Origin of the sequence: Leptospira borgpetersenii serovar Javanica (genome assembly GCF_003046425.1) — a bacterium.
GTDB lineage: Bacteria > Spirochaetota > Leptospiria > Leptospirales > Leptospiraceae > Leptospira > Leptospira borgpetersenii.
The window spans coordinates 50001-103371 of sequence record NZ_QAJG01000013.1; the positions used below are offsets into that span (position 1 = coordinate 50001).

At 41.7% G+C, this 53371-nt stretch carries 46 protein-coding genes and 3 pseudogenes (1 of these 49 running past the window's edge); 25 read left to right on the forward strand and 24 right to left on the reverse strand.

Annotated features, from left to right (window positions below; all coding sequences use genetic code 11):
* The 3 genes from murI to purM form a co-directional block, all read left to right on the forward strand.
* A protein-coding gene (gene murI / locus CLV95_RS11875; protein ID WP_002732033.1) for a glutamate racemase crosses the window boundary here: on the forward strand, positions 1-425 show its 3' portion. The gene continues 352 nt to the left of window position 1, outside the view; the window shows 425 of its 777 coding nt (coding positions 353-777); its start codon lies beyond the left edge, outside the window; the stop codon is at positions 423-425.
* 180 nt (positions 426-605) lie between these two features.
* Positions 606-1208, forward strand: a complete 603-nt coding sequence (gene lsa19, locus CLV95_RS11880) for an adhesin Lsa19 (protein WP_026054874.1) — start codon at positions 606-608, stop codon at positions 1206-1208.
* A 120-nt stretch (positions 1209-1328) separates the two neighbouring features.
* Entirely contained in the window at positions 1329-2363 is a 1035-nt protein-coding gene (purM, locus tag CLV95_RS11885; protein WP_002732044.1) for a phosphoribosylformylglycinamidine cyclo-ligase, read from the forward strand.
* Between the two features lie 310 nt (positions 2364-2673).
* Here the strand turns inward: purM and CLV95_RS11890 are convergent, their stop codons facing one another.
* Positions 2674-3645, reverse strand: coding sequence for a sensor domain-containing diguanylate cyclase (locus CLV95_RS11890; protein WP_002731977.1), 972 nt, complete (start codon positions 3643-3645; stop codon positions 2674-2676).
* Between the two features lie 618 nt (positions 3646-4263).
* Positions 4264-5691 carry a pyruvate kinase gene (pyk, locus tag CLV95_RS11900; protein ID WP_002721209.1) on the reverse strand — a complete coding sequence of 476 codons (1428 nt, stop codon included), beginning with the start codon at positions 5689-5691 and terminating at the stop codon, positions 4264-4266.
* Positions 5692-5794: 103 nt separating this feature from the next.
* Between pyk and CLV95_RS11905 the strand changes: the two genes are divergently transcribed.
* The 3 genes and pseudogenes from CLV95_RS11905 (at position 5795) to CLV95_RS11915 (ending at position 8622) form a co-directional block, all read left to right on the forward strand.
* On the forward strand, positions 5795-6700 hold the full coding sequence (locus CLV95_RS11905) for a histone deacetylase family protein (protein WP_016749144.1): 906 nt from the start codon (positions 5795-5797) through the stop codon (positions 6698-6700).
* 2 nt (positions 6701-6702) lie between these two features.
* Positions 6703-7512 (forward strand): hypothetical protein, encoded by an 810-nt coding sequence (locus CLV95_RS11910; protein ID WP_002732037.1) that lies wholly within the window; start codon positions 6703-6705, stop codon positions 7510-7512.
* A 1-nt stretch (position 7513) separates the two neighbouring features.
* Positions 7514-8622, forward strand: a pseudogene (locus CLV95_RS11915) (PP2C family protein-serine/threonine phosphatase).
* Between the two features lie 83 nt (positions 8623-8705).
* On the opposite strand, the gene CLV95_RS19810 reads toward CLV95_RS11915, so the two are convergent.
* The 4 genes from CLV95_RS19810 to CLV95_RS11935 form a co-directional block, all read right to left on the reverse strand.
* Positions 8706-8900, reverse strand: coding sequence for a hypothetical protein (locus CLV95_RS19810; protein WP_002721147.1), 195 nt, complete (start codon positions 8898-8900; stop codon positions 8706-8708).
* 566 nt (positions 8901-9466) lie between these two features.
* Positions 9467-11221 (reverse strand): hypothetical protein, encoded by a 1755-nt coding sequence (locus tag CLV95_RS11925; RefSeq protein ID WP_002721178.1) that lies wholly within the window; start codon positions 11219-11221, stop codon positions 9467-9469.
* Positions 11222-11304: 83 nt separating this feature from the next.
* Positions 11305-11790 (reverse strand): putative lipoprotein, encoded by a 486-nt coding sequence (locus CLV95_RS11930; protein WP_026054055.1) that lies wholly within the window; start codon positions 11788-11790, stop codon positions 11305-11307.
* A gap of 62 nt (positions 11791-11852) precedes the next feature.
* Positions 11853-13793 (reverse strand): glycoside hydrolase family 36 protein, encoded by a 1941-nt coding sequence (locus CLV95_RS11935; protein ID WP_002737585.1) that lies wholly within the window; start codon positions 13791-13793, stop codon positions 11853-11855.
* Positions 13794-13915: 122 nt separating this feature from the next.
* On the opposite strand from CLV95_RS11935, the gene CLV95_RS11940 reads away from it, so the two are divergent.
* Both CLV95_RS11940 and radA read left to right on the forward strand, forming a co-directional pair.
* Positions 13916-14554, forward strand: a complete 639-nt coding sequence (locus tag CLV95_RS11940; RefSeq protein ID WP_002721218.1) for a ribonuclease D — start codon at positions 13916-13918, stop codon at positions 14552-14554.
* Positions 14551-15930 carry a DNA repair protein RadA gene (gene radA, locus CLV95_RS11945; RefSeq protein WP_002721197.1) on the forward strand — a complete coding sequence of 460 codons (1380 nt, stop codon included), beginning with the start codon at positions 14551-14553 and terminating at the stop codon, positions 15928-15930. The genes CLV95_RS11940 and radA overlap by 4 nt, the downstream gene beginning before the upstream one ends.
* 19 nt (positions 15931-15949) lie before the next feature.
* Here the strand turns inward: radA and CLV95_RS18885 are convergent, their stop codons facing one another.
* The 8 genes from CLV95_RS18885 to sucC form a co-directional block, all read right to left on the reverse strand.
* Positions 15950-16093: a hypothetical protein gene (locus tag CLV95_RS18885; protein WP_155118082.1), complete on the reverse strand. Its 144-nt coding sequence runs from the start codon at positions 16091-16093 to the stop codon at positions 15950-15952.
* 559 nt (positions 16094-16652) lie between these two features.
* Positions 16653-17957, reverse strand: coding sequence for a lipid-A-disaccharide synthase (lpxB, locus tag CLV95_RS11950; RefSeq protein WP_026054896.1), 1305 nt, complete (start codon positions 17955-17957; stop codon positions 16653-16655).
* Positions 17911-18759: an LpxI family protein gene (locus tag CLV95_RS11955; RefSeq protein WP_002721135.1), complete on the reverse strand. Its 849-nt coding sequence runs from the start codon at positions 18757-18759 to the stop codon at positions 17911-17913. Before CLV95_RS11955 ends, lpxB begins: the two co-directional genes overlap by 47 nt.
* Before the next feature lie 14 nt (positions 18760-18773).
* Entirely contained in the window at positions 18774-19007 is a 234-nt protein-coding gene (locus CLV95_RS11960) for an FmdB family zinc ribbon protein (protein ID WP_002721179.1), read from the reverse strand.
* A gap of 37 nt (positions 19008-19044) precedes the next feature.
* The gene (locus CLV95_RS11965; protein ID WP_002721149.1) at positions 19045-20481 is read right to left on the reverse strand and encodes an SH3 domain-containing protein; all 1437 of its coding nucleotides are present in this window, start codon (positions 20479-20481) and stop codon (positions 19045-19047) included.
* Between the two features lie 11 nt (positions 20482-20492).
* Positions 20493-22073 (reverse strand): TolC family protein, encoded by a 1581-nt coding sequence (locus CLV95_RS11970; protein ID WP_002721230.1) that lies wholly within the window; start codon positions 22071-22073, stop codon positions 20493-20495.
* A 221-nt stretch (positions 22074-22294) separates the two neighbouring features.
* Positions 22295-23170, reverse strand: coding sequence for a succinate--CoA ligase subunit alpha (sucD, locus tag CLV95_RS11975; protein WP_002721166.1), 876 nt, complete (start codon positions 23168-23170; stop codon positions 22295-22297).
* Positions 23171-23182: 12 nt separating this feature from the next.
* On the reverse strand, positions 23183-24355 hold the full coding sequence (gene sucC / locus CLV95_RS11980) for an ADP-forming succinate--CoA ligase subunit beta (protein ID WP_002721137.1): 1173 nt from the start codon (positions 24353-24355) through the stop codon (positions 23183-23185).
* Positions 24356-24852: 497 nt separating this feature from the next.
* Between sucC and purL the strand changes: the two genes are divergently transcribed.
* From purL to ileS, 3 genes are read left to right on the forward strand one after another with little or no spacing between them, the layout of a single operon-like run.
* Positions 24853-27090: a phosphoribosylformylglycinamidine synthase subunit PurL gene (gene purL, locus CLV95_RS11995; protein WP_002721145.1), complete on the forward strand. Its 2238-nt coding sequence runs from the start codon at positions 24853-24855 to the stop codon at positions 27088-27090.
* Positions 27091-27107: 17 nt separating this feature from the next.
* Positions 27108-27755, forward strand: a complete 648-nt coding sequence (locus CLV95_RS12000) for a leucine-rich repeat domain-containing protein (protein ID WP_002731979.1) — start codon at positions 27108-27110, stop codon at positions 27753-27755.
* 7 nt (positions 27756-27762) lie between these two features.
* A complete protein-coding gene (ileS, locus tag CLV95_RS12005; protein WP_002731969.1) occupies positions 27763-30507 on the forward strand; it encodes an isoleucine--tRNA ligase in 2745 nt (914 codons plus the stop codon).
* Between the two features lie 356 nt (positions 30508-30863).
* Here the strand turns inward: ileS and CLV95_RS12010 are convergent, their stop codons facing one another.
* Both CLV95_RS12010 and CLV95_RS12015 read right to left on the reverse strand, forming a co-directional pair.
* Positions 30864-31604, reverse strand: coding sequence for an LA_1326/LA_4305 family lipoprotein (locus CLV95_RS12010; protein WP_002732012.1), 741 nt, complete (start codon positions 31602-31604; stop codon positions 30864-30866).
* The gene (locus CLV95_RS12015) at positions 31601-31969 is read right to left on the reverse strand and encodes an STAS domain-containing protein (RefSeq protein ID WP_002753620.1); all 369 of its coding nucleotides are present in this window, start codon (positions 31967-31969) and stop codon (positions 31601-31603) included. The genes CLV95_RS12010 and CLV95_RS12015 overlap by 4 nt, the downstream gene beginning before the upstream one ends.
* A 123-nt stretch (positions 31970-32092) precedes the next feature.
* Here CLV95_RS12015 and CLV95_RS12025 point away from each other — a divergent pair, with 123 nt between their 5' ends.
* From CLV95_RS12025 to CLV95_RS18890, 3 genes are all read left to right on the forward strand, one after another.
* Positions 32093-33934, forward strand: a complete 1842-nt coding sequence (locus CLV95_RS12025) for a hypothetical protein (RefSeq protein ID WP_002732010.1) — start codon at positions 32093-32095, stop codon at positions 33932-33934.
* Between the two features lie 17 nt (positions 33935-33951).
* The gene (locus CLV95_RS12030; RefSeq protein ID WP_026054895.1) at positions 33952-34671 is read left to right on the forward strand and encodes a carbon-nitrogen hydrolase family protein; all 720 of its coding nucleotides are present in this window, start codon (positions 33952-33954) and stop codon (positions 34669-34671) included.
* Positions 34672-34846: 175 nt separating this feature from the next.
* Positions 34847-35065, forward strand: a complete 219-nt coding sequence (locus tag CLV95_RS18890) for a hypothetical protein (RefSeq protein ID WP_051056398.1) — start codon at positions 34847-34849, stop codon at positions 35063-35065.
* Positions 35066-35179: 114 nt separating this feature from the next.
* Here the strand turns inward: CLV95_RS18890 and CLV95_RS12035 are convergent, their stop codons facing one another.
* Entirely contained in the window at positions 35180-36142 is a 963-nt protein-coding gene (locus CLV95_RS12035; protein WP_002721216.1) for an ankyrin repeat domain-containing protein, read from the reverse strand.
* A 252-nt stretch (positions 36143-36394) separates the two neighbouring features.
* Here CLV95_RS12035 and CLV95_RS20095 point away from each other — a divergent pair.
* The 8 genes and pseudogenes from CLV95_RS20095 to CLV95_RS12075 all read left to right on the forward strand — a co-directional run.
* Positions 36395-36632: pseudogene (locus tag CLV95_RS20095) on the forward strand (gfo/Idh/MocA family oxidoreductase); the annotation flags it as partial.
* A gap of 206 nt (positions 36633-36838) precedes the next feature.
* Positions 36839-37651, forward strand: a pseudogene (locus CLV95_RS20100) (Gfo/Idh/MocA family protein); the annotation flags it as partial.
* A gap of 11 nt (positions 37652-37662) precedes the next feature.
* Positions 37663-39369, forward strand: a complete 1707-nt coding sequence (locus CLV95_RS12045; protein WP_002732002.1) for an ABC1 kinase family protein — start codon at positions 37663-37665, stop codon at positions 39367-39369.
* Positions 39366-39914 carry a lipoprotein signal peptidase gene (locus CLV95_RS12050; RefSeq protein WP_002721192.1) on the forward strand — a complete coding sequence of 183 codons (549 nt, stop codon included), beginning with the start codon at positions 39366-39368 and terminating at the stop codon, positions 39912-39914. The genes CLV95_RS12045 and CLV95_RS12050 overlap by 4 nt, the downstream gene beginning before the upstream one ends.
* A gap of 4 nt (positions 39915-39918) precedes the next feature.
* The gene (locus CLV95_RS12055) at positions 39919-40446 is read left to right on the forward strand and encodes a cyclic nucleotide-binding domain-containing protein (protein ID WP_002721228.1); all 528 of its coding nucleotides are present in this window, start codon (positions 39919-39921) and stop codon (positions 40444-40446) included.
* Positions 40439-41506 carry an AI-2E family transporter gene (locus CLV95_RS12060; protein ID WP_002721234.1) on the forward strand — a complete coding sequence of 356 codons (1068 nt, stop codon included), beginning with the start codon at positions 40439-40441 and terminating at the stop codon, positions 41504-41506. The genes CLV95_RS12055 and CLV95_RS12060 overlap by 8 nt, the downstream gene beginning before the upstream one ends.
* 928 nt (positions 41507-42434) lie before the next feature.
* Complete coding sequence (locus tag CLV95_RS19815; protein ID WP_002766275.1) at positions 42435-42713, forward strand: FitA-like ribbon-helix-helix domain-containing protein; 279 nt, start codon at positions 42435-42437, stop codon at positions 42711-42713.
* Positions 42697-43095 (forward strand): type II toxin-antitoxin system VapC family toxin, encoded by a 399-nt coding sequence (locus CLV95_RS12075; protein WP_002721222.1) that lies wholly within the window; start codon positions 42697-42699, stop codon positions 43093-43095. Before CLV95_RS19815 ends, CLV95_RS12075 begins: the two co-directional genes overlap by 17 nt.
* Before the next feature lie 176 nt (positions 43096-43271).
* Here CLV95_RS12075 and CLV95_RS12080 read toward each other — a convergent pair whose 3' ends face one another.
* The 3 genes from CLV95_RS12080 to CLV95_RS19820 form a co-directional block, all read right to left on the reverse strand.
* Complete coding sequence (locus CLV95_RS12080; RefSeq protein WP_002731989.1) at positions 43272-44195, reverse strand: DMT family transporter; 924 nt, start codon at positions 44193-44195, stop codon at positions 43272-43274.
* 469 nt (positions 44196-44664) lie between these two features.
* A complete protein-coding gene (locus CLV95_RS12085) occupies positions 44665-45531 on the reverse strand; it encodes a bile acid:sodium symporter family protein (protein WP_002721214.1) in 867 nt (288 codons plus the stop codon).
* 73 nt (positions 45532-45604) lie between these two features.
* Entirely contained in the window at positions 45605-45793 is a 189-nt protein-coding gene (locus CLV95_RS19820) for a hypothetical protein (RefSeq protein WP_016749150.1), read from the reverse strand.
* Between CLV95_RS19820 and CLV95_RS12095 the strand changes: the two genes are divergently transcribed.
* Together CLV95_RS12095 and CLV95_RS12100 are read left to right on the forward strand one after the other, a co-directional pair.
* The gene (locus CLV95_RS12095; protein WP_002721206.1) at positions 45774-46193 is read left to right on the forward strand and encodes a hypothetical protein; all 420 of its coding nucleotides are present in this window, start codon (positions 45774-45776) and stop codon (positions 46191-46193) included. The two genes, CLV95_RS19820 and CLV95_RS12095, sit on opposite strands and share 20 nt — an antisense overlap.
* A gap of 66 nt (positions 46194-46259) precedes the next feature.
* A complete protein-coding gene (locus tag CLV95_RS12100) occupies positions 46260-46967 on the forward strand; it encodes a lysophospholipid acyltransferase family protein (protein ID WP_002731984.1) in 708 nt (235 codons plus the stop codon).
* Between the two features lie 92 nt (positions 46968-47059).
* Here the strand turns inward: CLV95_RS12100 and CLV95_RS12105 are convergent, their stop codons facing one another.
* The 4 genes from CLV95_RS12105 to CLV95_RS12125 all read right to left on the reverse strand — a co-directional run bounded on the left by CLV95_RS12105 (position 47060) and on the right by CLV95_RS12125 (position 52059).
* Positions 47060-48901 carry an esterase/lipase family protein gene (locus tag CLV95_RS12105; protein WP_002731986.1) on the reverse strand — a complete coding sequence of 614 codons (1842 nt, stop codon included), beginning with the start codon at positions 48899-48901 and terminating at the stop codon, positions 47060-47062.
* A gap of 158 nt (positions 48902-49059) precedes the next feature.
* Positions 49060-49512 (reverse strand): response regulator, encoded by a 453-nt coding sequence (locus CLV95_RS12110; RefSeq protein WP_002721164.1) that lies wholly within the window; start codon positions 49510-49512, stop codon positions 49060-49062.
* Positions 49505-50902, reverse strand: a complete 1398-nt coding sequence (locus CLV95_RS12115) for a sensor histidine kinase (RefSeq protein WP_016561397.1) — start codon at positions 50900-50902, stop codon at positions 49505-49507. Before CLV95_RS12115 ends, CLV95_RS12110 begins: the two co-directional genes overlap by 8 nt.
* A gap of 293 nt (positions 50903-51195) precedes the next feature.
* Positions 51196-52059: a class I SAM-dependent methyltransferase gene (locus tag CLV95_RS12125; protein WP_016749152.1), complete on the reverse strand. Its 864-nt coding sequence runs from the start codon at positions 52057-52059 to the stop codon at positions 51196-51198.
* Positions 52060-52145: 86 nt separating this feature from the next.
* Between CLV95_RS12125 and CLV95_RS12130 the strand changes: the two genes are divergently transcribed.
* The gene (locus tag CLV95_RS12130; RefSeq protein ID WP_002721143.1) at positions 52146-53180 is read left to right on the forward strand and encodes a CapA family protein; all 1035 of its coding nucleotides are present in this window, start codon (positions 52146-52148) and stop codon (positions 53178-53180) included.
* Positions 53181-53371 lie beyond the last annotated feature (191 nt).

The window sequence follows — 53371 nt, forward strand, 5'->3', positions numbered from 1 at the left end:
CGGTCACACAAAGAGAGAAAAAATTACAAAGGCTCAAAGCGGAATTGGGAGCGGAAGAATTGATTCTTCCCGTTTCTTGTCCCGGTCTAGCCGGCTTGGTGGATAAGGGAGAATTTGACGAGGCAGAGAAATATCTTCGGCCTATTTTGAAAAAACTCCGGGAGGAGAACGTGGAGAACCTCGTTCTTGGATGTACACATTATATTTTTTTAAAACATATAATTCTAAAAAACTTTCCGAATGTGAGGATTTACGACGGAAATTCTGGGACGATAAAACATCTATTGAATTCTTTACAAGTTCGTCAAAGAGTTTCGAATCGGAGTTCAGTTTCCGGATCCGTTTACAAGCTTATCTTAAACAGCGATGAGGAATTCCACTTTCGATTGGCGACAGAACTTTTGCAATTCGAGAACAAGTTCTAAGTATAAATCACCTTCCAGAAAAGGATTCCGGCCTGATTTTTGAAAACCGATTCTATGGAAATAAATTTCTAAAGTGATTTTTAAATTTTTTGAAATAAATTTCTAAACTTTATTCTAAAAATTCGATTGGTTTTTTGCGAATTAGAGTATAATTACGAAAACTTCTCTATAGAGGATTGAATCGGAGTATTTATGGTCCGTTTACTGATCGCGATTTTATTCTTTTTCATTGTATGTAAACCTAAGGTGTTGGAAAGTTCAGACGCAGTCGTAACCTTTCTCAGGGGAAAGGCTTCCATAGTGGAGACCGGCAAAGAACTTTCTCCACTTGCAAACGTGACCGAAAAGCAATCCGTCAAAACGGATTCGGATGCGGTTTTGGATCTCACTTCTAAACTTGGTAGTTTCCGACTATTAGGTGGAAGCACGGCGACTTTAGCCGCTCTCAATGCGGACAGTGCTTCTTTTCAAGTTTCTGAAGGAAATATACTCATCAAAGCAAGTAAACTCACGAAGGGTCAGAGTTTACTTGTCGATACTCCTACCGTAGTCGCGGCAGTTCGAGGAACTCAGTTTTGGGGGAGAGTGAACAAGAAAGACGAGACCGGAACGTTTGCGGTCCGCGAAGGGGCTGTTGAAGTTACTCGCAAATCCGATAATATCAAGGTTTTGGTCGAAGCGGGGCAGGCTGTGGATTTAAAGCCGGGTGATAAGGATCTGAAAACGAGAGCTGCTGCCAAAGAAGAATTGGCTGCAATGGAGCAGATCGACCAAATGAAATAATTTCCTGAATTCCCGAATCTTTGTCCTTAAGTGCCGGATTTCCTTGTGAGTCCGGTTTTTTTTGTGTGCAGGGATTTTGACTTTTTCAAGCTATTCTAAAAAAGAATCGGAACTTTGAGAATGGAAGAAAAGATCACATACAAAAGTGTCGGTGTGGATACTGAAAAGGGAAGAGAGTTCGTACAAAAGATCAAACGAAACGTAGAATCTACCCATGGTCCCAGAGTTCTTGGCGGCCTCGGCGGCTTTGCGGGAGCTTACGATGTAAGTATTCTTAAAAAATACAACCAACCCGTTCTTCTTTCCGGTACCGACGGTGTCGGAACAAAAATAGAACTTGCACGATTATTGAACACTTTCGACACGATCGGAATCGATTTAGTTGCGATGTGTGTGAACGACATTCTTGTTTGCGGGGGGGAACCTCTTTTCTTTTTGGATTATATAGCATGCGGAAAATTGGATATTGAGAAAATGGATCGAATCGTTGCCGGAATCGTCCATGGATGTAAGTTGTCTAACGCAGCTTTGCTGGGAGGAGAGACTGCGGAACATCCCGGAACGATGAAGGAAGACGAGTTTGATCTTGCCGGTTTTGTGGTGGGTGTGGTCGAAAGGGATTTGATGATAGACGGTTCCATGATTCGACCGGGAGATAAGATTTTAGGACTCGAATCCAGTGGACCTCATAGCAACGGATTTTCGCTCATTCGTAAACTTCTTTTGAAAGACGGAAAACATCTTCCATCCGATCCCGAACAAATAAAGTTTTTAAAGGATTACGCTCTCAAGCCGACTCGAATTTACGTTCAAAGTATATTAAAACTTTTGCAAAAGGTCCCGGTCAAAGGAATGGTACATATCACCGGAGGTGGATACCAGGAAAATGTTCCAAGGGTTCTTCCGAAAGGATCTCAGGCAAAATTCTATAAGGACAAAATTCCTTCGGGATATTTTTTCGAGAAGATCAAAAGGGATTATAAACTCGACGAATTGGAACTATTCGGAACGTTCAATATGGGGATTGGTTATATGTTGGTCGTTTCTAAAGAACACGTCGATATTGCCGAAGAATTTTTAGAATCTACGGGGGAGTCTGTCCACAAAATCGGAGAGATTGTTTCCGGTAATCGGGAAGAGATTCGGTTCGTCTAATTGAACGTGAATTCGGTGAAAGAAAATCGAAGCTCGGTTCCAATGTGGAGATTTTCGAATCTACGGAACTTTATACAAAGCTGATCGTAAGTCTAAAAGCGGTTGTTATTTTCTCGGATATTACTTCTAGAATCTATCTCAAAAATATCTTAGAATGATCGGGATCTGCATTTCAAGAAAAGATAAAGTATTTTTGAGATAGATTCTTAGAAGTAAAGATTAAAATCCTGTTGTACTTCTATCAAAGATAAGAGTAATTCTTGTTTTAAAAATGAAAACTTGTCGTGGTATTTTGCGAGATCGGTTCTTCTTACTGAAAAGAGGAAAGATTCAATCTATCAGGAGAATGAATTTCGGTAAAATGGGTAAACCTGTCACGTCCTTCCGTTTTTGATGCGTATAACGCACGGTCTGCGGATTCGATTAGATTCGTCAGACAGGCATTATTTTCGATTGGAAGAGTTCCACCGAGAGGAAAAGTAAGGGTTGAAATGCCGATACTGATGGTAATGGGTCTTTTTTCCCAAGAAAATTCTCTGATGGTTTGAATTAATCTTTCTGTGATTTCTACGGAATCCGTTTGTGAAGCATCCGGTAAGGCGATAATGAATTCTTCACCGCCGTATCTTGCCAGAACGTCGCATTTGCGCAAGGCTCTGGTGAGTAAGAGGGCGATTTCAATCAGAACCTTGTCTCCCGCCGGATGACCAAAATTGTCGTTATAGTCTTTGAAAAAGTCGACGTCGATCATCAACAAGGAAAGTGAAGTTCCCTGATTTTGAGCGAGATGAATCAGGCGATTCAAATCTTCGTTGAAGGCTCTTCTGTTCTTGAGCTTTGTCAACGGATCTGTACAAGCCTGTTCAAACAATTTATCATTCGCGACTTTGAGTTCGGCTGCAAGTTGACTGATCTTACGGTTGGATTCGATCATTTCGCTGATATCCTTTCCGGTCACATAAATTAAACCGGAATTAAGATCAGGAGAGGCTGTCCAGGTAAAATATTTATAATTTCCATCCGTACAAATGTAACGATTTTGGAAAGAAAAAGTCGGTAAACCTTGGTTCAATTTTTCGAACTCTTGAAAAGTGATTTCCCTATCTTCAGGGTGAAGCAAGTGAAATGGGTTTCTTCCGATCAATTCCTCTTCTTTCCAACCTAGAGTCCGTTCGAAAGCAGGATTTACCAATAGAACTTTGCCTTTTAAGTCTACTATTGACAGTAGATCTATAGAATTATTCACGAGTTTTTCAAGATTGTATTCTTCTTTAAAGTTCATCGTTTGTCTATTTCCATTATTTTAGTTTTTTATGGAGATATGATGTGAGAGATCGGTTTTCATTTTTAAAACATACCCGTAAAGTTTTTCATTATACAAAACGCATTCAAAGAGAATAATCGAAAAGTTTCTCAATGTTGGATTCCTTTCTCATACTTCATGCGTTTCCTCAAATAAGAAAAAGTAAGCGAGGTTTTGAAAAAGAAGTTTTTGTTATAAGAAATCGGCTTGAGAATTGTTATAAAAAAGTTTCTATACGAAAGCAGAATGATTCGTTGACTATTCACAGATATTTCTTTGTCGTTATGGTAGAATTGTTAATTAAGTCCAATTCTATAACTAAAAAGAGAAACTGGAAAGTAAAAAATGAAAATAAGAAACGAATACAATACAATAAAATGTATTCAAATTATAGAATGTTTCTTTTTGAAAAATTGGAATTATAAAAGCGGAGGATTATTGGGAGATGTATTTTTACGGTGTAGTTCTACACAAATTAAAATTTGTCAATTGATAATATGAATTCATTGCGGGCTCGAGAATTTTTTAAAAATTTCATCCAAGAAAAAAGATTGAATGGAAAAATTTTTATCTTTAGGGTTTGTAGAAGGATGAAACTCAATGGATTTGATAAATCTGTAAAAAATCGACGCTACGTACTGTAGTTCCTGGAGCACCGGAAAGAATCACAATCTTGTCTCCCGGAAAGAGAAATTCGTCCTCTTTGAGTTTCTGATTCATGTATGCGATCATATCTTCCAATCTTGTGAAAAAAGGCATTACGAAAGGTATCACACCTCGGTAGAGTTTCATCTTTCTTGCTGTGGTGGCAAAGGGAGTAAACGAATAGATCGGAACCTTCGGTCTCATTTCCGAAGTGATCAAAGCGGAATAGCCGCTTCTCGTGAAATTAACGATCGCTTTTGCGTGAATTCCGTGAGCGATTTCTCTCGCAGCATTTCCTAAGGCGGTTCTTTCGGATTCTAAGAATGTCTTCTTAATATTCCAGTGGATTTCATAGATATGGTTGATGGTTTCCGTTTCTTGAATGATCTTCGACATGATCTCCACCGATTCCAAAGGATAATGACCGCTTGCGGATTCCGCAGAGAGCATCACTGCGTCCGTTCCATCCATAACTGCGTTTGCGACGTCGCTTGCTTCGGCACGGGTCGGTCTCGGATTTTCGATCATTGATTCCAACATCTGTGTCGCCGTGATCACTGGTTTGCCCGCTTGATTGAGTTTGTAGATGAGTTCCTTCTGAAGGATCGGGACTTTTTCCGTTTCGATCTCGACCCCAAGATCCCCTCTTGCAATCATGATTCCATCTGCGCGTTCTATGATTTCTTCTATGTTTTCGATCGCTTCCGGTCTTTCGATTTTTGCGATCAATCCGGTATAGGTTCCTTGCAATAAAGATCTGGCTAATTCCAAATCCGCACCCGTCCGAACGAAACTAAGTGCAATGTAATCTACCCCGAGAGAAAGCGCAAATTTCAGATCTTCTACGTCCTTTTCGGAAAGAGCGGGAGCGGAGATTGGAGTTCCCGGAAGATTAATTCCTTTATTACTCCATAAGATGCCGCCTACGATCACTTTTAAAATTGCGGAGTCCGACTTTTTAAAAATGACTTTCAGAATTAGTTTACCGTCGTCGATGAGGATCTTATCTCCTTCTTTAATATCTTGAATTAGATTCGGATAGGTGCAGCCGATCGTATGTTCGTCACCCTGGAAATCCGCGTCGGGGACGATTTGAATCTCTTGATTTTTATGGAGTAGAATGGAATTGAGTTTTAATTTTCCGGTTCGAATTTTTGGACCTTGCAAATCGGCCATAATTCCCAATGGAAAACCGAAGGTTTGTTCGCATTTGCGTAACGTATCGTAAACTCTTTTATGAGAGTCGTGAGTTCCGTGCGAGAAATTCATTCGAGCGATATCCATTCCCGCTTTGAGCATGGAAAGGATGGTCTCTTCGGAAGAAGAGGCAGGACCGATGGTACAAACGATTTTGGTTTTTTTCCAGTTCAGGATTTTCATGAACGGTAATTATAGATAAATGCCTTCCATTGTTCCAGCTAATATTTCCTCTTTACGAACGGAAACCGAAAAATAGAATGAACCAAAAATAGGCGTCCTCTTCTTGGAGAAGCAGTTAGAACGAATTGGTTTAGTTTATCATCCGGATTATAATATAGATCTGGGACCTCATATATTTCCGGCAAGGAAATATCAAATGATTTACGATCTTGTAAAACAGGATCGTAAGCTCGCAAATCTTTATGTATACAGACCCGAGCCCGCTAAGGATAAAGATTTGGCATTGGTTCATACTAAGGAATTTTTAAAGGATTTTTTTTCTCTCAAAATCACCGAAAGAACCCAGTATTCGGAGCTTCCACTTACGAAACAAATCGTTCAAAGTTTTGTTTTAGCGGTCGGAGGTACGATACTCGCCACCGAACTGACCCAAAAATACAAGTTCGTTTATCATATCGGCGGCGGTTTTCATCATAGTATGCCCGATCGGGCGGAAGGATTTTGTTATTTGAACGATGCGGCGATCGCGGTTAAATTGTATCAAAGGACGTATCCCGGTAGAAAAATTCTCTTCATCGATTTGGATCTTCATCAAGGCAACGGAAATTCCGTCGTATTTCAAGAAGACTCGGACGTGTTTACGTTTTCCATGCATCAGGAAAATTTGTATCCTAAGAAAGAAAAATCGGGACTTGATATCCCTCTTGAAGAAGGTACGGAGGATGGAAAGTATTTGGAGCTTTTGGAGGAATCTCTACACAAGATCAAATCCGATTTCAAACCGGATTTGATTTTTTATATTGCTGGAGCCGATCCATTTGAAGGAGATTCCCTCGGAGATTTAAAACTCACGCTTCAAGGGTTACGAAAGAGGGATAAGATCGTCAGAGACTTCGTTCGTGCGTTAGACGTGCCTGCCGTGATTCTTCCGGCGGGAGGATATGCGAAGGACTTTTACGATACGGTGACAATTCACTACAACACGATCAAAATATTTGCGACCGATTGACTATGAGCATTTTTTCCGATAAGAAAAAAGGAAATCCCGAATTTTGGGACGGTCAAGATCTGGGAATGATCGACATTTCCAGAGAGTTTCAGACTTCTCTCGGAATTGAAAATAAACTTTTTAATCGTTTTTCACAAGAAGAAGTACAAGAGATGTTTGAAAATTCGGGAATCTTTCGAGTCCTTCAGGCGAGAGGTTATAAAGACTACGGGATTTTTTTGGACGGGATTTCCGACATGGACAATCGAATTTATATCAAAAATTCCTCCGGCGAAATTCTAGTCCACATGCGCTTGAAATTTTCCGACTTTCAGTTTAAAAAGCTGGATCAATCCTATAAACTCGTTTATATTGACTGGCTCTTGACCCAGAATTTAAAGATGAAATACATGAGAACCAAAAAGAAATTGTTTCAGGGCCAAGAGTATCCCGGACTTTCTCTTATGAATGAGATCACTGGATTTATCAGAATTCTTGCCACAAAATTAGGCGCTTACGGCGCTTTCAACATTCCGGAATATTTTCACGATGCCGTTTTGTTTCATAAGTCCTTTCAGTTTGTGGATCCCGAAAAGGAAGGGAAGTTCCGTGCTATCCTTCGTTCTTTCAAAAGAACCAATTTGAGAGAATTGAGCGAGCAGATCCACAACGAAAAGATCTGCGAGGCTTCCACGAAAGAACTTTACGTTTGGAGATACGGAGAAATGATTTCCTGCATCAACGGGTATTTTGAGTCCGTACTTTTCGACGAAGAATATTATAAAAAAGTGGAAAGGATTGTTTCGGAAATCCAGTATTTAAGGAAAATTTAATATGTTGGGATTTTCCTTAAGGCCGGAAATTATCATTCTCGACGACGACAGGGACGTCGGAGAAACTCTTGAACTCATCCTGAATAAGCTCGGATATCAGAGCGTATTTTTCGATTCCGTGGAGCAGGGAAAAAATATTTTGAAAGGGAATTAAATCCGATCGTTTTTCTCGATATTCATATGCCGGGTACGAGCGGTCTCGAAATTCTTCCCTACTTTAAAAGGTTAGAACCCAAAACTCAGGTGATCATGATGACCGGAGAAAGGGATATCAATAATGTAGTCACGTCTCTTACGCACAAAGCGAGCGACTTTTTACTCAAACCTTTTTCGATTCAGACAGTTCAGATAGCTATTCAAAAAGCATATGATTATTATGTTATTCTAAAAGACAAGGATCTGCGTGAAGAAGTTATCATGAGAGATCTTCGCCTCGCTTCCAGAGTTCAGGGAAAAATCTTTTCGATTCCCGACCTGAGTCCGTACAAAGTGGAGGCGGATGTGACTCCGGTTTCCTTTGTGAGCGGTGATTTTAACGTGATTCTTAAAAAGGAAAAGGCGATCCTTTTACTTTTAGGGGACGTGGAGGATCACGGCGTTACTTCCGGACTCATTGCGCTTCTGATGACAACTCTCGCTAGAGAAGAGTTTAAGAATTCACATGACCCGTCTGTTATTCTTAAAAGGATGAACCAAGAACTTTGTTTGAACATTGGGACCCACAGTATGACTGCCGCTTGTGTGATTCTTTTCCCGAACGAAAAGAAGTTGGTTTATGCCAGAGGAGGGCATCCTTTTCCGGTTCATTTTCACAAAGACGGATTTTCGTTTTTCAATGAAAAGTCGGGTCAATTGATGGGCATTGTGGAAGACTTGGATTTTCCGAGTTATGAAACGAACTTCGAGGATCAGGATATAATCTTCCTTTTTTCCGACGGAATCATAAACAGTCTCAACCATCCCTTGATCGAAGAATTGAACGCGATCCACAAGTCTGGTCATGACTCCGTTAAACGTATGAAAAACGCTTTGGACGATTTTGTTCGTTCCTCGATTCCTCTAAAAGAATATAGGGACGATTCTTCTTATATTCTTTTAGAGATTCATTGAAAGTTTTATTTCCAAGAAAGATCGGCCTTTTTTATGTTTGAAGGCGCATTCGGCTGAATGTAAATAAGTTACTTTAGTTTGGACTAAATTCGAGAATAATAAATCTCGGAATGGTCCGAATCCGCCATTCTCGTCATAAAAAACTGTTTTCGCTTTGCTTCAAAATGGTTCCAGTGTTCCTTTTTGTTGTAAGCATTTTTTGCGAAACTTCGGTTCGAAGTTAGTCTGTTTCTATTGGCAATATCATAACTAACGTGCGTTTGATATACTTCAATCATCCAAAAATCAGGAAAATTCAGGCGCAACGCTTCCTAACGTAACCAACCCACAAATTAAAAAGGTTTTTGAGGTTATAAGGATCAAAAACTGATACTTTTCAAGTGTTCCGACAAGAATGGGGCTTTTTACTTGCAAAAAGTATGATTGAAAAATCTCCCGAGTCTTCCCGCCTCCTCGCTTTGCGACCCTTAGGGAGCAATGCGGCTGAGTTCCCCTCCACCAAAACGTGCATAACCTTACCCACAAGTTTAAAAGGATTTTAGATCAGAAGAATCTAAAACACACATTTTTCCAAGTGTTCCGACAAGAACGAGCCTTTTTACTTGCAAAAAATACGACTTTCTGATAATGGAAAGTCCCCCAAGCCTTTCTTTTCTCCTCCCAAAATTAGGGAAAACTCATGCAACGCTCTCTATAAATCATTTGCAGGTATAAGTTTTACAGTGGATTTGTCGTAATTCCGGCAGATTTATATTGAGACCCCATTACTTGTGGTGCCCTTAGGAAGTGCGACACTTTAGTTTCTTATTGGCTCAAACTTTCTTACGCCGAACTCACGTTAAATTTAATCCTCTTCTTGAAATTGAAAAAGTTCGTCCGGAATTTCTTTTATGGACACCATCGGGAATGTTCCTTTTCGAATATTAAAAAAAGCAAGTTCAGGAAAACTGAAGAACAAGGATTGAAAACCCTTTTGAAATCGCTCTCCTCTGTCTAAGGGTAAGGCGAGTATTCCGACTAAAGTTGCTCCGAGCCCGGTCGTTAAGTTTGCGATTCCGTAGAAAGGTCGAACCCAAAACACATCGTCCGTAAAGAGAAGAAAGAAATGGTCTTCTCGGTTGGATTTGTAGATCGAGGAACTGAACGTAAACGATTCCTTAAGGTAAATTTTCCAACTCGGGTTTTGTTTTAATAGTTTCGTCAGTTTTTTTCTTCGATAAGAAAGGAAAATTTTTTTTCCTTCGTTCTTCCAATTATTGGAAATCCAATGAGATGCATAAAACGGAATGAACGCGAACGAAAATCCGAAGTTGATCTTCTCGCCTGGGAAAGGAATTCTCTTTCGATCAAACGAGTCTTGTACGTTTTTGAGGATTTCAGTCGTACAGTTTTCAGATAGAAGACGGAAGGGATAAAGTTTTTTTAAACGGACATGATATTCCGACTCTCTTGCTTTTGCGAGTTTCAGGTATTCTGCAAGTACGGAATTTTCAGGCAGGTGCATCGGAATCAGGAATTTATTTTCTCTTTGAGGAAGCAATTTGTCCCAGGTCACTCGAATCGGAACCGTAGTTCCGATTCCTTTCTGCAGTTCAAGGGCTCGGTTGGATGCGTCTTCCCAGATTTGATATTCTTTTTCCGTTAGCTCCTTTAAGACAAAAATCTTTTTTCGAGCAAGTGATACGATCGCCGAGGTTTCTTCGGTGATGTGTTGAAGAGCTTGTGTGTCGTCGGAATCTTCTTGGTAAACGATTTGTGGATTATCCGGAAAACTAGATAAAAACACCGGAATCCCGGTGCGGATACTTTCCTCGATCGTGTGTAATCGTCCCAGGGTCACAAGCGCGCTGTAAGCCCAGCCCGGATCTCTTTCGGATAGGGCCTGGATCAGTCCTTCGGTTTGTTTTATGCTGAAATTCTCCAAGAGCGTTTTTTCTTGTTCAGTTAAGGATTCTTTTGTATTAGAAATTATGAATTCTTTGTTTAAGGACCATTCTTCTCTGAGAATCTGGCACAGTAGGATTCCTTCTAGTATATCGCGAAGTTTTAAATAGGACCCCGGCTTAAAAAACGGAAATTTATCTCGGCTCATTTTTTCGGGAAGCGGAGGGAACTCCATTCTCAGGAGTTCGTTGTTCGGAGAGAGAATTTCGTCTTTTAGAGTTTGTTCCAGATGACTTAGAAAATCTTTCCCTAAAGCGGTTGCAAGTTTTGGTTTTAGATCTTTGGTAAGTTTCGATTTTTCTCCCCGAGCAAAATACGCAGTCGCTCGGAGTCCAATTTTTTTTTCAGGAGAATTTAATTCTTCAAGAAATTTTGTTTCTTTCTTCAACATCTCCAGGTTTTGCAGATGTCGGAACTGGACGAGATAAAGATGATTGAGTCCCGATTCTAAGATGGAAACTTCTTTTTGTGTAAGCTTCAATCTCGTAAGTACACTAGTCCGATTGGATATTATGTTGTAATCGAACGCGAAGTCGTCGTAGGTTTCCCGAACCAAATGGAAGATCTCGTCCGGAAAAAATTGATAGTGATAGACCTTGTTTCCGACTCGAATTCCCGTGTGCCCGCCACTAGACTGTCCGGTGTTTGCGTTCACATAAATGAAATCGATCGTTGTGGGTGTGGAGTAAAGCCCTGTCGAAAAGAGCAGGGCTATCAAGAAGAGAGAAAGAAAAATTTTCAGAGTTGATGGAATCCTTTACGAATAGACTCTACGATTTCCGGCTTGGAAGTCCCGAGTCCTTGTAAGAAGGTTTGAAATTTATCTTCGTCTATTCCCGCTTTTTTAATTCCGCTTCCGATTCCCAAATATGTTACTCGCAATGACTTCCAGTTTGTGAGTCCGTTTCGAAAAGCTAAAGTAGAAAGATCGTTTTTGAATTCGATCTCTTGAAATCCGTTTTCAAAGTGCATCGCAGTTAAATCGCGAACGTCTTTGAGATACGCTTTTTCTTTCTCTTCGTCGTTGCCAGAGGAAGAAGAAAAAATGGAACTCACGGAAACAGAAAGTGACTTGATTGATTTGGAGAGACTTTCTAATGAATCGGAAGATTTGCTGAGGGATTGGACTCCGGTGGAGATGGATTCGGAAATAAAACAGTGGCTGAGGCTGATTATGGTAAGTCCTAACGTCAGAGAGATAAGTAGTTTTTGAATTTGTTTCATCAGGTCGAATTCTCCGTTGGTGATTTTTCGGTTGGAAAATTTTACTTTTTCCTTTGATGGAGTCAAACAACTTTTGCGGTTTGTAATACCACGGAACCGTATGCCGGAAGTTTTAATTTGAGAACTCCACTTCTTGAAAAATACTCGAGGGATTCGGGAACTTTTCCTGTCCAATAATCCGGAAATTGTTTGAGTTTAGAGACGAAAGGAACTTGGATTTCGATCGTACTTTCTTCTTCCCTTGGATTCCAAATTCCTAAAAAGCCTGCCGGATTGTAAAGCGCGGATGGAAACGATCCGGAAGCGAATCCGATTGGAACTGGAGTTTTACTTCTGCACTTGACTCCGAGTTCTAATGTTTTCTTTAAAAGCACGAGTCTTTCTTCTCCGACTCGGGACAAATCGTCACTTACGAAAATCATTCCGCCGCTCACTGCCATTACGCTCGCCATCAACTGAGTTTGTGCGTATGTCATATGATTTTTACTTTCTCGAACCAAAAGGCAATCCGGATCGTTGTACCATAAGTTTCTGTGCATCGAAGAGCGAGTAATGTCGTTAATCAAGGCTCTTTCGGTACTGAGCGCATGTTTGTCCTTTGCGAGAATTCTCGTTTTTTCTCTTTCCCAGAAAGGCGCCACGTCACAACCGATTCTCATCGCATCGAACAGTCCGATCGACGGATAGATGGGCGCTCCACATCCAAGGAGGAACACATCTTTACCGACGACTTTACGGACGAACCGAATCGTATCCACATAACGTTTGTGAGGCGAGATATTCCGATCGTAAGTCCAACCGGGAAGAAGGGCGGCGTATAAGAAGTCTAGTTTGAGATACCGATATCCGTTGTCGTTTACGATCGTTTTTAGGATGTTCTCTAGGAAATCTCGGGAGGTGGGATGAGTTACGTCGACGCAGTAGGTGTAGTCCATTCCCCAGTGAGGATTCCAAAGCGCAGGCACGGGCTTTCCGTCCCGATCTTTGAGGATAGCTTCGGGATATTTCTGATAGAATTCGGATTTTTTTCGGACGAGAAAGGGTGCGAGCCAAATCCCCGGAGTCAATTTTTCCCTTCGGATTTCTTCGGCTAAAAGTCTCATTCCTCCGGGAAACCGATCGTTCGTGGTCAGCCAATCCCCGATCTCTTTTTGATAACCGTCGTCAATCTGAAAGAATTGAATCGGAAGTTTTTTCTCTTTTACAAGAGCGAGATTTTTCAAAATGATCTTTTCGGAAATTTTAGTGTAGTATTGGTACCAGGAACACCATCCGGTCGGAACAGGTGCTGTGGGAAGTTTTACTTTATGAGTTTTTCCTAATTCACTAAAATACTTTTTTAAATATGTTTCCGGGCTTATGGTAAAACGGGTTACTGTGACAGGAGTGAGGGAAAGTTTATTCCCTCTGAAATCCTCGTAACGATAGAAGTCGTAGATCAAGGAAATTCCGGAATCGGGAATCCAGGATTTTTTTTTGGAGTTCTCCAGTTCCTTTTTTCTTTGAGAGGAAATGACTCTGAATTTTACTCCTTGTTCTCCGGGACCAATTGCTCCCGCAAAATAATGCGGATCCTTTGTGGAAGAAATCAGAAGAATCATCCCTTCACTCTGCCAATCTCCTCCGACACCGGAATGATTCGTATAGAAATTCTCCTGAGAATATCGAAGGAAATTCAACCTCGGAGATTCATCCGCGTCGGAAAGGGAGTGAACGGCGGAAAGACTCCAGGATTGATAACCTTGTTGGAAGATCTTCGGTTCTGCCAACGAGTGCGGTGAAAGTTCTATTTCCAGGGTGAGAATTTCGGTTCCGGCTTTGGGTCTTTGTTCTCCGATCCATTCGAGATACGGTTTGAATGTTTCGTTCTTCCCCGTTTTTTTATGACCAAGGGAAAGGGAAAAATTTCCACAGTCGCTGGAAGTTTTGGTTCCTTTGCCGGAAATTTCAAATGAGGATGTAAAGGAATTCTCATAGACTTTATATCTTAAAATGGCTTTCATATTCTCCATCGCTGTCGATGAACATGTTTATCTTTTTCAAGCGGAAACTTTTCCATAAATATAGAGTTCCCGTTTCGTATTTTTGATTTCCGAAACCGCACGGTACGGATTATTATGAATTTATGCCTCCAAAACCTTCAACTATAAAACCAGAGCTTTTTCTCGGAGATCTTTCGGGAAAAAGATTGGAAGAGTATAAGGCGGATGATCGCCTAGCGGTCGATTGTGAGATGATGGGACTCAACCCTAGAAGAGATAGACTTTGTGTCGTGCAGATTTGCGGCTCTTCCAATAACGTAAGTTTGGTTCAAATTCTCCCCGACCAAAAAGAAGCCCCATTACTTAAGTCCCTGTTCGAAAATCCGGAAATCGTAAAAATCTTTCATTTTGCGAGAATGGATTCTCTTTTTCTCCGTTATCGTTTAGGAATCTCTTTGGAGAACGTTTTTTGTACGAAAATTGCGAGTAAACTTGCACGGACATACACGGACAAACACGGTCTTAAGGATCTCATCAAGGAGTTTTATGATGAGGTGATCGATAAGAAAAATCAGTCTTCCGATTGGGGAAAGAAAATTCTTACCAAGGATCAAATCGAGTATGCGAGCGGCGATGTAAAATATCTGATTTCCCTCGAGCAAAAACTCACGGAAATCCTCGTAAGAGAAGGCAGGGATTCCCTTGCCAGAGAGGCCTTTCGTTGTCTTCCCGTTTTTAATCAGATTGATTGGCTTGAGATGCCTTCCCTTTTTGAACATTGAAAAAGAGACTTACTCGAACTTTTATTTGCCAGTCCTGTGGTCAGGATTATTCCCGTTGGGCCGGTAAATGCGAATCCTGCGGGAATTGGAATTCGATCGTTGAAGAAATCGGCAGTGAGAGGTTTGCCCCCTCAGGCGGAAATTCTCGGAAAAATAAATCGTATCAGGAGCCAATTCCTTTAGACAGAGTAGAGGAAGAATCACTCGAAAGGATGGGAACCGGTTTGAAAGAACTCGATCTCGTCTTGGGCGGCGGGCTGGTTCCGGGTTCTCTTACCTTGATTGGTGGGGAGCCCGGCGTCGGAAAATCCACCTTGGTTCTTGAAGTTTCACGTTATCTGACACAGGCAAATAAAAAGGTTCTTTATATTTCCGGCGAAGAGTCCCCTTCTCAGATTCGAATGCGGGCGGAAAGAATGGGATTCCATTCGTCCAATCTTCTGCTTACCTCTGAGACTTACGCGGAAAATATTTCCGCAATGATCGAAGGCGAAAGGCCGACGGCGGTTTTTGTGGATTCGATTCAAACAATTGCAAGAGAAGCTCTTCCGAATCAGGCCGGAACCGTCACCCAACTAAGAGAATGTACTCAAATTTTGCTCGAAACTGCCAAACGATCCGGAATTCCGATTTTGATGACGGGTCATATTACGAAAGAAGGAACCATTGCGGGTCCGAAAATTTTGGAACATCTTGTGGATACGGTTCTTTATTTTGAAGGCGATCGACTCAATTATTACCGATTGCTCAGAGCGGTTAAAAATCGTTTTGGTGCCGTGGGGGATCTTGCGATCTTCGAAATGTTTTCGGGCGGTTTACGAGAAGTAGGGGATCGAAATAGCATTTTTGTCAGTGCAGGTGCGGAGGAAAGAAGCGGTTCCGTAATCAGCGCAGTGTTGGAAGGTAGTAGAGCTCTCACCGTGGAAGTGCAGGCTTTGGTTAGTAAAACCGGTTTTGTTCAGGCAAGAAGAATGGCGGAGGGACCGGATACTCGTCGTGTGATTTTGCTTGCTGCAGTGATCGAAAAGTATATCAAAATCAAATTAGGAGAATGTGATCTATTTAGCAATCTTGCAGGAGGCCTAAATGCGGATGAACCGGCTTTGGATCTTGCGATCTGCACTTCGATTATTTCCAGTTATCTCGATCAACCTCTTCCGAAAGGAACTTGCGTTTTGGGCGAGGTCGGTCTTTCGGGGGAGGTCCGTAGTATCGGGCAAGCCAATCTTCGTATTAAAGAACTTGCAGGGGTCGGTATGAAAAAGGTGATTCTTCCCGAAGGAAATTTGAGCGAATTGGTCCAAAATACGGACATTCAGATTCAGGGAATTCGTTCTTTGAACGATTTACGTTTGCTTTTTCCGGGCGTTAATTGAATTTTTTTGGAAAAGTATTTTAATTTTTTATAATATATTCAGTTTGTTGTTTGCCTCTTAAAGCACGTTGGCCTTTTCCCACCGTGGGATCGGTGTTGTAAAGTCTAAATCCTGCAGAGCGCCCCATAGGAAGCGATGCATTGAGTTCTTCAGAGCGCCCCATAGGAAGCCATAACCTTACCCACAAATACTTGGATCTGAAGATAAATCTGTCGGAATTACTACAAATCCTCTGTGAAACTTACGCCCCACCCTGATTTTGGGTGGAGGGGAGAGGCGGTGGGAAGACTCGGGAGGTTTTCTTTACCACAAAATCATACTTCTTGCAAGTAAAAAGCCTCATTCTTGTCGGAACACTTGAAAAATATCAGTTTTTGATCCTTATGATCCCAAAAGCCTTCTTAACTTGTGGGTAAGGTTATGATAGGGAGCGATGCACTTTAGTTTTCTGCTTTATCAGAAAGATCAAGTTGGTAATTCAGGCCGTCTCGCTTCTATTGGCGCTCGACGGATTCTTATATAAAAAACATAATTTTTCGTCGGATATGATTTTGTGTATGCGATAAAAGTAATATTCGAAAAACGTTCGGGTTAACCGGTGTCGCTTGCGGTTTGAAATGCGGAGCTACGACACAACCACCTTGTTCTCTGAGAATTTTACTTGTTGTGTTTCTTAAAATGTGGGGATGATTACAATTTAGAAATATAAGAAAATTCTAAATTCAAGCTTGCAATTCCGGGTTTTCGGATCCCGTCCCTATTTTTTTGGAGAATCCTTTGATCAATTTCGTAATTTCCCTGGAAGCATGTCTGGATGAATTTTCAATTCCTAACGCCTCTTTTACTTGGCGAACTTCTTCGATCATTTTAGTGCGATATTTTTTGTTGTCCAAAAGTTGAATCGATTCTTCCGAGATGTGCATCGGAGTACATTCTGCTTGTATTAATTCCCTGCAGATCTCTTTTCCGGAGAGAATATTTACAAGCCCGATGTAAGGAGTTCGGATAAAAAGAGAACCGATAAAGTAAGTAAATATGCTGACTTTGTAAAGGATCACCATCGGCTTTTCAAAATAAGCCACCTCTAATGTTGCGGTCCCGGAAGTTACCAAAACCAAATCGGAGGCTTCGATCGCCCGGAGAGAACGATCGAATAGATATTCGATTTTTAAATTTGGGAATTTGGATTTGGCGAATTCTATTTGTTCGAGAATGTACACTTCTTCCTTTTGACTAATATTCGGTAAAAGAAAGCGAATCTTCTTTTTTTCAATTTCATAATGATCCGAAAGTTGTCCCGCGGTTTCTAAAAGATCGTTTAAGATTCTTCGAATTTCACCACTACGGGAACCGGGCATCAAAGTGATTGTAAAATGAAAATGAGTTTTATCTTCCAATTCGGGAATGGCCGCTTCTTTACGGATCTTTTCCCTCAAACGAACCGCGAGAGGGTGACCTACAAATTCACAAGGAATTTCGTAATTATCATAAATTTCTTTTTCGAAAGGAAATAAGACGAGCATTAAATCGACATTGTCTCTGATCGTATAGATTCGATCGAACTTCCAAGCCCAGAGTTGGGGAGAAACGTAAAAGACGACCGTGATTCCTAGTTTTTTGAGTGCTTTTGCAAGGCGAAGATTGAAGCCTGGATAGTCGATTAAAACGGCGTGAGTGCAATTTTTCTCCACGGCAACATCGATCAATCTTCCGATCAAAGTCTTTAAAAATCTGTATTTGAAAAGGATTGCGGAAAAGCCGATGATGGAAAGTTCTTCCATGGACTCGATCGAAACGAAACCTTCTTCGATCATTCTTTCCCCGCCGACTCCGAAGGTTTCCAGATCGGAAAAATTTTTTTTGAGCTCTCGAATCAATTCTCCGCCCAAAAGATCGCCGGAATGTTCTCCGGCTAACATTAAAATTTTAGGATTTTCCTTTTTTGCCGACAGACTGGACGCGCGTTTGGATATGGGTCGACTACCGGATTTTTTGGATTGTGGAGTTGATTTTCGTAAGGTTGCCACTGCCGATACTCAAAATATTGATTTTTAGTTTTTCTGCAAGGTTAATAAATTCTTTTGGATGAACTATGATCGTTTCCCCCATTCTAAGCGCCAAGGTCTCGCAGTTGTTCTCGTGCATTATCCTTAGAGTGTTTTCTCCTACGGTTGGAAGATCGAAACGATGATCCTGATCGGGTTTGGAACTTTTACATACGGTTGCTTTTCTTTTTTTGGCAAAAGAGCCGCCTCTGCGAATCGCAGAATCCGTACCTTCCACCGCTTCCACTGCAAGAACGGATTTATCCAGAACGATCACGGTTTGGCCGATGTCTAGTTCCGCCATCTTTTCGGCGTATTCCATACCGAAGGATACATCTTCCAACTCTTTTTTGTTTAAAACCTTTTTGGTGAATCTTCCTTCGGGAAGGAATAAGGATTGGAGATACGTTTTCTGAGAAATGATTGCGATTTTTTCTTTTGAGAACTCTTCCGAAGCGGTTTTGAAAATCGAGTAATCGTGCTTGTTAATCATTCTCGCTAGAAGACTGATCGCTTTCACATCGAATTTCAGATTTTTGAATATGATCTCTTTTTTGACCTTTCCGAGAAGAAGAAGTCGATCGATGTCATACCGTTTGCATAATTTCATCAAAGTTCCGATTTTTACGATATGGACCGGAACGTTGCGATCTCCATAGTCTCCTTCATGGAAGTCGGATTCGATGATGGAAAAAAAAATAGGATCTTCTCCCGCCGCAAGGGCTTCTTTCATTCCGATATGGGGGAGTTCTCCTCCACCAGCAAGAATTCCGAGTCTTCCCAAACTTAAAGGCCTCGTTAATCCGAGGAAGTCGTCGCGGCGGTGGAAGATTCTCCTGAACCGCTTTTTTTGTAATCCGTCACATAAAATCCGGTTCCTTTAAAAATGATACCGGAACCGTTGGAAATCATCCTTTCCACTTCACCTTTTTTACCGCAAAGAGCACAATCTTTGACCGGTTCGTCCTTCATGGAATGGAATTGTTCAAACGTTTGCCCGCAGGCCTTGCATTTATAGTCGTATGTCGGCATGGACGCTCTCCATTAGAATATTCTAATTTATTATCGCTTATGGAACGAATTTGAATTGAAAAACGCTCAAACTCGAGTCCGAATTTTCTCTCGCCATCGGAAGACAAAGTTTCCATCGTATTCCCGAATTCGCATCGATCGCCTCCAAGGAATCGATTCCGGATAGGACTTTTTTTTCGGAGACGATCAGGCCGCTTTGAAATCCGGAACCACCGCCGTTTTGAATGTTTAGGCGAAATCTTTTTTTAGCGAAATTGTCTCCGGTAATAAATCGGTTTCGATTGATGGAAACGCTTTCCTTGTCCATCTCGATTTCAAAGGCCTTATGCAAATCTCCGGAAGAGTCGGCTAACAAAGTAAAGATGGGAATCGTTTCGTCTCCTCCTAAAAAGGAGACGTGAAATTCCAAATCCCGGAACGACTCTTCCGTCGAACGACAGATCAGATCGTACTTACTCTTAGAGGAATGTAGAACGATTCCAGTATCTCCGTCGAGAGCGATTTTTTCAGTGGTATGGTACTCACCTTGAAATCCGTTCGGAGGAGAGGATTCCTTCCAGGACTCGAAATCCCAAACCGGAGATCTATCTAAAGCGCGAAAAGATTCTTCCATCGTTTGAGAGATGGAAAGATCCGAAGGAACGTTTTTAAGAAATCCGGAAAAGATCCAACCCACGTTTCCGTTTCTAAGATCGACGACTTGATTCCAGTATCCTCTTTTACCCGCTATGGTTTCACTCCTAGTATCCCGATCGAGTATGAATACTACTTCTCCGCCTTTGAACTGAAACGCAATCGGGTTTTCGGTTCCGGGGCCGGTTCTTACGTTCAGATTCTTCCCTTCTATTTTCGCTTTACTGCCGTTAAATGGAGAATCCTCTTTTCCCGAAAAATATTCGAGCAATTTTAAAAGTTTGTTTCTTCCGTTTTCGTCCAATTCGCGTGCGGAACCTGCGGAAAGAGATTTGAGTAGCGCTTGATTGTATTCGTTGTAGAGAGGAAGGGGGTTAGATGAAATCAGTTTCGACAAATATCTGGAAAGAACTTCCTGGGTTTCGTACTCCGAACCGAGGGACAACTTTTTACAAAGCGCTCTCGTTTTAAGAAAGGAACCATCCGGCAGAAAGGAAAAAAATTTGTCTTCGAATGTGAAGATTGTTCTTCCTCTGACTTCTCTTTTGAAAAATTTAAGCCCCGACTTTTCCGCAAACTTGGAGACGGCTTTTTCTTTTTTTTCAGAAGCTGTGGTTAGAAGTTCGAAGTTGTATTCCGCAAGAGACATGGATGCGTAGGAATAGTCCTCCAAGTCCGGATCTTTTTTTCCCAGAACTTCTAAAACTACGTCTTCCCAGTTTCCTTTGGAAAAATTTTTATACACGAAATCGGTTTTACGAGTCAAAATTTTCCAGGCGAAAAAACCAACTAAAATGAAAACAAATATAAGCCCGAAGATTACAAAAAAATTCTTTCTCAATCAATCTCCGATCAATTTAAGTGTGGAAGAAGTTTATCTCGATCCACTTGAAAATGTTCTAGTAATGCGTTCTTAGCGAGATAATAACGTAAAAGATCGATATTGAAATTCACTTTTGCCTGTGTTAGTCTAAGTTGGTCTTGAACGTGGGTATCGAGTGCATTCTTTACCGAAACTGCATCCGCTCTTCCTTGGCGGAAACTCCTTAAAACCCCGTTGTAGTAATTTTGGGTTTCTCTTTCGGTAGTAATGTTATTCTTATAAATTCTGTGACTTGCTTCGAGTGCTTCAATTCTAGTCTTTACGTCGTCTCTCACCTCGTTTTTGAGTTCTTCCTCTTTTAGAGTTGCCTGGCGCATGCCGATTGTTGCGTCCCGAACTCCTGCATAAATGCCTTTGTCTGCGAGAGGGTATGCGAAATTCATCTGCCCGGTCCATTCTTTATACTTTGCGGTAGTGATCCCTTGATTGGAATCGATATAGTTTTCCTGAGGGGAAATGATATTTTGTGCCTGACTCGCACCGGTTCCTGAAATCGTCAAAGTAGGAAGACGGTCGTTATTTGCATTTTTCAATGCCGCCTCGGCGATTTCTTTTTGTTTGAGTGCGTTTAAAAAGTCGGCTCTGTGTTTATAAGCATATTCTAAATCTTTTATGTAATTCGGTCTTTCGATCAGTTCTTCCAAAAGATTGGTCTCTTCTGAAAGGGAGGTCCCGTCCGGAATTTTGAGGGAACGGACGAGCTTTCGTTTTGATTCTTCCTTTTGAACTTGAGCGGTTTCCAATTGGTTTTCTGCTTGAGCCAAAAGGGCATTCCACTGATTGACTTCGAAACTTTCCGAAAGTCCGAGGCTTTGTTTACGAATGGTAAGATTGCGGATATTCTTCGTGTTTTCCACGAGTTGTTTGTACGTTTTGACGGCTTGTGTTTTGATCGAATAATCCCAAAAATCGACAAGGGATTCCACGATGACTGCAGAAATTTGTTGTGATACTTGGTTTTTCACGATTTCCGCTTGGGATTCTAAAATTTTAACTTCGTTTTTTCCCTTATACCCGAAGGAATTTTTGAGTAGGTCTTGGCTGATCGTCGCTCTTACAAATCCTGTGTAAAGAGGAGGAATGCCTAAGGCGCTGAATCCTGCCGGAGTTGTCGCCGGATTTTCGAACGCGTTCGAGTCGAATCTTCTGGTTCCCGCTTCCACTTTGAAGTAAGTTCCGGTAGTTTGAAGAATCTTTTCGATTCCACCTTTGATCGTATCATCGGAGATTTTCGTTCCTGTGAAAATATTCGTTTGGTTGAAGGGAAGGATGGACTGACTGGATCTTCCATCCGCTACCAATCTCCAAGAGTATTTGGAATCGTTTTTCAAAAAGTTCGTATCCGATTTTGCGAGCTCGTAACGAAGGTTTTGCAGATTGTAATTGCTTTCCAACGCGCGTTTGACGGTTTCTTCGGTAGTCAGTTTCAGGACGGAATCATCCGCAAAAAGGGGAATGGATAAGGATAAAAGAACAAAATTTCCCAAAAGAGTTAGAGATAACTTTTGAATTCTCAGCCTTTGTTTCCAATTTTTGACTTTGTCTTTCATTTCAAACCTCCTTTTTTCCGAATCCCATAAAAATCAATTCCGGTTACTCGAATGTTGTCAAGTTAAGATACGATTTAAAGGGCCGATGTTCTTTCATCAACTTTAACGCTTACAAATTCATTTCTTGATGAGATACCGATAGAAGATAGTGACATCACTCTTACATATCCGTTTTGTTTCGTCCTCTGAAAATCGTGTCTTACATTTACGACATTGTAATATTACCCCAGAGCCTTCTTCATTTTTTCTCCGACTTCCGCGATGGATTGGCAAACTTGAATTCCTGCTTCCTGCATCGCTTTCATTTTGGAGGTCGCCGTTCCGAGGCCGCCGCTGATGATCGCTCCCGCGTGTCCCATTCTTTTACCGGGAGGTGCGGTTTGACCGGCGATAAAGCCGACTACCGGTTTTTTTACGTGATTCTTGATGTATTCGGCGGCTTCTTCTTCCGAAGTTCCGCCGATTTCTCCGATCATCACGATTCCCTTGGTTTCCGGGTCTTCGTTTAACAATTGGATGGCTTCGGTGTGATTCATACCGGGAACGGGATCTCCTCCGATTCCGATACAAGTGGATTGTCCCAGACCTTGTTTTGTGATCTGAGCAACCGATTCGTAAGTCAAGGTTCCGGAACGGGAAACGATTCCAACCGAACCCGGACTGTGGATAAAACCCGGCATGATCCCGAGTTTTTGTTTTGCACGGGGAGTGATCACTCCAGGGCAGTTCGGTCCCACCAGTCTTGTTTTAGAATTTCTGAGTACGCTGTAAACTTTCAGCATATCGTGCGTTGGAATTCCTTCCGTGATACAGATCACGAGAGGAAGTTCCGCAAGAATTCCTTCGATGATCGCATCCGCCGCGAAAGCGGGAGGAACAAAGATGACCGCGGCGTTTACGCCTTCGTTTTTAACGGAATCCTTGATCGTGTTGAAAACGGGAACCTTATCTTCCCATTTGCTTCCGCCTTTTCCGGGAGTCACTCCGGCTACAACCTTTGTGCCGTAAGCGAGCATTTGTGTCGCGTGGAAAGAACCTTCCTTACCGGTGATCCCTTGGACTACGACTTTTGTGTTTTCGTCTACTAATACTGCCATGTGTGTTCTCTCTTACTTGATCAGTTTGGCAATCGTGCTTGCCGCTTCGCGGAGATCGTCGACTCCGGTGATTTTCAGTCCGCTTTTGTTGAGGACTTCTCTTCCGAGTTCCGAGTTGGTTCCTTGGAGACGAACCACGAGAGGAACTTTCAAATCCACGGCCTTAGCCGCTTCGATGATTCCTTCCGCGACCATGTCGCAACGAACGATCCCGCCGAAGATGTTTACGAAGATTCCTTTTACGTTCGGATCACCGAGGATGATTTTGAATCCGTTGGTTACGGTGGTTTTGTTCGCCCCGCCTCCTACGTCCAAAAAGTTCGCAGGTTCTGCGCCCGCGAGTTTTACGATGTCCATGGTCGCCATTGCGAGTCCGGCTCCGTTGACCATACAACCGATATTACCGTCTAACTTGACGTAGTTGAGGTTGAACTCGGAAGCTTGAACTTCGAGAGGATCCTCTTCGGTGATGTCTCTGAATGCTGCGTTGTCCGCGTGACGGTAGAGAGCGTTTTCGTCGAGGTCGATCTTGCAATCTCCCGCGATGATTTCATTCTGTTTGGTGAGAATGAGAGGATTGATTTCTAAAAGAGAAGCGTCTTCTTTGATATACGCGTCATAGATTGCCATCACGAGGTTTTGGAAAGACTTGTGCGATTCCGCCGGGAGTCCGAGTTCGAAAGCGAGTTGTCTTGCTTGATTCACTTGGAGTCCGATTCCAGGATCCACTGCGATTTTCAAAATCTTTTCAGGATGAGTTTCGGCGACTTCTTCGATTTCCATCCCACCTTCGGTGGAAGCCATAATGATGGTTTTGCGAATAGAGCGATCGAGGAGAATGCTTAAATAATATTCCTTTGCGATATCGATTCCCTGCTCCAAATATACCTTCAGGACTTTTTTTCCTTCGGGTCCGGTTTGGGGAGTAATGAGCTGCATTCCGAGAATTTTGTCTACGGCTGCGGTTGTATCTTCTTTGGTTTTGGTTACTTTAACACCGCCACCTTTTCCGCGTCCTCCGGCGTGAATTTGAGCTTTTACTACGACGACGGAACCACCGGTTTTGGAGGTAACTTCGTCATGGGCTTTGGATGCGTTTTCTTTTTTGTCGATTACGACTCCAAAAGGAACGTTGGCTTTGTGCCTTCTCAGGATTTCTTTTGCCTGATACTCGTGAATTTTCATGAATTAACCTTCATTGAACTTAGTTCAGTGCTTCTTTTTAGTAGGAGGTATGATTTACTCGAAATTTATACTGTTTTCGGTAGGAACTCTGGTGTCAGTAAAAAATTCAAGAGACTGGATGCTTCGGTTTTAGGTGTCAGAGGTTTTTCCGGTTATATATAAGACCGGAAGTTCAATACTCTATCAACCAAGCAGTCTCTTTACAGCAATGTTCGGCTTCATCGGCATTTAGGACTTTTTATTCTTCATTCCGTTCATCAAACAGTCTGATTTCTGTAAACTTGATTTTAGGATTTTACACGCTTGACTTTGCTTTCTATTGCTGTCCACACACGTGGGTTAAAAAGTTCTTATTCTATTACCAAGCGGGCTGCGCAAATATTTCCCACACACGTGGGGTTAAAACTACTAACATCTAACAACTATCTATCCCACCTTCGAATTTTACCGGAATATTTGATTTTCAGGGTGCGACTTAGAAAAAATACTGGCAAACGATGGAAAAAGACGTCGTTTCCCTACAAGACGCTCTGGAACACGGACTTACCGCAGAAGAATTTCAGAAAATTCAGGAAATTTTGGGAAGAATTCCAAACTCCACCGAACTTGGAATTTTTTCCGCAATGTGGTCGGAGCATTGTTCTTATAAAAACTCGATCCTAAAATTGAAAACTCTTCCGACATCTTCGGATAAGCTACTTGCCAAAGCGGGTGAAGAGAATGCGGGCGCGATGGATATCGGTGATGGGCTGGCCGTGGTTTTCAAAATCGAAAGCCACAATCACCCGACCGCAGTAGAACCGTATCAGGGTGCGGCGACCGGTGTGGGTGGGATTATGAGAGATATCTTTACGATGGGCGCACGTCCGATCGTATCTTTGAATTCTCTTCGATTCGGAAATCCTGACGAACCAAGAAATAAATATCTTCTTTCCCGTGCTGTAAAAGGAATCGGAGATTACGGGAACTCGCTCGGGATTGCGGTTTCGGGGGGAGAACTTTTTATCGACGAATGTTTTTCCAAAAACCCTCTCGTAAACGCAATGACCGTAGGAATCGTTCGCCACGATCAGATGGCCAGCGCGACGACCGGTGGTCAAGTTGGGAACGCGGTTTATATTGTCGGAGCTACGACAGGAAGAGACGGAATTCACGGAGCATCTTTCGCGTCCAAAGATCTATCCAAAGAATCCGAATCCAAACGTTCCGCCGTTCAGGTGGGGGATCCGTTTATGGAAAAACTTCTCATGGAAGCAAGCCTGGAAGCGATTCAAAAAGGGCTCTTGATCGGAATTCAAGATATGGGTGCGGCCGGAATTTCTTGCGCGACTTCGGAAATGAGCGCCAAAGGTAAAACCGGAATGAAAATCGACCTCGATCTCGTTCCGTTTCGTGAAACCGGGATGAACGCCTACGAAGTGATGCTTTCCGAGTCCCAAGAAAGAATGCTCGTCGTTCCAAAAAAAGGGAAAGAATCCGAACTCGTATCTATATTCGAAAAATGGAATCTAAATGCGGTCAGGATCGGCGAGGTTACCGCAGACGGATTTATCGAGATTTATATGGGTGGAAAACTGAAAGCGCATATTCCTGCCGAGTCGCTCGTGTTAGGAGGAGGGGCGCCGCGTTACGAAAGAGAAACAAAACGGCCTTCTTATTTAGACGCGGTAAAAACTTGGAAACCGAATTCTATTTTGGATATCACTCCGGGTGCAAATACAAAAGACGTATTACTTAATATTCTTTCTTCTTGGAATGTGTGCTCCAGAAAACCGATCACGGAACAATATGACAGCGAAGTCGGTCTCGTAAAACTCATAGGCCCGGGACTAGACGGAGGACTTTCCTCCATCCCGGACACGAACAAAGCTCTTGCGACCGCTACCGATTGTAATTCCAGATATACCTATCTTGATCCGTATAAAGGAGCGCAATTCGCCGTTTGTGAGGCGGCTCGAAACGTTTATGTTACGGGAGCGACTCCCTACGGAGTGACCAATAATCTGAATTTTGCAAATCCTTATATTCCAGAAAACTATTATATGTTTTCCGAATGTATTCGAGGAATGGGAGATGCTTGTCGCTTCTTGGGGCTTCCCGTAACCGGAGGGAACGTGTCTTTTTACAACGAATCTCCCGAAGGACCGATTTTTCCAACCCCTACGATCGGGATGGTGGGAATCCTTCAAGATAAGAAAAAATTTCTTTCCAACTTTCCGAAGGAAGTCGGAATCGAACTTGCGGTTCTTGGGAATTTTCGTCCTTCTTTGGGAGGGAGCGAATACCTGAAAAAAATCCACGGACAAGTAAATGGGAGTATTCCCGAGATCGATATCAAGGAGGAATTAGAACTTTGTAAACTGATTCTTTCTTTGAATGAAAAAGGAGCTCTAAAATCAGCGAGAGATCTTTCTCTCGGAGGAATCGGAATCGCTCTTTCCAAAACGATTCTTTTTTCGGGACTCGGTATCGATGCGGAACTGATCGCTTTCAAACAAAGCCGATTGGATCTCACCTTGTTCGGAGAAAGTTCGACTACCGTTCTTGTCGGATTTGATTCCTCTTGGAAGGAAAAAATCCGCGAACAAACGGAAGAGAAAGGGCTGAAATTTTATCCTGTCGGTAAAACGACTTCCTCCGAACTTTTGAAACTGAAGGATATCGGAGTGGAAGTTTCTTTTTCGGAATTGAACGGGCCCTATGAGAAAGGTTTGGAGGTCGTATTCGCTTTATGAGAGAGGGAGCAAAACGAATGAATTTTCCGTTATTAAAGGAATTTCTTGTGATTGGCTTCGTTTGTTTTACTGCGAGTTTCGACTGTAAAAAGAATGCGGAAGAGATTTTGGGAGAGGCAAAGGCAAAACCGGAATTGGTTCAAACTTTGGATTTTGGAATGCAGAAGTTGTCCACGGTTCCGGAAGAAGTTTGCGGTTTTCCGAATTTAACCAAGTTGGATCTTCGTTTAAACAGTTTGACTTTTCTTCCGGAATTTATCGGAGAATGTAAACGCCTTGAACAACTTAATCTTTTCGGGAACGATCTTACAACATTTCCGTCTACGTTTTCTAAATTAAAAAATCTGAAAGTGTTACTGGCGGGAAATAACGATTTTACGATTCTACCCTCCGAACTTTTGTTTCTTCCGTTGATCAAAATTTTATACGTAGATCGGAATAAATTAACTCTAACGGAAACGGATGTGGAAATTCTCGCTTCTCTTTCCTCCTTGGAGGAATTGGATCTGAGTCTGAATTCGGGGATTAAGGCGCTCCCTTTTAATTACGAAAAACTTGTAAATCTCATTAATCTAAAAAGATTGAATATTAAAAAAACTTCATTAAAGGGAGAGGATGCAGATAAATTGCAGGCGATTCTTCCAAACACCAAAATCGACTACTGAAACGACTATGAGCGAAACCCAAAAAGAAAACCCGTATTCCTCCACAGTTCTCCTTCCTAAGACCAACTTCCCCATGAAGGCGGATCTTGCCAAACGGGAACCTGAGCAGATTCGATCTTGGAAACAAAACCGGATCTTTCGAAAAATGAGGGAACAAAGAAGTGGAAAAAAAGAATTTGTTCTTCATGACGGTCCTCCGTATGCGAATGGAAATTTTCATTTAGGTCACGCTCTCAATAAAATTCTCAAAGATACGATTATTAAATCGAAATCGCTCGCCGGTTTTTATGCGGATATGATTCCGGGTTGGGACTGTCACGGTCTTCCGATCGAGGTTCAGGTTTTAAAAAATCTAGGTAAGAAGGTTCGTGAAACCGGACCCGAAGAACTCAGACAACTTTGTAGAAAGTATGCGGAAGAATTTGTCGGAAAACAAGGGGATGACTTGAGTCGTTTTCTTTGTTTTTGGGAGGAGGGCAGAATCTACAAAACGATGTCTCCCGACTTTGAAGCGAAAATCGTGGAAGTATTCGGGGAACTTTTTAAGAAAGGTTATGTTTATCGAGGTAAAAAACCGGTCTATTGGTCGATCGATTTGGCTACGGCGCATGCGGAAGCGGAGATAGAATATTATCCTCATATTTCCCCTTCGATTTACGTGAAATTTCCTATTATCGGAGAGAAAAAACGATTCTGCCTGATTTGGACGACAACTCCTTGGACTCTTCCGGCAAACCTTGCGATTTGCTTTAATAGGAAAATTGAATATTCTATTTTTAAAACGGAGTCGAGCGAGGAACTTATACTTGCCGATGCTCTTGCGGAGAACGTTACGATTACGACCGGCGTCGCTCTTACGAAATTGAAACCGATCACTTCGGAAGAGTTAGCTGTCCTTAAATTTCAGCATCCTTTTATCGATCGTATTTCCGTTTCCCTGTTCGGAGATCATGTGACTCTTGAGGCAGGGACGGGTTGCGTTCATACGGCTCCCGGTCACGGCCAAGACGATTACAAAGTCGGTTTAGCGGCCGGGTTGGAACCGTTCTCACCCGTCGACGATTACGGAAGATACACGGATGAGTTTCCTTTGATGCAGGGAAAAAAAGTTTTCGATGCAAATCCGGAAATCATTCAACTTCTGAAGGACAAGGGATTACTTTTGTATCACGGTGAGCTGGAACATTCTTATCCTCATAGTTGGAGAAGTAAAAAACCTTTGATATTTCGAGCGACACCTCAATGGTTTTTTAAGATGGATTTTCAAGATCTTCGTGAGAAGTCCCTTTCCGCTATCGATGGAGTTCGATGGATTCCTTCTTGGGGGATCACTCGAATTCGATCCATGGTGGAAACGAGACCGGATTGGTGTTTGTCTCGTCAGAGAAACTGGGGAGTTCCGATTCCTGCGTTCACTTGCGAATCCTGCGGTCAAACCCATATCGACGACGCTTCGATTCAATTTTTTACGAAGATGGTCCGTGAAAAGGGGATTGAAATTTGGTATTCGGAAGAAACTAAGGATCTCCTCCCTCCGAAAACGAAATGCGGTAAATGTGGAAATGATTCCTTCAAAAAAGGAAACGATATTTTAGATGTTTGGTTCGATTCCGGAGTCTCCAACTTTTCGGTGTTAGGTGAACGTAAGGATGAACCTCCTGCGGATCTTTATCTGGAAGGTTCCGACCAACATAGAGGTTGGTTTCAGTCTTCTCTTTGGCCTTCAATGGCTCTTCGAGGAATTCCTCCTTATAAGGCCGTATTGACCCACGGCTATGTTTTGGATGAAAAAGGACGCGCAATGTCCAAATCTTTAGGAAACGGAATCGACCCTACGGCCGACATCATCCAAGTTTACGGAGCCGATATTCTTCGTTTGTGGGTTAGTTCTTTGGATTTTAGGGACGATATCAAGGTAGGAAAAGAGTCTTTAAAAATTGTTTCCGAACAATATCGTAAGATCCGCAATACGTTCCGTTATCTTTTGGGCAATTTGGACGGTCATACTCCTGAACAAAATCTTCCTTTTGAGGAACTCGAAGAGTTGGATCGATTTTATCTTTCCAAACTTGCTGGTTTTGTGGAAGACGCTGTTGTAAGTTATGAGACCTATCAGTTTCATCAGATTTATCAGAAGCTGATCTTATTTTGTACGGTTACTCTGTCCCAAGATTATTTCGATATGATCCGGGACAGAATGTATTGCGATTTGAGGGATTCGAAATCCAGAAGATCTTCCTCTACGGCACTTCAGTATATTCTGGATTCCTTATGTATTCTCGTGGCGCCGATTCTTAGTTTTACCGCCGAAGAGGTATGGACTTCCAACGGAAAAAAAGATTCCGTGTTTTTACAAACCTTCCCCGATTTGAAATCTTGGAAGAATCAATCTCTCGAAGATAAGTTCGAGTCTGCGTTGCAGGCGAGAGAAGTCGTTCAGAAAGCTCTTGAGATTGCAAGACAAGAAGGGAAGTTGGGTAAGTCTCTCGAAGCAGCTCTTGAAATTGTTTCTAAAAGCGGGCCCAGCTTCGGTGAACTTCTTCCGAAGGAAACCTTGGAATTACTTTTTGTGGTTTCTCAAATTCATGAGAAAAATCCGGGAATGGAAGTCCTTTCTAGTCACGAGAACGAAAAATTCTCCGTAAAAGTTTTAAAGCCGCTTCAAGGTGAATGTCCTCGTTGTTGGAGACATACGGAAGATATTTCCAAAGAAGGCGATCTCTGCGGTCGTTGTAAATCGGTCGTCGCTTGAGTTGTATGACGGACGTTGCAGATTTTACTGTATTTTTGGAACTACTTGCGAGGAAAGTTCCTCTTTACGAAAGAGGAAGATACTCTGATTCTTATTCAGATTGAAATCGATCTTGAAAAGTAGAAACCCTTATAGTTTCAAATTTAAATTTAGACTCGAAATAAAGCCGATCGGATTTTAGACAAGAAGCGGGGTTATGTATGAACGTGAATTCGGTGCAAGAAATCCATGATTCATTTTTCTGAAAAAAGTCGGGATTTGAATTTTATAAATCTATTATAAAATTGTAGGAACTCCTACTTTTAGAAAATTCCTTCTCATTTTCAACCGCCGAATTCGCGTTATTTTAACAAAAATCAGCCGCCAGGACGATCATTCTCATCGGTAAGTTTGCGGATTTCGTTTCGTTTTCTAGGTTTAAATTTATACTGATCTAATTGTTCGGGATTAAAAATCACCCATTTCCGATTCGGAATGTTTCGAACCATTTGAAATTGAACGATTCCGTTATCCAAAATTTCCGTACCGTCGGAAACGTGATCAAGAGAGATCGCTTTGATGTTGGTCCAAAGAGAAAAATCCAAACCTACATTTTTATCCACGATTTCTCTTTTGATTTTACCGAAAACCACGTTAATTTTATCTTTTTCGCCCCAGATCAAGGCGGTAGTCAACTCTTCCAAAGAAACAACCGATTGAATGTCGTCGTATTTTGAAATCAAAACAAGAACCTTATTTTCGGGAAGAGACTTGATAACTAAAGGGAGATCTCTTGTTACAATTTCCAATTCTCCGTCAGAAAAAACATGATCCGTAAAAGAACCGAGAGACGATTTTTTGACGTACTTCAGGTTTCCTAGAAAAGCCTTCCACTGTTCGGAGGTGAGTTGAAAAGGGTGAACGAACGGCTTCGACGGTACCAACTTCTCAAATAAATCTACATTGATAGGGCTAATCTGAAAATAAGCTACTTCTGCCGAACGATAAATCAGGTTTGAATTGGTGGGCCAAAAGAAAAAATTTCTTTCCTGAACCCAAGAACACTGAACGAATAAAAAGATGAGAAACAAATAGGAAAATTTGAATGTATATTTCATTTGGAATTTTGATCCACAAACTCTTGAAAAATCGGATACTTATTTAGAAACTCTTCATTCGTATAAAGGTTCACGATTCTGTCCAGTCCTGATAGCCGAAATACGGAATTTAAGGACTTATTGAGGCCAAAAATGTTTAGAGTTCCGTTTTTTTCTCGGATTTGATTTCTTACTTTAATGATAATACCGATTCCCGAAGAATCGATGAATTTGACTTTTCCTAGAAAAAAGCTGACGATTTCCGGATTTTCTGTTTTTACGGATTCTTCGAATTCTTTGTGAAAATCCCGAGAATTATCCATGAGGATGTCTTCAAGAACGCTAAGAACGATATGTTTCTCTCGTATCTCGCTTCGGATTATCATCAAATCGAAAAAACACCTGGAAGAAAGGCCTGTCAAGAAGTAAAATGGAGCAGTAACTTTCTTGATTTATTTCTTAGAACTGCGAATTTGAACTGAGACGCGAATTGCAAGGGTTGCACTTATATGGCTGAGTTTGATAAAACGAAACGCTCTATCGGAGTGAATAATCTGGATGATAAGGCCAGAAAAGAAATGTTTAATAAATTCCAGTCTGCCGGCGGAAAAGTCGTCAGTGAAAAGGATAAAAAGAAAGAAGAAGCCGAATTCGGTAGACAACCTAACATTCGTCAAGGTCAGAGAGGTCAGGTTGGTGGAAAAAATTCCCCTTCCCGAGGCGGAACAGCGTCCCGTTCCGGTAGGGGAGGCGGCTCTGTCGGAGGCGCTAAAGGACCTAGTCCGAGAGATAGAAAAGCTCTCGAAGACGAAATGGGAAATTTCATCAATCGTCTTTCCGTTCGGGTAAAATGTTGGTTGGGAAGAGTTACCGGATTTTCCTCTCCCGATCTATTACCTACTTTTTTATCCGACTTTAATCTCTATGGAAAAAAATCCCTTCTTGAATTGAACTTTGTCGGAAATGATATCCTCGGAAACCCGACATACGCGGGAAAAATAGCAAAGGAGCTTGATGCTCAGAATCCCATTTACATCGAACTTTTGGGGAGAATGCATAAGTTATACGATAACACGGAGGTGAATCAAGTGTTAGAGCCGCATAACGCGGCTCCGGATCTACCCGTTGCGATTTCTAGAATCAAAGATCCCTTGTATTCCATTTTTAAAAAATTATACTATGTTTATCCGTTTCAGGGGAGTTATGTGAAAGCCCTTAATCTCGGATACTCCGCTCTGGAAAAACTGGAAGGGAAACCTACCGCTATCTACAACACGAAGAAAAAGCGCGCCCTTCAGGAATTCGATTATCTGTTCGGAACCTTATTCGAAAAACTTTATCTTGTCGTTCTTAGAAGCGAAAACAAGAACATTCCTCTCTTAAGCAATACGATGGAATCCGTTCTCGGAATTCTTCCTGAAGAGAAACCGGGCCATAGACAGCAAGGGGAAGAGTTGGATGAAATCTCCGGAGGTGCGACATCCGAAGAGGACGGCGCTCCGGTAGAAGAAAAGAAAGAAGAAACCAATCCAGAAGATTCCCTCAGTAAGGAACTCAAATACGGTTTGAAACTGATGAGGATACTTCCTCTCGATCAGCTTCGTAAAAAACACGATCCGAGGGGAGAATACGAGGATATTCTTTCCGAGGATAAAGCGTTTTTAACCTGGCTGTTCTTTAAGGAATTTGATGCCGAATATTCTTTCGTGATGACGACTAAAAAGATCGAAATCAAACCTACGATTGTAAATGGCGCTAAGGTCGACTATAGAGAGAAAATGATTGATCATTACGAGACGACTCGGGCTTCAATCGAACAATTTAGGATTTACGATCAGTATTATAAGGAACTAAAAAATCACCTTAAAAATCCGGGCGCCAATTACATCGAAGCCTCTAAAAAAACTAGCGCTTTGGAAACGAAAAAAAGCCAACAATCCAGAAACGTTCGTGTGACGGTTAAAGAATTCGTGGAAAAGACGGCCGAAATTTTGGAGAAACTCATCACAGATATGAAGTCCAAAAAAGAGATCGTCACTAACATGGATGAAATTATGACCTTGGACATGATGGAATCAAAAAGAAGGTTGAATAAAAAGCCGATCAAGCAGTGTATCATGGAAGCGTATTGTTTTGCGATCGCGTTTGCGGGTCGTCTTGAAAGTGGGGATTTATTCGGGGGAGTCACCGAACTTTCTCCTGAAGAAATGGAAAAAGAATTCGGTATCAAAACGGAACAATCTTCTGTCAACGAATCTGATCTAGGAATTCCGGGAGGCGGCTCATCTGGGGGTTCTGAAAAGCTAGATTCGGATTCGTTAGGCGTTGATCCTTCCATTTTAGGCGATTGATCGGGGCGGGTTCGGTTTTGGCGTCCGCAAAAGTCACACTTTTTCAAAAACATATCAACCGACCCGTTTCGAACGATCAGAAACTGAAACTTTCGAAGGAAAAATCCGACTTTTTACTTTTGCCGGAGTATTTTCCATTCTACGATTTGTCTTCCTCTCCGGAAAAACTTTCCGAAAAATCCAAAATCCTTTCCGACGAACTCTTGCAAATTTCCGAATATTATAAAGGTGTAATTATCGGAGGGTCCATGTTCAGGAAGGACGATTTAGGAAAACTGAAAATCAGCGTTCCGATCATTCAGGACGTGGTAGTCGTGGATTGGTATGATAAACAGGAACTTTCCTTCGAAGAAAACGTTGCCACTCCGGGTGATGCGGAAATGATCTTTATCATGGGAGGTTTTCGTTTCGGAATCGTGGCCGGAAACGAGATTCGAAATTCCGAACGTTTGGAGGAATTGAAATCTCAGGGTGTAAACCTTCTTTTTCACATTGATTCCATTTCGGAACCTAATTCCACTCACGCACAGGACTTGGAACATTATGTAAAACTTTCTTCTCAATATGATATTTTTATTGCGAGAGTTGGAGGTGTTGGTGCGGCGTTCGGTCGTAATTGTATCGGTAGAAGTCTTTTGTCCACTTCTTCCGGAGTGAATTGGAAGGTAGCCGAATCGGAAAAGGACAAAGAAGTCGTCAAAACCGTTACAATTAACGGTGTGAACGGTTTATTTTAGGTTTTTAATATTCAAAAATTAGAACGTGTTTCTTGGAATTCCGTCGTTTTTAACGTAATCGCCTAACAAACTTCATGTTGCCTGAGTTGCGGTGAATCTTTGCAAGAAAGACTTCTTGGTTTTTTCTAATCGAATTTTCAATCCGATCTTACAAGCGGAGTTTGGGAACTCAAAAATGTTCCGGGGATCCTTTCGAATTACAAAGGATCTTTCCAGAGAAATTACTTCCAAGGTAGACATTCCTTTTTTAGATATAAAACGAATCGCTTGTAAAAGCGGCCGGATTGAAGGACATCACATGTTTTATCAAACAATTCGAGTGATGTTTCCGCATATCAAAACTTGTCCCAAAACCTCGAATGTAGGAATTCCTACGAGAGTGTTCCAACGATAAAAATCCGTTAGAAAACCATAAATCACCGATCTGCGGGAATTTCCACGCTCTATTACGAACTTATGAAACGATTGTGCTGATTTCTTTTCAGGTTTTGGGACAAGTTCTAAAAAACTACTGAGGAATCTTTTCGTTTGTCCTGTTTTTTTTCAAAATCAAGGTTTCCAAGTCGGTCAGTTTTTGTTTTCTTACTTCTTCCAGAGGAGTTCTTCCCTGCGTATCCGAAATGTTCGGATCGGCTCCTAGTTCGAGTAATTTTTCGGATAAGGCTATTCTCCTTTTGAGAATGGCTTTTAAAAGCGGGGTGATTCCTTCCGCATTCCTATGATTTACGTTCGTTCCGTTTTTTACGAGAAGTTCTGGGATTCGCGGATCGATATCGGATTCTTCCGAAAGAAAATGAAGCGCGTTGTCGACTCCGGTTTGGATCAGTTTTCCATCTTGACTCTTGTCATGAAGGCGGCTCGTATAATCCGCCTTTGCGTTGTTTTTCAAAAGAAATTCTACAATTGAAAAATTTGCCGAAGACGAACCGGCTCCACACGCGAGAAAGAGAGGGAATTCTTCCGGATTTCCCTTATCGAAATTTACATCGGCCTGGTTCTCTACTAGAAATTGCACAAGCACGAGATTTCCGTGACGAATCGCCACATTTAAAATTGAAACGGGAAGAGTTTTTGTTGCATCTACCTTGGAAAGATATTCCAATTTAGCTCCGGATTCGATCAATCGTTTCGGTACCGCGAGGTCGTCTATGTCTAAAACTTTCACATCGAAAAGTCCGGATAAACTTTCCATCAATACGGAACTTCCATCTTTATCCTGGGCGTTTACGTTGGCTCCCGCGCGAATTAGAACTTCCGCGACTTCGGGCCTGTGATCCGCGAGCATCAAAGCCGTTTTGCCTCTGGAATCGGTAGCGTCTACGGAAGCCCCCGCTTGGATTAAAAGTTGCGTTTTTTTAGGATCTCCTTCCTGGACGGATCGTAAAAACTCGCTGTCCAAAGTCGGGTCGGCCCATAGAAGAAGCGGAACGATTAAAAGGAGACATTGGATTTTATGAATTCTTAAAATCATCGTAATATTGATAAACCCTCTACTGTATTAAATCGGATTTTTTACGTGTGGTATCCACATTTTTGAAATCCGCTTTTTATAGGAATCTGAAAACGCTCTCTTACCTTGACCTTTTTTTATTTCAGAAGTTCCCGTTTGTTTTCAGAGTTCTTTCCAATGTATCGATCCATGACCAAAGAATCGCTTCGAAATCCCACCGGGTCAAGTCAAAATAACTCTTGAGTCCGACGCCGGAAATGGTTTCATCATCTTATGATTCCCGTTTTACTCATAGGTCTGGGGAGAATCGCTTCTCTCCTGGAAAAAGATTCCTTTCGTAACCGTCCTTGCACGCACGCCGGAACGTTTTTTTCACCTTGGGGGAAAAAGAAATTCTTCCTTGTAGGAGCGATTGATTCATCTGAAGATCGGAGGAACCGATTTTGCAAAGATTGGAATATTCCGAAAAACTTATGCTTCCCCGATTTTAAAAATTGGGCCTCCTCGTTTTATTCTTCCCAAAGTAAAATAGATCCGGCAATTGTAAGTCCGAACAATAGGTCCGAGTATGATGGGAAAACAAGACGTAGGAACTTTTCGGGAACACAATTTGTTCGTCAAGAAGGTCAGGATTTAGCCGACTTCAAAAATGTACATTCCGTCGATTTGCGACGAAAAAAAAAAGACCACAACTCTTGCGATTCGAATCCGAACTCAATCGACCCCATTTTCTGTCTTGTAGTGATTGCGACTCCTTCCGAGACACACTACCAACTTGCAAAGGCCGCGATCGAGTTCGGGTTCCGTCATCTTTTGGTCGAAAAACCGGTTTGTCATTCTCTTCCGCTTGCGCGCAAACTCGCGGAACTTTGTCGTAAAACGGGAACAGATCTGCGAGTCAATCACGAGAGAAGATATCATCCTCTTTACATTCAAGTTCGTAAATGGATCCAAGAAGAAACGTACGGACCGGTTCGAACGATACGTGCGTCCGTTTTGACTTCCGCACGAAATCCGGGCCGCGCAATCTTGGACAAGACGGGTCCACTCTTTCATGACGGAACCCACGCCGTGGACTTACTCACTTGGTATTTGGGAATGCCGGACCGGGTCGTTTCCATTTTACGATCCTATCCGAATTCTCCCGTAGAAGAACAGGCTTTAGCGCTGATGACTTATCCTAAGGGTGAAACGGTTTTTTTGGAAGCGGGGGGAATGAGAAATTACTTTCAATTCGAGTTGGATATCCAAACGGAGAACGCGCGTTTTCTCGTCGGAAACGACGAGGTTCGTTTTTGGAAATCCAAACCTTCCCGAAAATACAAAGGATTTAAAAGTTTGACTCCGGTTTCAATTTCCGAAAAATCTTCCGCAGGCTCGAATCCATTTCTCAATTTATACGATTCTCTCTTTCGACATTTGTCCGGAAAATCGTCCCGGGTCACCGGGGATATGGAGGAGAATCTTCAAATTCTCACCTTACTGGATATGATCCGGAGAAGAGCCGAAAAAAGATTCCTGGGGGTTTAGAAGTTTCACGTATGCTCGTTTCTTCCGCAGCCGAACCTCAGGAAATCCAATCATACAAACGACACGGTAGTTCCTGGAGATTTTGGAATGCGAGTTCTTTCGTCTGGAAAAAGATATGGTCTATATTCTGGTTTTTTAAACTGGGAAAAATCTTTTTTCCTTCCTATAGGGATAGGGTCGTTCAGGAAAAATTCTTTCGTACATTAGGAGAGGATTGCCGTAATTTTTTCTTATCTATGGGGGGAGTTTATATCAAGCTCGGTCAGTATCTCGGAAACCTCTCCCATATTTTTCCGGATTCGTTTACCGAATCTCTTCAAGATCTTCAGGACAGAGTTCCTCCTCATCCCTTTTCGGAAATCGAAGAACGTTTCCGTTTGGAATTCGGGAAAGAAATCACGAAAGTTTTTCCGGACATTCAAAGCGTCCCCGAGGCGAGCGCGTCCACGGCTCAGGTCCACGTCGCTTCCATCGGGGGGCAAAAGGTTGCGGTAAAAGTTTTATATCCTGGAATCGAGACCTTGATTGCGGACGATTTGAGGAATATTCGCTCTTTTTTGAAAAGAATCAATCGTTATTTATTTCGTTTCGAATACAAAAAAATCCACGATGAAATCACCCATCTTATAACCAGAGAAACCGATCTTCAATTGGAAGCGGATTCTTATGATCGGATGAGACAACTTTTCGCTGAAGAACCGGATTACGTATTTCCGAAAGTGATCCGCCCATTTTCAGGTAAAAGTGTTTTGGTTACGGAATTTATAGAAGGGGTTAAGATTACAAGAGCGGTTCCCGTACTCAAAGGTCAGGCCAAGTCCAGGCCTGTGGAACTTCTTGTTCGTGCCTATGTGTTGATGATTTTTCAGTACCGTTTTTATCATGCGGACCCGCATCCCGGAAATTTAATTTACACGAAAGATGAAAAACTTTGTTTCATCGATTTCGGAGCTGTGGGAGAAATGAATGCGAATAGGGCTTTTGCTCTGAAACAAATCTTTCTCTGTGCGATTGTCAAAGATTATTATGGAGTCGTTTCCGGTCTGGACGACATAGGCGCATTATCCGTTTCTGCGGATCGGGATAAACTCGAAGAGGTTGTTCGTTACTCTTTGGAAAAGTTGGGAAGGTTTATCGCGGACACGGATTACTTCCGGAATCTTTCTCTGGAACAGATTCATACTAGGGAGGATCGACTTTTCTTAAAGGAGATCAATTCCAGTCTGAAGGAAATTTTTAGAATGATTCAGATGCCGGAAAATTTTATTTTCTTAGAACGTGTTCTGGGATTACTGGTAGGGATTACCGCGATTTTGGATCCTTATAGAACCGTTTTGGACTACGGGGAAAAACCGTTCCGGGCCGTCGCCACCGGAAAAGAAGGCGGACTGGAGTTTTCTTTGTTAAACGAAGATAAGAATCTTTTAAGCCATGCCCTTTCCATTCCGGGGGAATTTTATAAAGTACTTCAGAACATCAATCGGGGAAGACTCCAACTCCGAGAGGTGGAGCAACACACTCGGAAGATGTATGTTCTGGGACATCAGTTTTTATATTCCGGATTCCTGGTTGCGGGAATTCATTTCGGAAATTATTATCTCGAAAGAGGAATGGAAATTCAAGGTTGGGGATTTTGGGGAATCTCCGGATTTTTTGGACTGTTAGTTATTTATTCATTTTGGAAACACAAACTTAAAAAGAAAGGAACTCTCTCGTGAAATATTTTGAAAAACGATTTTTAGACGTCTATCGCCCTCTTTATATAGGCGTTATCTTTCTCGGGATCATATTGGATCTTGTGACTAAGTTTCTCGTCATTCTCTACTTTGAACCGCACCGTTATTTGGAGGTGCTTGGAAGTTTTTTCAGAATGACTCTTACCTTCAATACCGGCTTCGTGTTCGGGGCGTTTCAAGATAATGCGATTCCGTCTTTGATCGCAACCGGAATCGCAATTGTGTTTCTCATCGGATACAGATGGAAAAATTACGATCTTGGAAATCCTTGGGGGTGGAATCTCGTTATGGCCGGCGCTTTTGGAAATTTTTTGGATAAGTTCTTCGTAAAAATTCCGGGCACGGGGTTCCGTTTCGGGTTTCAACCGAACGTGGGAGAATACATCGGAGTCGTCGATTTCTTGGATTTCGATTGGCCGGACTTTCTTCTTTTTTCAAGATGGCCTGCGTTCAATGTGGCGGATTCCTGCGTGACGATCGGACTTACGATTTTGATCTTTACGATGAAACTCGAAGAGGAGAAATAATTTCTTGAAAGCTCTCGATCTACCCATCTGGAGAAAATTATTCATTCGTAAGGAAGCGAATAACAAGGCGATCATTCAGTTTCTCAGGGAAACTTCCGTTTTTGGGAGAATGAAAAAAAGAACCCTAATTGAAATCGCAAGGATGGTGCACGTTCGAGAGTATCAGGAAAGTGAAATGGTCTTTCGTCAGGGAGACGTCGGGGCCGGATTTTATTTGGTCTATGAAGGCTCGGTCGTAATCCGTTCCGTTAGAGATGGAATCGAACTTGATCTCGCTCATCTGGATAAGCATTCTTTCTTCGGAGAACTTTCCCTTTTTACGGAAGAAAGAAGAACTGCTAGCGCGATCACTCTTGAACCGACCACGTTGCTCGGATTTTTCCAACCCGATCTCAAAGAAATCATAGAAACAAAGCCGAGGATTGGCATTGAAATTCTCATGAGTCTTTCTACGGTGATCGTAGAAAGACTACATAGAACCAACGGGCTTTTAGAAAAAGCCTACTTCAAAGGAAAACAAAAAAATGCGTGATCCGGAAATCAGGGAATTTTCCGGATACTTCATTCGGACGAGTTTTTTTCTTATTGTTGTTTTTACGACCGTCGTTTCTCTTTGGGGACTTCAATTACTTGCAGTTCCGATCGTGTTGGCTCTTCTGATCTTCTATACGTTTAATGGAATGATCAACGATCTGGAAAGTTTAGGTGTGCCTAGAATTCTTTCCATTGCAATTTTGATGTTGTTCACTAGTATTCCGATTTATCTTTTCATCAATTTAGTCGCTTCTCCGATCGCTTCCACGTTAAATCCGCTTTTGAAAAACTGGAAACAGGATTTGGACGATACAAAGTTCAAATATTTGACCGTAACTGTCAATCTTCAGTTCAATGAATTTCCCGCTTCTTGGAACGAAACAATTCGTCCCGACGAACTGATTAAGAAAATCGCGGAGCTGATGCACGAACAAGTGAAAGGGTTTGTATCTTATATTCCGACTTTGATCGGTTATCTACTTATTACTCCTTTGTTTGCGTTTTTATTTTTACTAAACGGAAACGGAATCTATAAAAGTCTGATCTCCCTGATACCGAATCGTTATTTTGAAATGGCCCTTATGATCACGTATAAGATCAACGAACAACTTACAAATTATCTTAAAAGTCTAATGATTCAAAGTATGATCATCTGTGCGGTTTCCAGCTTGGGATTTTATATCATAGGATTGCCTTACTTTTACATTTTCGGTCTCTTTTTGGGAATCGCGAACTCGATTCCTTATCTAGGTCCGATCATGGGGGCGATTCCACCTTTGTTTTTTGCCCTCGTAATCGGCGGGGCCGGAACGACGGGACTGATGATTTCGATTTTGATCGTGGTATCGATCGCACAGATTATCGATAACTTCTTAGTGCAGCCGGTCGTAATTTCAGGTTCGATGTCTCTTCATCCGATCGTAATCGTAGGTGCGGTTACCGTGGGAGGGGCTGCGCTTGGTCTTGTGGGAATGCTCATCGCGGTCCCGATGGCGGCGATCTTAAAAGTGACGATTCAAACTCTTTATAGTTCGATGAAGGATCATAATCTGCTTTGATCACCACTTGAATTTTAAGAAGATGAATCAGGATTTTGGAATGATGCGATTTTATGAGTTTAGCATTAGGCGAAATTCCGGCTTGAACTTGCATTAACTGGGCCTCTGGTTGTATCCAATGAGCAAGACTGAAGACTCACTCGCTGTATTTTGGTGGGAAGGCGACGGCCATGAGGAAAGGGATGGAATCTACCTTTATGGATTGTGGCGCGCAGAAGAAATCCGCGCTCCGCGCGCGCCCTTTCCGTTCGAACTCGAATCCGGGCACCAGATTGAATGGAGCAGATTTAACAATCCTATCACAAATGAATACTGGAGCGTAATCACTGGGCTGCCCGGGTTCAATGTTGGCCCAGTCAGAAAGACTGGGTGATCTTACTCCGCGGTGTTTTCGCATCCCTTTTAACTGCCGGAGCAATTGTTGCATGGTGTGCCACCAAGGGTTGTTTTTCCGCAAACCTTTTCGATTCCGCGGAAATGGATTGCATATACGCCGCGATGACCCGTCAGCATGGCTTTCATTTAAGCACGTACATTTCTCAAGAGTTCAAGTATCTCGATACCCATTTCCTAACCGAGCTAAAGAGTTTCTTGAAAGTCCAAACTGGCAGATAGCCATTCGGATCGGAACTGTGGCTTCTCGCAGCTCTTCGGGTTGCTCCGCAGCCCTCGCTTGGTCTTCGATACATATTGCCCCTTCAACACTCGGTTCGCTTTGAAGTTTAAGAACGAGTGAACCTTGTCACGAGACGTTTGCTAAGACATCTAAAACCTAGTCTTACTCGCACAAACGCTCGGAGGCGCAACGTCGAGAAGTAGGCGGACATGTTTGACAAAATTTTATTCTAATCAAAAACGATTAAAAGATCATGAATATTGCTTGCAAGTGCATGAAATATTTATTTAACTATTTGCTAAGGTAAAAGTTATGGCAAATTTGCAGGTTCGAGATATAGATGATCGATTATACGAATCCTTAAAACGCAGGGCAGAAATAGAACATCGGTCCGTTAGTCAGGAGGTCGTTATGATAATTGAAAATCACCTTAGGAGAGATAATCTTGAAACAGAGTTACAAACTATTGAGTTTTTGAAATTGTCGAATTCTTGGGTCGATAAACGAGATCCAAAAGAAATTGTTAAAGATCTACGCTCTTCACGTTCAAAAAACAATCGGGATAAGATAGTCAATGAGCTATTTGATTGATACCGATATTATTATTTATAGTTTAAAAGAACATGAGAAAGTTCATAAAAATTTTTTAGAACGTAAGAATGTTTCAAAATCAATTTCTGTAATTACGTACGGCGAACTAATTTTTGGAGCAAAAAAATCGAAAAGTCGAGAAAAGAATTTAGCAACAGTTTATAGAATAGGGGAGTTATTTCCTGTTATCGAACTCACTCGAGGAATCATAGAAACCTTTGGTGAATTAAAAGCTACTTTACAAAAAAAAGGGATTAGCATTGATGATTTCGATCTTCTTATTGGTTCAACTGCTTTGTTCTTAAATTATACTTTGGTGACTAATAATGAAAAACATTTTGGTAAGATTGCAGATTTAAGAATAGAAAATTGGAGTAAATAACTCCAATAATTGCCTAACGTGAACCGAACGTGTCGCCTAACTACGGTTACTTTCGTAAAACATAAGAGTGTGTCCCAAAACCATTCGATCTTATAGGAATCCTCGCGGATTACTGCAATTGTTCCTACGTTTTGGGACACACTCTAAGTCTTTTTAATATACGTCTTCTTTGTTTTTTAAGAATCCCCTTCGGTGTTTGGTTCCGATTTTTTTCCACCGATCCAAAGTGCTCCCGTTAAAACGAGGATGGTTCCTACAAGTCCGGAGAGAGTGATCGGTTCTCCGAGAAATATCCAGGCAAGTAAAATCGTAGACATCGGCCCCACCGAGCCCACAATTGCCGCTTTTCCAGAACCGATCATTCGAATTCCTTCCGTTGTGAAATAAGCCGGAATTACGGTCGTTAAAACTCCGAGAGCCAGACCGTATAGATATACGTTAGTGGGCTGGATCAGAGATGCCGGGTGGCGAGTGAACAAAAAGTGAATTATGACGATCGAACCGGATAAAAGCATTAGATACGAAGTGAATCGCACCGAACCGAGTTTCGGAATCAAAGATTCGCTTCCTACGAGATATAAAGCGTAAGCGATCGCCGATCCGAGTACGAACAGCACACCTTTCGTTGTATTTGGTCCTTCAACTTGAATGTCTCCTATGAACGCGACCACGATTCCGGAATATGTGATAAGAATCGCAAATATTTCCGCTCTTTTGATTTTCCTTTTGAAAAGAATAGAACCGATAATGAGGACGATCGTAGGATATACAAATAAGGTAATTCTTTCCAAACCCGCAGAGATATATTCCAAACCTATAAAGTCGAATAGACTCGCCAGGTAATAACCTAAAAAGCTGAGAATCAAAATTAAACCCCAATCTTTTTTTGTGAGATTTACGAAGTTATTGTTCGTATTTCCGGAACGGTAGGCGATCCAAGCGAAAAACGGAATTGCAAACAACATTCTGAGTGCGAGTGCCGTAGTCGAATCGATATTGTATCGATAGACCAATTTGACAAAGATCGCCTTTGCGGAAAAGAAAACAGCTCCCGTGAAAACGAGAGAGATTCCCCAAAAGGGCTTCCATTTGGATTCCATAGATCCATCTCTTATTCCCGAGGTTTTTTTAAAAAGATTTTTTCGTCAACGGAAGGCAAGAAATTCCTGATGTTTTCGTTCTTTGACTTTTGGGATCCGGATATAACAATTGCTTAAAAAGAAGGAATGTTTGTATCCCAGAAGATGACCCCTTCTTGAATGAGAGTTTTTTGTTCGACCTAAAATGAACCCTCTTGTCTTGGTTTTCGTTTTCCAGGTCCCGAAAATCTGAAAGCTCGGGATTCCGGAAAATGCAAAAACGAATTCGAAAGCCGGTTTGATCGAGTGAATATTTATTTTATAATATTCTAATTTTTGATCTATAATCGTTTTCTCTTAAGAACTTGTCCCCAAACTTCGTAAAAATATCATCGTGAATTTTTCACAAAACGAAGAAGGCCCACATTCGGAGGACTGATGACAGTGTCGCGGCAATGCTGTTTTTATAAAAGACGTTTTGGGATAGGTTCTAAGTTTGATTCGGGATTCTATTCGTCCAGATCGAAAATAGTCCTCCCGTGGCAAACATAATCAAACTGTAGATTGCGGACGGAATCGCCATTGCCGGATTGTTTAGGATTGTACTTGCGATCGCGATTCCTAAGGTTCCGTTTTGAATTCCCACTTCGATCGTGATGGAAGTTCTTTGGGAATGTGTGACCTTCATCAGAGTCGCTCCCAAATAACCTAATATCATGGTAATTAGATTGAGTGCCAAGGAAGCGGGACCCACCTGGATGAAAAATGGTACGATATTTTGCCTTTCGCGGACAATGGCACCTGTGATGATTAGGATCAGAAAAATTCCGGAAAGAACTTTTATCGTTTTTTCGAACTTTCGGGAAAATTCCGGTTTTTTCGCGTTGAGAATCATTCCGATCGACACCGGTAATACTGTGATTAGAAAGATTTGGAGAATCGTTTGAGGAATATTGAGTTCGATCATTTGTCCAGATCCGAGAAAATGGTGCATGGACATATTTAAAAGAAATGGGATCGAAAGAACGGTTATGCAACTTGTTATTGCGGTTAACGTTATGGAAAGGGCAACATCTCCTTTTGCAAGATGAGTTATAAGATTGGAAGTCGCTCCTCCCGGGCAGATCGCTAAAAGAATCAGACCTACGGAAAGCTCTCCCGAAAGCCCGGATATACTTGCGATCAGCCATCCTGTGATTGGCAAAAGCAGCAGTTGCAATGCTAATCCCGTGAGCACCGCTTTGGGAAGGACGAAGATTCGTTTAAAGTCGGCTAAGGTGAGTGTCATTCCCATTCCGAACATGATGATACCTAACGCGACCGGAAGAAATATCTTTGTCAGTAAATTGGATTCCATTGTTTAAGACCTATTTTTGTTTCAAACTCTGTACAAAAGTTATTGCTTAAAGTCCACAGAATTTTTGAATTCCTTAAATTTTATATTTCAGGTTTTCTTGCGGTGAAACATTCGAAAGAAAAATAGAAGAATCTGAATTTAAAATTTGATTTCTATCTTGTATTCGATTTGATGGGAGTTTCTCCACGGATTTTTTGTAAAAATTTGACAGATGGCAGGATAGGGCCATATTTCCGGACACGATGAAAAACCTGAAGATCATTTATTCCACTTTGTTAATCGGTTTGGTTTTGTTCGGTGGCGTTTTTGTGTTTTTTACAAGTCCGAACGGAAGTTTATCTGAGGATAGTAGTGGAATTATTTTGGGAATCACGATTTTCCTTTTACCGATTTCTTGGTATATTCCTTTATTTTTTGCTAAAAAGAAAATGATTCCGGATCGTTTGGGGCCGAAAGAGAAATTCGTATCTTATTCTCAGTCTAAAATTTTTTCCGTGATTCTTTTAGACGCAGGTTATGTCATCAACGGCGTCTTTTATTTCGTAACCGCCTCCTTTGTTCATTGGATCGGAATGGGATTTTTTTTTGCAGGTATATTGATTTTATTTCCTAGGGAGAAAGAGTTTTCCTCTTTGTATAAAACGCAGGAGTTCCCTCCTTAGATTAAAGCGGATATAACCTAAAAAAGAGATGATGAATTTCCAAATTCGGAAAAATCTCGTGCTTACATGGAAGAACGTTCTGTCACTCATAAAGACAAAAAGCAGTCTCTTAAAAGAAAGTTTTTAATTTGGCTCATTCCGTTCCTTGTAGTCAATCTACAGAAACTAATCGGGTTTACTTCTCGAAGAATCAATATCGGAAACGAGAGTATCGAGAAAATCCGCAGAGAAAAAAAACCTTATATCCTTTCCGCTTGGCATACGAATGTTTTATATTCTCCTTATCTCAACCGAAACTTAGGATTGGCCATTCTCATTTCCGAATCCAAAGACGGAGACTTTATCGCTCAGGTTGTTCATCGATTCGGCAATTGTAGCGTTCGAGGAAGTTCTTCTAAGGGAGGCTCCAGAGCTCTCAAAGCATTGATTACTCATCTTAAAAAAAATCTTCCTGCGGCGCTTACCCCCGATGGTCCTAGAGGCCCGGCATTAGTTGTGCAACCCGGTCTGATCGCTTCTGCTCAGATTTCTCAAGCTCCGATCGTTCCGTTTCATTACGAATGTACGCGTCAATGGATTGCCGAAAGATCCTGGGACAAACATAGAATTCCGAAACCGTTTACCACTTTCGTGGTTTCGTACGGAGAGCCGATTTATATCCCTAGGGATTTGGATGAAAAAGGTTTTGAAGAGGCTCGCCTGAAAGTGGAAAAAGCGATGCTCGAAAACCGACAGAGGAGCATCGATAAGGCTGAGGAATTAAGAACAAGATAATATTCTTAACTTTTTTATATCGAACTCACGTTAAGTAGCATCCGAAACATACCTCGGAACAAAATACCAATTTTACGAACTAAAACATCGTTTTATGGGGCGTGTTCTTTTAAAATCCTTTTCACTTCTAAAAAAGTAGGAGGATGATTCTGCACCGAATGTTCGGACTGGATCAGCGTTTCCGATTCCGAGTTTTCCAGATGAGAGCTTTCATATGGAACAACCGTATCGCTGATCCAATCCAGGTCGGCGAGTTTAGAATTTCCAATAATGGAATGAAACTTCACTTGCGGTTTATAGTCTTTCGTTACTTTCATAAAAATGCTTTTAGGTGCAAGTCCGTCGACTCCGTACACTCTTGGAACTATATCTCCTTTTTTGTGGTTAGGGTTTAGGAATTTGTAACCTTCCTCGAATTTTTTGATTACTTCTTTCGGAATGATAAAAAGAAATCTTGCGATCGAACCTAAGATTCCTTCCGCTAAATTGGATCCTTTATGTGGAGTGGCTATGAAGATCGCTCTTTTTACGAAAGGTACCGGATCGAAGTCGACCAGTCTGCTGATTTCTTGTTTGGTTTTTTCGTTTATCGTATCGAATACGGAATAGGGAATCTTGGCTGCGTCCATCCATTGTTCTTTGTTACTGTGTGTAACTGCTAATTTTACGATCAATCCGCCCATACTATGACCGACTAAAACGGTTTGATCGAAACTTTTGTGTTCTTTGTTTGGGTCGTAAGTTTTTCTCAGATCATATAAAGTATCTCTAAAGTCCGCTGCGGAAAAAAGGATCGGATTGACTGTGGGATACCAATATACCCAGAATTGGTATTTCGCTTTAATTTCCGGATCGGAAAGAAGTTCGTTTATCATCGGAAACCAAATGAAAGGTGAAGACGCCAAACCGTGAAGAAACACGACCGGAATTTTATCTTTATGATAGGGATAAACGAGATAGAGTCCCTTTCTGGACATACCCGTTTCTCCGTCAAAGATTGCCGATAAATTATCTTTTTGTTGTGCAATCGTTAGCATATAAGCGAGGGGGGTGGTTGTATCGCTTTCCATAGGTAATTTTATTCCGTCTAACGTGATTTGATCTCGGAAAACGGGATCGTAGACATGAATTTTAGCGCGCAAATTCATAAGGTCCCTGTTTCCTAAATACGATTCCTCCAAGCTTACGAATGCGGTTGCGGGGTAAGCCTGTCCGACTCCGTTGATGAATTCGTATTTGATTCTTTCCTGGGATTCCTTTGCTGGAAAATTACGATTAAGAATCACCGGAGTTCCGATTCCGTACTTGCTGATATGATTGGAAAAACCTTTCACACGATAGTCATAAGTAACTTCGATTTGCAGAAAATTTTGAGGACTCCAAGCTGTTTCCACTTCGGCGCTCGACATCTGTAAGGTTCCTCGGATCAAGGGAAGACTTAAGTCGGTGACGGCGGCCAACTTCCGATTTTTTTTTGCGTAACGTACCAGTTGTGCTAGAGAGCGATTGTAAGTGGACAAAGCGAATCTGAATTCCGCGGAGAATGGGTCCGGCGCCGGAGAAGCCTTCTTATCGAACAAATACGTGTACGCATAGACTAATGAGGAAGCGTACATCTTTGCGAATTGGGAGTCTTCCATATCCAACGAATTTCCCGTAAGATAACAGAGTTCGGCAAGATAGTAGGCAAGATTTCTAGATTTATTTGTGATCAAATCATTGTCCAGATCGTAAATTACCACTAAAGGATTTTTTTCGAACTTGTCGTAGAGGTCGTTGCTTTTCAGATAGCGGGTGGTCAAAAGGCTGAGTTGATTCGAAGAGATGCTGCTTAGGTTTACGAGTTTTTCCTGTTCAAATTGAGAATAACTCGATGTTGAATAGGTGGCGCACTGTAGAATGAAAAGTAGAAAGAACCAAAAATAGAATTTCATCGTTTGAGAACCTAATTCCGATCAATAGATAGGTTCCTTCGGCGAATGACAAGTAAAAAGAACGTAGATGGTTACTATCTTGTCTGGCATTTCATACGATTGTTTACGGATCAGTTTTTATTTTTAACCGTTTTACGGTGAACAATCCGACTAAAACATCATTTACCTATACCTTGATTCACTAAAATCCAATAGAATCCTATTTCACTGGCTACTTCGCTAAACTTGTCGAAATCAAGAGGTTTTACTACGTAACTGTTCACTCCGAGTCTATAACTTTCCACGATGTCCTTTTCTTCGGCGGAAGAAGTGAGGATAACCACGGGAAGCATTTTCGTAAATTCCTCGCTTCTTACTCTGCGAAGCACTTCGATTCCGTCTACTTTGGGCATCTTCAAATCCAAAAGGATGAGAGAAGGTAATTGTGCTTTATCCCGATTCTCGTAACGTCCGGTCGCATATAAATATTCCAAGGCTTCTTCGCCGTCTCTGACGAGTTTCACTTGATTCGTGAGATTGTGTCTTTTTAAGCTTCTGAGAGTAAGTTCCGAGTCTTGCGGATTGTCTTCCGCGTATAAGATTGAGATTGATTGGTCCTGAAGATCATACATGATTGTCGCCAACTCCTAGGGTAAAATAAAAACAAGCGCCTTCGTTCAATTTGCTATTTCCCCAAACCTTACCGTTGTGTCTTTCGATCACCCTTTTTACGATGGCAAGTCCGACTCCGGTTCCTTCAAACTGGTCTGCGTGATGTAGCCTTTGAAAGATATTGAATAGTTTATGTTGGTATTTCATATCGAATCCTGCCCCGTTGTCTTTTACGAAGAATACGGTCTCTCCATTGTTTTGGTAGGATCCGATTTCGATTTTCGGATTTTCTTTCTTTTTGGAATATTTGAAGGAATTGGAAATCAAATTGAATAAAAGTTGTTTCAGGAGACTGGGGTCCCCTTTTGTCGGAGGGAGATTTCCCACGACGGTTTCCATTTTCATATCCGGATAATAGTTCGCTACTTCCTCGAGGATTTTTTCCGCTATGGATTGCATATTCACGACGGAGAATATGGGCTCTCTTCTTCCCAATCTTGAATATTCCAGAAGATCGTCTATGAGTTCCCCCATATTCTCGGAGCTTTGAATGATTATGTTGACGATTCTACGGCTTTCCTCTCCGAGTTCCGTTCCGTAATCCTCCAGTAGTATTTTAGAAAATACTAATATACCTCGGATTGGAGAACGAAGGTCGTGTGAAACGGAATAAGAGAATGCTTCTAAGTCTTTGTTCGATCTTTCCAGTCGTTCCGAATACGTTTTGAGATTTTGATTGGATATTTCCAATACGCTTTCCGCTTTTTGACGACGTTGACTTTCTTTATAGATGGACCAGTTTTGAAGGAAAATGAAAAGAAGATTCAATGTGATTCCGGAGAAAAGCAGAGTGACCGATATCGTCAGATGCATTTTCGAATTGTTTTTTCGCATGTTTAGAAGTCGAAGTTCTTCCGTTTTTATATCCTGAATGAGGGATTTGATTTTTTCCGATAGGTCTTTTCCCTGTGCGGAACGAAATAGAGTCAAATAATATTGCATGGATGCGTGTTTTCTCATTAAAACCAATTTGTCCATGTAGGAAAACTTTTCATTTAAGTGGGTTTCTACGAGAGAGAGTCTTTGCTGCTGGGAAGGGTTATCGATTACATTCTTTCGAAGTTTTTCAATTCGTTCTAAAACTAGACTTTTACTTTTGAAATAAGCGTTTAGTTGTTCTTGGTCCAGATACAAAATATAAGCTCTTAAAACGGCATGGGCTTCGTTAAAGGCGGAAAAAGTTTCTTCTATGCTCAAGAGTACTTCTCGGGTATATACTTCCCATCTTTTGAGTTCTAAGGATTGTTTTAATGTGTAATATGCGGATCCGATCATAATGAAGTTCAATACAACGATTCCGATCAATCCGTAGGCGATATTCTTTTCAATTGTATTTTTCAAAGGAAACACCTCGAGCACGATTCAGTATTAGGAATCGCTCATTCACCCGAAGCCTAAACCTAGCGATTCCGAAAATAAAAATTGCGATCACTCTTTTCCTTTACCATCTCTAAAATGGCAAGAAAAACTTAAAATCTTCGCCTTAAAAATGAAATCGTCACAGTATACTTTTGCGGGTTATAAAGGAGGGTTTATTTTTGAACCAGACGTTTGTATGATGTATTTTAGGTTTTTCTGAAATAATGTGACGAAATTTTGTCCGGAAAAAATCTTTTTTTATTCCGCGTCCGCGCGAGAGTTTTTCATTTTCCGAGACACAGGGCCATCATATCACCCTGGTCTAAGAATTTTACCATGGGGTCGGCGATACGCTTTAGAGTTTTATAAAATAAAGAGGCTTCTTTTTTTGTTGTAAATCCGCTTCCGTATGTGATGTGTTTTTTCTTTTGGAATCCGAGAGAATCGCAGAGTTTTACGATTCCAGGCAGCGAATAATAATAAAGATGTTCCGGAACGTTCAAGTATCTCCAAAAAGGACCTTGCAGTTTTGCGAGGATTCCCCATCTGCAAGTGGAGAGGATGACTCTTCCTCCGGGTTTAAGGTGTGTATAAATTTTCTCTAATGTTTCTTTGGGTTTGTGAAGATGTTCGATGGAAGCCCAGAGTGTGATTAGGTCGAACTTTTCCGTTTCGGGCGGTTTCCATTTCAAAAAGTCGATTTGTTCCACTTTGAGTTTTAATTTTTCGCGGGCAAATTTGACAGGAGCTTCGGCAATGTCCATTCCATGGGAATCCCATCCTCTTCTTTGCATGTAGTCTACAAAATAACCGGCCGCGCAACCGACATCAAGACAACGTTTTTCAGATAACAGGGTATTTTCCCAAGTCTGAAAATCCAGATCTTTCAGATTGAGTTCAAATACTCTAGAGATCTCGTTTCTGATTTCGTTTGAAAAATAGTTGTCATAACCTCTATCACTTCGTTTTAAAAAATATTCTTCCGAATAATAGGAGGCTACTTCTTCTGGAGAAGGTTGAGGATTCACCTGTACGAGAGCGCAATATTTACACTGTACGATATGAAAAAGTTCATTCTTATGATTCGATTTGGAAAAGAGGGGTTTAAATTTGGAAGAGCCGCAGGTATTGCAGGGTATTTTTTCCATTCTATTAGTCTATCGGACCGAATCGGGATTCCTTTGATAGAAATTCTACTTTACGAGTTGCTTTCTCTTGAAACTCATGAAAAGACATGAAACAAAGTGTAATTCTTTCCATTCTGTTCGTTTCCTTTCTTTTTTCGTTCGAACTTCCTGCAGAGGCCGATGCCACAATTAGAATTAAAGCGGTGGGGGATATGGTTCCGGGAACAAATTTTCCGCAACCTTTGAAAATTCAGGATCCGAGATCGTTTTTGTTCGGAAAGGTAGAGAGTTATCTCAAGGGTGCGGATGTTCTGTTCGGAAATTTTGAAAGTACTCTAACGAATTATCCGAACACTTCCAAGGACACTTCCAGGAAAATGATCTTCGCGTTCAGAACACCTCCTTCTTATGCGAAGGTTTTAAAAGAGGTCGGGTTTGATATTTTAAGTATTGCTAATAATCATTCTTTGGATTTTCACGAGCAGGGTTTCGAAGACACTCAGAAAAATCTTTCCGATGCCGGTATTCGTTATACCGGTAAAAAGGGAATGATTACGTATATGAATGTGAAGGGCATTTCCGTGGCTTGGATCGGTTTTTCTCATCTGAAGTCGCATAATAACGTGAACGAAATCGGAGCGGGTGTTGCTCTCGTAAAAGAAGCGAAAAAAAAGGCTCAACTTGTTTTTATTTCATTTCACGGCGGAGCGGAAGGTGGTCCGGCCCTTCACGTTAAAAATCAGATGGAACGTTTTTACGGAGAATATAGAGGGAACTTAGTCGAGTTTAGTCATTCTCTGATTGATGCGGGGGCGGACTTGGTGATTGGTCATGGTCCTCATTTGGTGCGTGCGATGGAATTGTATAAGGGAAGGTTGATTGCTTATTCTCTCGGTAACTTTATGGGTTATAGGGCTCTTTCTTCTAAAGGAATCGTCGGTTATTCTCTCGTATTGGAAGCGGAAGTGGACTTTCAAGGCAAGTTCGTGAAAGGTAAGATCATTCCTTTGCAGTTGGATTCCGCTTCGATTCCGGAGTTCGATCCCGAAAGGAAAACGATTCATCTGATGAAAAAATTAACTAAAGAAGATTTTCCAGGCAAGGGACCGAAAATAGCGGATGACGGAACGATTTTACCCTGAAACGCGACCCATAGAGAGCGTTTCAGCCCCGAATAGCGAGGAGCTCACAACGTTAGTTGTGAAATCAACGCGACCCATAGAGAGCCATAACCTTACCCACAAATACTTGGATCTGAAGATAAATCTGTCGGAATTACTACAAATCCTCTGTGAAACTTACGCCCCACCCTGATTTTGGGTGGAGGGGAGAG

What these genes read in the sequence shown, in the direction of transcription:
- CLV95_RS12000 (WP_002731979.1), top strand. Translation starts at nt 27,108, where the DNA reads ATGAATTTTCCGTTATTAAAGGAATTTCTTGTGATTGGCTTCGTTTGT.
- CLV95_RS12085 (WP_002721214.1), bottom strand. Translation starts at nt 45,531, where the DNA reads ATGGAATCCAATTTACTGACAAAGATATTTCTTCCGGTCGCGTTAGGT.
- CLV95_RS11970 (WP_002721230.1), bottom strand. Translation starts at nt 22,073, where the DNA reads ATGAAAGACAAAGTCAAAAATTGGAAACAAAGGCTGAGAATTCAAAAG.
- CLV95_RS12100 (WP_002731984.1), top strand. Translation starts at nt 46,260, where the DNA reads ATGGAAGAACGTTCTGTCACTCATAAAGACAAAAAGCAGTCTCTTAAA.
- purM (WP_002732044.1), top strand. Translation starts at nt 1,329, where the DNA reads ATGGAAGAAAAGATCACATACAAAAGTGTCGGTGTGGATACTGAAAAG.
- ileS (WP_002731969.1), top strand. Translation starts at nt 27,763, where the DNA reads ATGAGCGAAACCCAAAAAGAAAACCCGTATTCCTCCACAGTTCTCCTT.
- CLV95_RS11910 (WP_002732037.1), top strand. Translation starts at nt 6,703, where the DNA reads ATGAGCATTTTTTCCGATAAGAAAAAAGGAAATCCCGAATTTTGGGAC.
- CLV95_RS11960 (WP_002721179.1), bottom strand. Translation starts at nt 19,007, where the DNA reads ATGCCGACATACGACTATAAATGCAAGGCCTGCGGGCAAACGTTTGAA.
- pyk (WP_002721209.1), bottom strand. Translation starts at nt 5,691, where the DNA reads ATGAAAATCCTGAACTGGAAAAAAACCAAAATCGTTTGTACCATCGGT.
- CLV95_RS12110 (WP_002721164.1), bottom strand. Translation starts at nt 49,512, where the DNA reads ATGTATGATCTTCAGGACCAATCAATCTCAATCTTATACGCGGAAGAC.
- purL (WP_002721145.1), top strand. Translation starts at nt 24,853, where the DNA reads ATGGAAAAAGACGTCGTTTCCCTACAAGACGCTCTGGAACACGGACTT.
- CLV95_RS19815 (WP_002766275.1), top strand. Translation starts at nt 42,435, where the DNA reads ATGGCAAATTTGCAGGTTCGAGATATAGATGATCGATTATACGAATCC.
- sucC (WP_002721137.1), bottom strand. Translation starts at nt 24,355, where the DNA reads ATGAAAATTCACGAGTATCAGGCAAAAGAAATCCTGAGAAGGCACAAA.
- CLV95_RS11930 (WP_026054055.1), bottom strand. Translation starts at nt 11,790, where the DNA reads ATGAAACAAATTCAAAAACTACTTATCTCTCTGACGTTAGGACTTACC.
- CLV95_RS12130 (WP_002721143.1), top strand. Translation starts at nt 52,146, where the DNA reads ATGAAACAAAGTGTAATTCTTTCCATTCTGTTCGTTTCCTTTCTTTTT.
- CLV95_RS11890 (WP_002731977.1), bottom strand. Translation starts at nt 3,645, where the DNA reads ATGAACTTTAAAGAAGAATACAATCTTGAAAAACTCGTGAATAATTCT.
- CLV95_RS12015 (WP_002753620.1), bottom strand. Translation starts at nt 31,969, where the DNA reads ATGATAATCCGAAGCGAGATACGAGAGAAACATATCGTTCTTAGCGTT.
- CLV95_RS19820 (WP_016749150.1), bottom strand. Translation starts at nt 45,793, where the DNA reads ATGATCTTCAGGTTTTTCATCGTGTCCGGAAATATGGCCCTATCCTGC.
- CLV95_RS18885 (WP_155118082.1), bottom strand. Translation starts at nt 16,093, where the DNA reads ATGGGGCGCTCTGAAGAACTCAATGCATCGCTTCCTATGGGGCGCTCT.
- CLV95_RS12035 (WP_002721216.1), bottom strand. Translation starts at nt 36,142, where the DNA reads ATGATTTTAAGAATTCATAAAATCCAATGTCTCCTTTTAATCGTTCCG.
- CLV95_RS11935 (WP_002737585.1), bottom strand. Translation starts at nt 13,793, where the DNA reads ATGAAAGCCATTTTAAGATATAAAGTCTATGAGAATTCCTTTACATCC.
- CLV95_RS11940 (WP_002721218.1), top strand. Translation starts at nt 13,916, where the DNA reads ATGCCTCCAAAACCTTCAACTATAAAACCAGAGCTTTTTCTCGGAGAT.
- CLV95_RS12045 (WP_002732002.1), top strand. Translation starts at nt 37,663, where the DNA reads ATGCTCGTTTCTTCCGCAGCCGAACCTCAGGAAATCCAATCATACAAA.
- CLV95_RS12075 (WP_002721222.1), top strand. Translation starts at nt 42,697, where the DNA reads ATGAGCTATTTGATTGATACCGATATTATTATTTATAGTTTAAAAGAA.
- CLV95_RS12125 (WP_016749152.1), bottom strand. Translation starts at nt 52,059, where the DNA reads ATGGAAAAAATACCCTGCAATACCTGCGGCTCTTCCAAATTTAAACCC.
- CLV95_RS18890 (WP_051056398.1), top strand. Translation starts at nt 34,847, where the DNA reads ATGTTCCGGGGATCCTTTCGAATTACAAAGGATCTTTCCAGAGAAATT.
- CLV95_RS12025 (WP_002732010.1), top strand. Translation starts at nt 32,093, where the DNA reads ATGGCTGAGTTTGATAAAACGAAACGCTCTATCGGAGTGAATAATCTG.
- CLV95_RS12010 (WP_002732012.1), bottom strand. Translation starts at nt 31,604, where the DNA reads ATGAAATATACATTCAAATTTTCCTATTTGTTTCTCATCTTTTTATTC.
- CLV95_RS12105 (WP_002731986.1), bottom strand. Translation starts at nt 48,901, where the DNA reads ATGAAATTCTATTTTTGGTTCTTTCTACTTTTCATTCTACAGTGCGCC.
- sucD (WP_002721166.1), bottom strand. Translation starts at nt 23,170, where the DNA reads ATGGCAGTATTAGTAGACGAAAACACAAAAGTCGTAGTCCAAGGGATC.
- CLV95_RS19810 (WP_002721147.1), bottom strand. Translation starts at nt 8,900, where the DNA reads ATGATTGAAGTATATCAAACGCACGTTAGTTATGATATTGCCAATAGA.
- CLV95_RS12095 (WP_002721206.1), top strand. Translation starts at nt 45,774, where the DNA reads ATGAAAAACCTGAAGATCATTTATTCCACTTTGTTAATCGGTTTGGTT.
- CLV95_RS12080 (WP_002731989.1), bottom strand. Translation starts at nt 44,195, where the DNA reads ATGGAATCCAAATGGAAGCCCTTTTGGGGAATCTCTCTCGTTTTCACG.
- CLV95_RS12060 (WP_002721234.1), top strand. Translation starts at nt 40,439, where the DNA reads ATGCGTGATCCGGAAATCAGGGAATTTTCCGGATACTTCATTCGGACG.